Raw genomic sequence first — 48703 nt, forward strand, 5'->3', positions numbered from 1 at the left:
CGCGTATGCCTCGTCGGCCAGGTCGGTGACTTCTTTGCTGGTGACCCAGCGCAGTGCACGGGTCTCGTCGCCGGTTGTGGGCGCGCCCTCGGCGGCCTCGCAGCGGAAGACCAGGGAGACGATCAGGCCTGTCATGTTCTTGTAGACGCCGGTCAGGGTCGCCGGAAGAGCGATCTTGATGCCGGTCTCTTCGAGGACCTCGCGTTGCAGGGCCTCAGGGATGGTCTCCTCGCGTTCGAGCACACCGCCCGGGGGCTCCCACTTGCCGTTGTCACGGCGCTGGATCAGGAGGGCACGGCCCTGGGCGTCGACGACTACCCCGGCGACGCTCACGGAGTGCGGGCGTTCTGTGCTCACGTTCCTCGGCCCTCCCGGATGGCTAGGCTCTCCACCGTAGCAACTTCACTCGCCCACTCGTCTAGATACCTAATGGAGTACACACAGTGAGCCCTCTTTCTTCGGGCCTCCTCGGTGATCTCGACCCCACGAGCGATCGTGCGGTCTTTCGGCAGATCGCCGACCAACTGCGCGAGGCCATCGACCGCGGGCGATTCCGTGAGGGCGAGAAACTGCCCTCCGAAGCGGAGCTGGTCGAGCATTACGGGGTCTCCCGGATGACCGTCCGCAACTCCTTCTCCATCCTCACCGGCGAAGGCCTGGTCCACGCCGAACACGGCAAGGGCGTCTTCGTGCGGCCCCGGCCGCCGGTGCGGCGCCTCGCCTCCGACCGGTTCGCACGGCGCCATCGTGAGCAAGGAAAGTCCGCGTTCATCGTGGAAGCGGACGCCGTCGGCAGCCACCCCCAGGTCGACAGCCTTGAGGTAAAGGAAGAGAAGGCCAGTCAGGACGTCTCCACCCGGCTCGGGTCCGTCCGACGTGTGCTGGCCCGGCGGCGCCGGTATCTGCTGGACGGGCGACCCGTGGAGTTCGCGACCTCCTACCTCCCCCTCGACATCGCCCGCGGCACCCAGATCGCCGAACCCAACCCCGGCCCCGGCGGCATCTACGCCCGCCTGGAAGAGCTGGGCCATCGCCTCGACCACTTCGAAGAGGAGATCCGCGCTCGGATGCCCTCGCCCTCCGAGGTCAAGACGCTCCACCTCGCGGCCGGCGTGCCCGTGATCCATCTGATCCGGACCGCCTTCGACACTGAGGGACGGGCGGTCGAAGTGTGCGACACGGTCATGGCGGCGGACGCCTACGTACTGTCGTATCAGCTCCCGGCGACCTGATCGCATGACGGGCGGGAGTGCGGTGCTAGGGGGTGGGCTGATCCGTGGCTTCGACGACCGGGGCGGCGAACATGGCGCCGATGTTGTTCCACATGAAGCCGTCCTGCCAGCCCGGCTTGTCGGCCGTCCAGTCGAGGAGGACCTGACGGGCCTTGTCCTGGGAGGCGGTCAGGGTTTGGTAGTGCTCTGCGGCGACGCCGTCCCGGTACTCCAGTTGGTAGGTGTTGTTGTCGCGGAACAGCACCTGGATGTACCAGTCGCCCTCGCGGTCCTCGTCCTGCCGCTCCAGGATCAGGTGGTCGCCCTGTCCCAGGTTCGCGAGCATCGTGCCTATCGCCGGCTTGGAGGGGCGCTTCACGGCGTGCCCCTGAACGTTCGTCGCAATTAGCATGGGTGGAGCATGACGGAGGGGTCTGACAGTGAGGGTTCTCGGCAAGCCGCTGTGGCCGTTCTGCTTGGGCCGTGTGGTCGTTCTTCCGAACTCGTACACTCAAACACGCTTACTCGTATAGACGAGTGGGCAAGTCGTGTGGCAGGGTGATCCGTGTGGCCCCGACAGCCGGGTTCCCAGATCGCACCTTGTATAGACGAGTAGATAGGACCCATCGTGCGCACCGTCCGTGTTGAGACCTCCGCCGCGACGATCCTGTTGACGGAGGCCCCCGAACCGAAGGTCCGCGACCGGCAGACGGGCGAGATCGCCAAGGACGCCGTGAGCGGTGAGGCGCTGATGACCATCGGCGTCGTGTACATCGAGGACGGGGAGTCCTCGCTCATCAAGGTCACCGTTCCGGAGGGCGGTGTGTCCGAGGGGCTGGCGCTCGGCTCGCCGGTCTCGCTGCCGGGGCTCGTCGCCCGACCGTGGGAATCGGTGTTCAACGGGCAGCAGCGCCACGGCATCGCCTACCGCGCCGCCGCCGTCACGCCGGCCACCTTCCCGGCCGCTATGGGGGCCACGGCCTGATGACCGATCTCGTGTCGCTTCTGGAGGTGGGTGGTCCTGTCGCCGCACTCGGCGGCGGGGCTGCCTACACCAGGGGCCAGCATCCGGCCCTGTACTGGTCGGCGGTCGGCGGGCCGATATCCACCGTCCGGCTGCTCAGCTCGTACGGCTCGGTCATGGAAGCCTGCGGGCTGACCGTCGCTCCGTCCCGGCTGCGGGTCCTGGCCGTCAAGGCCACAACCCGTCGGGAGGTGCGGCCCGTTCCGCCTCGCCGGGGGATCATCCGACCCACGACCACCGGCTTACGGCTGCGTCTCCGCCTCGCTCCGGGGCAGGAACCCGCCGACGTCGCCGCCTCGGCCGAACGGCTGCGGCACGCCTGGGGCGTCCACGCCGTCTACGTCACCACCGTCAAACCGGGGGTCGTGGAACTGCGGCTCGTCGGCTTCGACGTCCTGCGCAAGGTCCGCATGCCGCGCAAGGTCGACGCCGGGTTCCTCAAGGTCCCGGTCGCGCTGCGGGAGGACGCCATGCCCTTCGTGCGCGACTACCGGACCGTTCCCCACCAACTCACCCTGGGCGCCGCGCTCTCGGGCAAGTCCATGTACCTGCGGCATCTCGTCTCCGGGCTCGCTCCGCAGGACGTCGCCCTCGTTGGCATCGACTGCAAGCGCGGCGTCGAGCTGGCGCCGTTCGCCTCCCGCCTGTCCGCACTCGCCACCGACCCCGACGAAGCCGCGGAGCTCCTGCCCGTCCTCGTGAAGGAGATGGAGGACCGGTACGACCTGATCAAAGCCCGGCAGGGCATCGCACCCGGCACCCCCGACGAGGAGATCACCTCGGACATCTGGGGACTCCCCGAGAACGAACGGCCCGTGCCCGTCGTGCTGTTCGTCGACGAAGTCGCGGAACTCTTCCTCGTCGCCACCCGCAAGGACGAGGAACGGCGGGACGAGATGGTCACCCAGCTCATCCGCCTCGCCCAGCTCGGCCGCGCCGCCGGCATCTACCTGGAGGTCTGCGGACAGCGCTTCGGCGCCGAACTCGGCAAGGGCGCCACCATGCTCCGCGCCCAGCTCACCGGCCGCGTCTGCCACCGCGTCAACGACGAAGCCTCCGCCAAGATGGCCCTCGGCGACATCGCACCGGAGGCCGTATCGGCCGCCTGCGCCATCGCACCCGAACTGCCCGGCCTCGCCGTCGCGGGGGACACGTCCGGCGGCTGGTCCCGCATCCGCACCCCGTACCTGCCCCTCGGCACCGCCGCCGACATCTGCCGCCAGTCCGCGCACCTGGTCCCCGACGTACCCGCGCTGAAGGCCTTCCGGCCCGACGTGCCTCAGTGGCAAGTCGAGTCGTCGGCCGTCGCGGCCTAGCCGCTGCTTCCGCACCCCTTCATCGGTCGGCGTGACCGCCTCGCGCCACGTCCCTACCCCTCCCATGCCCGAAGCCGGAAGGAGGCGTCCTCATGCGCGCACAACTGGCCCGTGTCGACGCGGTGCTCGTACAGGCGCTCATCGCTGCCGCACTGTCCTTTGCCCACATCCACGACGTCGCCACGGCCGCCGGACAGGACGGCTGGAAAGCCTGGGCCTACCCGATCTCCGTGGACCTGCTGCTCGTCGCCGCCTGGCGTCGGCTGCGTTCCGGCTCCGGCAAGGGCGCGGCCTGGTGCTGGTTCGTCATTGCACTCGCCGCCTCCCTCGGCGCGAACGTCGCCACCGCCGGCCTCCTCGACCTCGGCAACGTCCCGGCCTGGCTACGCATCCTCGTCGCGGGCTGGCCCGCCGTCGCCTTCCTCGGAGGCACCCTCCTCGCCCACTCGGCTCCCGGTGCGCCCCGTGCCGCGGTCGCCGAAGAGATCGAGGACCAGGTGGACCAGGAGGACGAGCCCGAACCCGCCCGAGAGCCGTCCATTCCAGTCCTGCGCGCCATCGACGCACCACCTGAACGCACGCCCGTCGCGGCTCCGGTCGTCGCGGTCCCCAATGTCCCGGTCCCGGCCGCCCTGGTCGCTCACGCCCGCAAGGTCGCCGCCGAGCACCACACCCGTACCGGCGCCCCGATCGACACCCCGACCCTCCGGGCCCGTCTCGGCGTTCCGGCGCCCATGGCCGAAGCCATCGCCGCCCAGCTCTGAAAGGAAGTCCGATGTCCGCCAACCGCCGCTTCCGCAACGTCACCCGCATCGGCCCCGTCCAGGTCGGCACCGCCTACGACGGGCGCGGTCGCGAGAAGCACACGGCCGCCTGCACCGCCCCGCGCTGCAACTTCTCCGCCGACTACGACAGTCGCGCTGCCGCCGAACTCGCCGCCCGTACTCACCGCTGCCCCGTCCGCTGAAAGGACCCCGTACCCCGTGACGCTCAACCTCCCCCTCGTCGTCGTCCTCGGCTTCTTCGCCTGGGCCGCGGTCAAGTACCTCGGGGTCCGCACCTGGATCGTCGTCCTGGTCGCCCTCTTCGGCTTCTGGCTCTCGCACACCTTCCTCGCCCCCGCCATCGAGTCCGGCACGCGGACCGGAGTGTCCGTCGTAAACGGCTCACATAACTAGACGAGTAGATAAGGAGATCGCTGCCGTGTTCCTGCCCAAGTACCCGGACAACCCCACCCCGCAGCCCACCCACACGCACGCGCCCGCCGACCCGGCCCCGATCCGGCGCCCCGCGCTCCCCTCGGTCTCCATCGATCAGAAGACCGTGGCGGCTGTCCTCGTCGGCGGAGTCGTCCTCACCGCGCTCCTGGCCGCGGTCGCGGTCACGGCCATTTCCGTCGCCGTCGCCGCCGTGGTCCTGCGCTCCCTGCTCCGCGACCAGCACCGCCGCTGAACCTCACCGCGGCTGACAAGCGGTCAGCCTCCGGGGCGGCACGAAGCGCCCCAGCATCCGTCGCCCCGGAGGCCCCTTCCTCCCGAAGTGCTCATCAGAAGGAGATCGCTATCTTCACCCGCCCCACCCCGCCCCCACTCCCGGAACTCGGCAAGCTCGCTGCGGACGGCACCCTGCCCGGTATCCTCCGCCAGCTCTCCGGGCTCGGCGGCTGCACGCACCCCATCCGCCTGGACGGCCGGCGCACCGAGTACGACGTCGACACCGTGACCGGCGAGATCGGCCGCATCCTCCAGCACCTCGACTCGACCGACCTGCCCGCCGGCCAACTCCTCGTCCGCTGCAACAACCGCCGCACGACCCGCTGCCCTGCCTGCGCCGAGGTCTACCGCCGAGACACCTTCCAACTGATCACGGCTGGGCTCCGGGGCGGCAAGGGCACTCCGGACCAGGTCGCCGCTCACCCCCGCGTCTTCGCCACCTTCACCGCTCCCGGCTTCGGGCCGGTCCACAACCGCCGTTCCGATGGCCGCGCGTGCCGCTGCGGCACTCACCACGACCCAGACGATGACGCCCTTGGCACTCCGCTGACCCCGGACACTTACGACTACGAAGCGTCCGTGCTCTGGAACGCTCACGCCGGTGCCCTCTGGCGTCGCTTCTCGATCTACCTCCGCCGTGAGGTCGCCAGGCGTGCGGGCCTCTCACAGCGTCACCTACGCGACCACGCCCGCGTCTCCTTCGCCAAGGTCGCCGAATACCAGAAGCGCGGCGCCGTCCACTTCCACGCCGTCATCCGCCTCGACGGCCCTGAGGGTGGTCACACCCCACCCCCGCCCTGGGCCACCGCCGAACTCCTCACCGACGCCATCCGCACGGCCACCGCCAAGGTTCAGGTCGACGGCCCGACCCTCGACGGACACACCCACACCTTCGCCTTCGGCCGCCAACTCGACGTCCGCACCATCCGATCCGCCGACTTCGATACCGGCACGGAACTGACCGAACGGGCCGTCGCCGCCTACATCGCCAAGTACGCCACCAAGGGTGCCGAGACCGCCACGGGAGCTCTCGACCGGCCGCTGAAGTTCGCCGCCGAACTCGCCCAGCTCGACATCAGCGACCACGCCCGGCAACTCATCCGAACCGCCTGGACCCTCGGCGCCCACAAGGACCTCGAACACCTCCGCCTCCGCGCCTGGGCCCACATGCTCGGCTTCCGCGGCCACTTCTCCACCAAGTCCCGCCGCTACTCCACCACCCTCGGGGCACTCCGCGACGCCCGCGCTGAATGGCGCCGGGCCCAAGCCGCGGCCGTACAGCCCATGGGCGGACCCGAGACGACGTACGTCCTCGCCCACTGGGTCTTCGCCGGCACGGGCCTGTCCGCTGCCGAAGCCTGGCTCTCCGCATCCCTCGAACCCGCACCCGGCACGGAAGGAGAACCGACGTGGACTCCCGTCGCGACGAGCTGATGAGCGTTCGCCAAGTCCTGGATGAACTGGGCGGGGTCTCTCGACGGACGTTCTACCGCTGGCGTGAGTTGGGGTACGGGCCGGCCGCATTCAAGCTGCCCAACGGGGAGCTCCGGGTGTGGCGGAGTGACTTCACCACGTGGCTGCGGCAGCTGGAGGCCGCCGCGTGAAGTCCCTCGACGTGAAGGTCTGGGCCGTACGAAAGCGTGATACGAAAACACCCTCGTACGGCGTTCGGTGGTCTGTTGCTGGCAACGTCTTCTCCGACTCCTTCCGTACGAAGGCACTCGCCGATCACTATCGCGCGAAACTCATGCGGGCGATGCGCGACGGCGAGGAATTCGATGAGACGTCCGGGCTACCGGGGTCCATGGAACAGAAGAAGTCGGCCGTTTCCTGATACGACTTCGCCCTCCGGTACCTCGCGATGAAGTGGCCCCATGCCGCACCCAACACGCGCGACGGCATCAACGAGTCGCTCACCAGTGTGACTGTGGAGCTCCTCGACGAGCGGGCTGGACGGCCGTCCGACCAGGCCATCCGCAAGGCGCTCCGGAATTGGGCCTTCGTCCTGCCGGGGCCCGATGACCGAGACGTCCCGGACGATGTGCGCAAGGTCCTTCACTGGGTGTCGAAGGCATTGCGGCCGCTCGCCGATCTCGCTGAACCGGCCATGGCCCGTGCGGTGCTGGACTCACTGAAACTACGGCTCGACGGCACGGCCGCAGCAGCCGAAACCGTGCGGCGTAAGCGGCGGACTCTAGTCAACGCTGCCAACTATGCGGTCGACCTGGGGGAGCTGCGTGAAAACCCGATCACTGCTGTTCGCTGGCAGAAGCCGAAGGTCTCCAACCAGGTTGACCCCCGTGTAGTCGCGAACCCTGAGCAGGCTCGCAGTCTCCTGGCGGCTGTCTCCTACGTGGGCGGCTACCGGCGTGCCCGTGGCCGCCGCTTGGTGGGTCTCTTCGCCTCCATGTACTTCGGCGGACTCCGGCCAGCTGAAGCAGTCGGCCTCGTCGAAACGGACCTGAACCTCCCCGAACAGGGCTGGGGGTCGGCGCTGCTCCACCGGACTCGTCCGTCTGTTGGCAAGCAATGGACCGACTCGGGGGAGACCCACGACGACCGCGGACTGAAGAACCGACCGACTGAGGACGTCAGGCGGGTGCCCATTCCACCCCACCTCGTCGCCGTCATTCGCGAGCATCTCGCCACCTTCGGCACTGCCGACGACGGGCGGTTGTTCTTCAGCGAGAAGGGCGCGGTCGTCCCCTCCTCGACGTACTACCGCGTCTGGCAGGAAGCGCGGCTCCTCGCCCTGCCGCCAGCCGTCGCGGCTTCGCCTCTCGCCAGTCGGCCGTACGACCTCCGCCACTCGGCGCTGTCGACGTGGCTCAACGCCGGCGTCGACCCGACCGAGGTGGCCGAGCGTGCCGGAAACAGCGTTGAGGTCCTGCTGACCCGGTACGCGAAGTGCCTCGACGGACGGCAGGACGTTGCCAACCGGCGTATCGAGGACCTGCTTCGCGAGTACGAATAACGGCACCTGACCGTGTACGAGGCCTCTGGGGTGACGCCCAGGGGCCTTGCCGTTTGCCCTACCTCTCAAGCATGCCTAGTGGCCTGGGCCTGTTCTGAGGCGAGCTGGCGGGCAAGGCTCTTCCGCTCCCGGTCGAGAGCGGCAAGCAATCGAGCGCGAGTGTCTTCGAAGTCGGGCTCCACCTCGACGCCCAGATCGTGACGGAGGGCGACCCGCAGCAGATACACCCCGTCGGACAGCGGCCCGCTGAACCAATCCTTGCCTCGCTCGTACGACCCGTCTGAGTCAGGACGGCTCGGCAACTGCTTCACGACGGAGTACCCGACCCCGAGCGCTCTGTTGAGGGCCGAGGCGATCTGATGGACGTCCTTCGGCAGTGCCATCTGTGCCAGGGAGTATTGCTCTGCCCATGCTTCCTTGGCGGTGTCGAGCACCGCCGGGTCGACGCCTTCGCCGCGCTCGGCTGCCAGGACTGCGTCTCGGGCAGCAACCCGGAAGGCACGAGCCGTGGTGTTCAGCCGGGCGTAGAGATCGCGTCTGGCTTCCTGCGCGCGGTCGTGGCGGTCCTCCGCCCGTTCACGATCGGCACGCTGGTTCTGCTCCCGGGTGACACGCTGGCTGAGCACTGCTCCACCCAGGGTTCCGCCCAGCGTTCCCCCGACGCCGATGAGCGCGACGGCAAGCGTGGTTACATCCACGAGATCCCCCAACTCGTCCATTCGGCCGCTCGCGGACAGCGGCTGAACACGGCACGATGCCGTCAGGGCTCAGGCTCCCGCCGGCGGCACGATGCAAGACCGGGACGACCATAACGGGGTGCGGGCCCGCTTGACTCCAATGAGTCTCGTCACCTGCGGGAATGCTTCAAGATCCCGTCCACGCCTCGTCCACGGACCCCGACATACGGCCGCTTCGGGCCGCATACGCCTGCACATGCAAGAAGACCCCGGCCTCAGCGTTTCCGCTGGTGACGGGGTCTTTGGGCACCTCATAAGGGGTGCCCCCGGCAGGATTCGAACCTGCGCACACGGCTCCGGAGGCCGTTGCTCTATCCCCTGAGCTACGGGGGCGGGGTTCGTCGCGCTCTGTGCGCGGCGACGGGTAGAACACTACCAGCTCCCCTGGGGTGGTCATGAACGTTTTCTGTGGGGGATGCAGCCCCTGCGTGTGTCCATGTGGAAGGGGTGCGTCCCCCGGACGGGGTGGAAGTGGGGAAAACCCGGACGCGGTGGCCGGGGCCGACCTACTCTCGAGTTGTGCCAGGGGCTTCCGGCCGGGTGCTTGTTGTGGACGACAACAAGGTCATCCGGCAGCTGATCAGGGTCAATCTCGAGCTTGAGGGTCTCGAGGTCGTGACCGCGGTCGACGGTGCCGAGTGTCTGGACGTTGTGCATCAGGTGCGGCCCGATGTGATCACCCTCGACGTCGTCATGCCCCGGCTCGACGGGCTCGCCACCGCCGCGCAGCTGCGCGCCGATCCCCGTACCCGTGATCTTCCACTCGCCATCGTCAGTGCCTGTTCGCAGGGGGAGGTCGCGGCCGGGCTCGACGCCGGGGTCGACGCCTTTCTCGCCAAGCCCTTCGAGCCTTCCGAACTCGTGCGCGTCGTACTGGACTTGGTCGAGGGGCGGGGGAGAGGGCAGCAGCCCGATGCGGCCGGTGGGGAGGGTGCCGGTCCCGGTGGGGGCGGGGACGCCCAGCGGACCGGCCGTCGTACCGGATAGTCCCCACCGCGTTCCTCAGCGCCCCGGATAGTCCCCCCCGCGTTCCTCAGCGCCCCGGCGGGTCGGCAGCCGCGCCGGGTAGTAGCCCGGTGGGTCGGCGGTGGGTCGGCGGTCGCCGCGCCACCCCGTGGTCCAGGCGGCGGGTACCGCCCCGTGGTCCAGGCGGCGGGTATCACCCCGGGCTCCATGCGGCAGGTATCACCCCGTGCTCCATGCGGCAGGTATCACCCCGTGCTCCATGCGGCGGCCGGGGCGCCAGGCCCTCACCCCCGCCCCACCGTCCACATGCCGATACCCCGCCCAAACCCGTTCGCCTACCCACCCCCCTCCTCCCCTACGCTTGTCCCGTGACCCCCGTGGAGCTCTCCCGTACCGTGCTGTGCGCGGTGCGTCGTGCTGTCGACGCGGGGGAGCTGAGCGTGTCGGTTCCGGAGCGGGTCGTGGTCGCGCCGCCGGGGCCGGGCGGGTGCGGGGACTACGCCACCAGCGTCGCGCTCCAGCTCGCCCGGCCCGCCGGGCAGGCCCCGCTGCGGGTGGCCGACGTGCTGCGGGACCACCTCATGGCCATGGCAGCCGACGGCATCGGGAGTGTCGTCGTCACCGGGCCCGGGTTTCTCAACATCAGTCTTCGTGACGCCGATGCCGGCGCCGCCGCCCGTCGGCTCGTCGAGCAGATCCTGCGCGACGGCCCGCGGTACGGATACGGGCAGGACGCCGCCGGGCAGGTACTCAGCCTGCACTGCGCCGCCGAACCCCGCGCCCTCGTCGTCGGTGACGTCCTCGCACGCCTGCTGCGCGCCCAGGGCGCCCTCGTGCGGACCGGTTGTGAGAGGGCGGTTCCGCCGGAGTGGGAGGCAGGGCTCGGCGCCCGGGCCGACGCGGCCACGACGAACCCGCCGGACGTCGACGTACGCCCCGTTCCCGTTCCCGCCGCCGACACCGCCGCACTTCTCGCCCTCGGGCGGGACGCCGGACGCTGGGCGCTCCTCCATCCCGCCGGTCACGACCGGTCCCGCATCGGCGTGGAACACCTCGTCCAGCGCGAGAGCAACCCCCTCTTCCGTATCCGTTACGCCCACGCCCGCACCCGGGCCCTGCACCGCAACGCCGCCGACCTCGGCTTCGCCGGGCTGCCGGGGGCCGTGGACACGGTCGTGGCCCGTCCGCTGCTCGCCGCCCTCGCCGACCACCCCCGCGTGCTCGCCCGGGCGGCGCGCGACCGCGCGCCCGACCGGCTCGCCCGGCACCTCGTCACCGTCGCCGACGCCGTGCCGGCCCTGCTGCCGGACGTACTGCCGCGCGGCGAGGAGAAACCCTCGGCCGCCCACCGCGCCCGGCTGGCCCTCGCCGAAGCCGCCGGGACGGTGCTGGCCGGCGGCCTGTCCCTGCTCGGCATCGACGCACCCGACCACCTCTGAGAGCGCAGAGAGACACACCGACATGAGCCGTTCCGCACATCCCGCCGGGCCCCGTCACGCCGATGTCCTGCCCGAGGGCCACTACGCCGCCCCGCCTGCCGACCTCAACACCCTCGACCCCAAGGTCTGGGCGCAGACCGTCACGCGGGACGCCGACGGCGTGGTGAGCGTCGGCGGAGTCCCCGTCACCCGGCTCGCCGAGGAGTTCGGCACGCCCGCGTACGTCATGGACGAGGCCGACTTCCGGGCGCGCGCCCGCGCCTGGCGCACCGCCTTCGGGCACGACGCCGACGTCTTCTACGCCGGCAAGGCCTTCCTGTCGCGCGCGCTCGTGCGATGGCTGGACGAGGAGGGGCTCAACCTCGACGTCTGCTCCGGGACCGAGCTGGCCACCGCCCTGTCCGCGGGGATGCCCGCGGACCGTATCGCCTTCCACGGCAACAACAAGTCCGCCGCGGAGATCGAGCGCGCGGTGGGCGCGGGGGTCGGGCGGATCGTGCTCGACTCGTTCCAGGAGATCGTCCGGGTCGCGCACATCGCCCGGTCCCTCGGCAAGCGGCAGCGCGTCCAGATCCGTATCACCGTCGGTGTCGAGGCGCACACGCACGAGTTCATCGCCACCGCCCACGAGGACCAGAAGTTCGGCATCCCGCTCGCCGGCGGGCAGGCCGCCGAGGCCGTGCGGCGGGCGCTCCAGCTCGACGGCCTGGAGCTGATCGGCATCCACAGCCACATCGGGTCGCAGATCTTCGACATGTCCGGGTTCGAGGTCGCCGCGCACCGGGTCGTGGGGCTGCTGAAGGACGTCCGTGACGAACACGGCGTCGAACTGCCCGAGATCGATCTCGGCGGCGGCCTCGGCATCGCCTACACCAGCGCCGACGACCCGCGCGAGCCGCACGAGATCGCCAAGGCGCTCACCGAGATCGTGACGCGTGAGTGCGAGGCCGCCCGGTTGCGCACGCCGCGCATCTCGGTCGAGCCCGGGCGCGCCGTCGTCGGTCCCACCGCCTTCACCCTCTACGAGGTCGGCACCGTCAAGCCGCTCGAAGGGCTGCGGACGTACGTGTCCGTCGACGGCGGCATGTCCGACAACATCCGTACCGCGCTCTACGACGCCGAGTACAGCGTGGCTCTCGTCTCCCGCGCCTCCGACGCCGAGGCGATGCTCGTCCGCGTCGTCGGCAAGCACTGCGAGAGCGGCGACATCGTGGTCAAGGACGCGTTCCTGCCCGCCGACCTGGCGCCCGGCGATCTCATCGCCGTGCCCGCGACGGGCGCGTACTGCCGGTCCATGGCCAGCAACTACAACCACGCGCTGCGTCCGCCGGTCGTCGCCGTCGCCGACGGGGAGGCCCGGGTCATCGTCCGACGGGAGACGGAGGACGACCTCCTGCGTCTCGACGTCGGGTGAGACAGGTATGACGCGGGGCACCGCCGCGCCGGAAGATCTCCTGTCTTCCGGCCCGGCGAAAATGAAATAAACGTCTCACGATCCGGACAAATGGCAGAAACTCCGGTCCGGTGAGTGAGACTGGTCCAACCGTAGACGGTATGAGGAAACGAGGTCGGATGATGCGTACGCGTCCGCTGAAGGTGGCGCTGCTGGGCTGTGGGGTTGTCGGCTCAGAGGTGGCGCGCATCATGACGACGCACGCCGACGACCTCACGGCCAGGATCGGTGCCCCGGTGGAGCTGGCCGGGGTCGCCGTCCGGCGCCCCTCCAAGGTCCGCGAGGGCATCGACCCCGCGCTCATCACCACCGACGCCACCGCCCTCGTCAAACGCGGCGACATCGACGTCGTCATCGAGGTCATCGGTGGCATCGAACCCGCCCGCACCCTCATCACGACCGCGTTCGAGCACGGCGCCTCCGTGGTCTCCGCGAACAAGGCCCTCCTCGCCCAGGACGGGGCCGCCCTGCACGCCGCCGCCGAGGAGCACGGCCGCGACCTCTACTACGAGGCCGCCGTCGCCGGTGCCATCCCGCTGATCCGGCCGCTGCGCGAGTCCCTCGCCGGGGACAAGGTCAACCGGGTCCTCGGCATCGTGAACGGCACCACCAACTTCATCCTCGACAAGATGGACTCCACGGGCGCCGGGTACCAGGAGGCCCTCGACGAGGCCACCGCGCTCGGGTACGCCGAGGCCGACCCGACCGCCGACGTGGAGGGCTTCGACGCCGCCGCCAAGGCCGCCATCCTCGCCGGGATCGCCTTCCACACACGCGTACGCCTCGACGACGTCCACCGCGAGGGCATGACCGAGGTCACCGCCGCCGACTTCGCCTCCGCCAAGGAGATGGGCTGCACCATCAAGCTGCTCGCCATCTGCGAGCGGGCGGCCGACGGCGGCTCCGTCACCGCGCGCGTGCACCCCGCGATGATCCCGCTCAGCCACCCGCTCGCCTCGGTGCGCGGCGCGTACAACGCCGTGTTCGTCGAGTCGGAGGCGGCGGGCCGGCTGATGTTCTACGGGCCCGGCGCCGGCGGTTCGCCCACCGCCTCCGCGGTCCTCGGTGACCTCGTCGCCGTCTGCCGCAACCGGCTGAACGGTGCCACCGGGCCCGGGGAGTCGGCGTACGCCGCGCTGACCGTCTCGCCCATGGGCGACGTCGTCACGCGCTACCACATCAGCCTGGACGTCGCCGACAAACCCGGCGTGCTCGCCCAGGTCGCCACCGTGTTCGCCGAGCACGGAGTGTCCATCGACACTGTTCGCCAGCAGGGCAAGGACGGGGGTGCCTCCCGCTCGGGCGAATTCGAGACCGGGGGAGAGGCCTCCCTCGTCGTCGTCACCCACCGAGCGTCCGACGCCGCCCTCACCGGCACCGTCGAGGCGCTGCGCAGCCTCGACACCGTGCGGGGCGTCGCCAGCATCATGCGGGTTGAAGGAGAGTAACCAGCAATGACCCACCAGTGGCGCGGAATCATCGAGGAGTACCGGGACCGGCTGCCGGTGTCCGACAGCACGCCGGTCGTGACGCTCCGCGAGGGCGGTACGCCGCTCGTGCCCGCGCAGGTCCTCTCCGAGCGCACCGGCTGCGAGGTCCACCTCAAGGTCGAGGGCGCCAACCCGACCGGGTCCTTCAAGGACCGCGGCATGACCATGGCGATCAGCAAGGCCAAGGAGGAAGGCGCCAAGGCGGTCATCTGCGCCTCCACCGGCAACACCTCCGCCTCCGCCGCCGCGTACGCCGTACGGGCCGGCATGGTCTCCGCCGTGCTCGTGCCGCAGGGCAAGATCGCGCTCGGCAAGATGGGCCAGGCGCTCGTGCACGGCGCCCAGATCCTCCAGGTCGACGGCAACTTCGACGACTGCCTCACGCTGGCCCGCGCGCTGAGCGACAACTACCCCGTGGCGCTGGTCAATTCGGTCAACCCGGTACGTATCGAGGGGCAGAAGACCGCCGCCTTCGAGATCGTCGACATGCTCGGCGACGCACCGGACATCCACGTCCTCCCGGTCGGCAACGCGGGCAACATCACCGCCTACTGGAAGGGCTACAAGGAGTACGCCGCCGACAAGGTCTCCACGCGGACCCCGCGCATGTGGGGCTTCCAGGCCTCCGGCAGCGCGCCGATCGTGCGCGGCGAGGTCGTCAAGGACCCCTCGACCATCGCCACCGCCATCCGCATCGGCAACCCCGCTTCGTGGACGTACGCGCTGGCCGCGCGGGACGAGTCCGGCGGCGTTGTCGACGAGGTGACGGACCGTGAGATCCTGCGCGCCTACCGGCTGTTGGCCGCGCAGGAGGGCGTCTTCGTCGAGCCGGCGTCGGCCGCCTCCGTCGCCGGACTGCTGAAGGCCGCCGAGCAGGGCAAGGTGGATCCGGGCCAGCGGATCGTGTGCACGGTCACCGGGAACGGCCTCAAGGACCCCGACTGGGCCGTCGCCGGCGCCCCGCAGCCGGTCACCGTCCCGGTCGACGCGGCCACGGCGGCGGAACGGCTCGGTCTCGCCTGACCGGCGGTGGGCCGGGAGCCCCGGCAGACCGGGTCAACCGGTGGGCTGGGGCCCTGGTGGGCCGGAACAGCGGGTGGGCTGGGGCCCCGATGGGTCGGAACGACCGGTGCGCAGGGAGCGACCGTCGGCCGGGAGTTCCGATGGGCCCGGCGAGTCCGGCGGCCGGGGGAGTCCGGTGCGGCGCGCAACGGTGCTGGGCAGGACGACGGCCGAGGTGGCCTGCCACTGCGTAGACCTGCCATTGCGTAGACCCGCCATTGCGTAGACCTGCCACTGCGTGGGCCCGCCCATCGGGCGGACCCGCCGCAGGTGAGGCCGCCGGTGCGCGGTCGCCGGTGGTGGCGACGGCGGCGGTGACGGTGGCGGCGGCGGTACGGAGGCACTCCGTGCCACCCGGCCGCCGGAGCATCCGCCCGCCGGTCGCTCCCGACGGGTACCGCCTGCCGGTCCCGTCGACTGTCCGCCCAGGTGGGCGGCGCTCCGGGCACGGCACCGTCCCGGCCCCGCGACCCGCCCGCGCACAACGCGCACCCGCCCCCACCGCACCGGCCGGCGGGCGCGGTGCCGGTGTCCGCGCCCGCCGGTCCGCGCAACCCCGCGACCTCCCGGGGCGTCCTCGTCCGGGCCCCTGACATGGGGGCACGGAACGGCACGCGACACGCATCGTGCGCCTCCTGTGCGCCCTATGTCGCCACAGAACCTTCCTTCGATAGGCTGTAAGGAACCCGCCCACCGCATATGCCTTGGCATGTCGCGGTACCGCGCCGTTCTCGCGGCCCCGAGGGTCCTCACGTATCCGTCGAATCCCGGTCGAATGTCACTCGACCGTCACGCAGCTCAAGGAGAGTCAACGAGCGATGGCCGGTCCAGCGTTCCGCGCCGCCGCCGTCCGGGTGCGCGTCCCCGCCACCAGCGCCAACCTGGGCCCGGGCTTCGATGCCCTCGGCCTCGCGCTGGGGCTCTACGACGACGTCGTCGTCCGGGTGGCCGACTCCGGGCTGCACATCGACATCGCGGGCGAGGGCGGCGAGACCCTGCCGCGGGACGAGAAGCACCTGCTCGTACGGTCGTTGCGCACCGCCTTCGACGTGCTCGGCGGGCAGCCGCGCGGCCTGGAGATCGTCTGCGCGAACCGCATCCCGCACGGCCGCGGACTCGGCTCGTCCTCCGCCGCCATCTGCGCCGGCATCGTCGCCGCCCGCGCCGTGACCATAGGCGGCGACACCAGACTCGACGACACGGCGCTCCTGGAGCTGGCCACCGAGATCGAGGGCCACCCGGACAACGTGGCGGCCTGTCTGCTCGGCGGGTTCACCCTGTCCTGGATGGAGGCCGGGGCCGCCCGGGCGATCAGGATGGAGCCCTCGGATTCCATCGTTCCGGTGGTTTTCGTGCCCGCGAAACCCGTCCTGACCGCGACCGCGCGCGGCCTGCTCCCGCGCACCGTGCCGCACGTCGACGCGGCCGTCAACGCGGGCCGTGCGGCCCTGCTCGTCGAGGCCCTCACCCGGCGCCCCGAGCTGCTGCTGCCCGCCACCGAGGACCGACTGCACCAGGAGTACCGCGCCCCGGCCATGCCGGAGAGCGCCGCGCTGGTGGAGCGGCTGCGCGGGGACGGCATCCCCGCGGTCATCTCCGGCGCCGGACCGACGGTGATGGCGCTGGCCGACGCGGGCACCGCCGACAAGGTGGAACGACTCGCGGGTACGGGCTGGGCCGCCAACCGGCTGAGTCTCGATGCGCAGGGCGCCTGCGTGCTGCCGCTGTCCGGCTGACACGCGATTGCCGGATTGGAGAGGGGGAATGTTTGTTGGATCCGGTAGTGTTAATCTCAAGTCTGCACCCGACCCCACCATGGCGAGGTGCTTCGTGTCCCAGTCCGGGACCAACATTCTTCCGGGAGCTCCCCAAGCCATTCTGTGTTCCGTACGCCGTATCCGGGCAGTACGTCGTACGCGGACGCTGAGCGGTCCACAGGGCACGCTCCGGAAACGGTGCTACCACGCCACGTGACACCGGGTGCCACGGCACGTCGCGGCAGCGCCACTCACCAGATATCTCTTCCGCCGCTTTGGCGGACCACCGCCCCGGCACGGTCCACACAGCAAGGACCGAAGCCGGACAGCACAACCGGTCGCCGAGCCAGACAGGCCGACGTCCGCTCCAGGGAAGGACCCTTCGTGAGCGACACCACCGATCTGATGGGCGCACGTGTCGAGGAGACCGCTGCCGCGCCCGCCACGGACGCCTCCGCGCCTGCTACCGGTGCCGGCTCCCGGCGGCGCCGCGGTACCGGCCTCGAGGGCATGGTGCTGGCCGAGCTGCAGCAGGTCGCCTCGGGCCTCGGCATCAGGGGCACCGCGCGGATGCGCAAGAGCCAGCTGATCGAGGTCATCAAGGAGGCGCAGGCCTCAGGGGGTGCCGCCCCCGCGAAGGCCGCGACCGCCGCGGGCGACGCCACCGAGACCAAGCCGAAGCGCCGCGCCACCTCCCGCACCCGCACGGGCGACGACAGCGCCGCGGGCAAGAAGGCGGCCGAGGCGCCGGCCGAGAAGGCCGCCGCCCAGCAGCAGATCGAGATCCCCGGCCAGCCGGCCAGCGACGCTCCCGCCGAGCGCCGCAGGCGCCGGGCCACCGCCGAGGCGGGCAGCCCCGAGACGGTCACCGCCGAGGCGAAGAGCGAGCCGAAGGCCGAGGCCAAGGCCGAGTCCGCCGCCCAGCAGGCGCAGCAGCAGGCCCAGGGCCAGCAGCAGGGCGACGCCAAGGGTGACACGGGCGATGGCGGCGAGGGCCGCCGGCGCGACCGCCGCGAGCGTGGCCGCGACCGCGACCGTGACCGTGATCGTGACCGGGACCGTGACCGCCGTGGCGGCAAGGGCGACGACCAGCAGGGCCAGCGCCAGCAGAACCAGCAGCAGGGCGGCGGCCGTCAGGACCGCAACGCCGGTCCGCAGGACGACGACGACTTCGAGGGCGGCCGCCGCGGCCGTCGTGGCCGCTACCGCGACCGTCGTGGCCGTCGTGGCCGCGACGACGTGCAGGAGCCGCAGATCACCGAGGACGACGTCCTGATCCCGGTCGCGGGCATCCTGGACATCCTCGACAACTACGCCTTCATCCGGACCTCCGGCTACCTGCCCGGTCCGAACGACGTGTACGTCTCACTCGCCCAGGTCCGCAAGAACGGCCTGCGCAAGGGCGACCACATCACCGGCGCCGTGCGCCAGCCCAAGGAGGGCGAGCGCCGCGAGAAGTTCAACGCGCTCGTGCGCCTGGACTCCGTCAACGGCATGGCGCCCGAACACGGCCGCGGGCGGCCGGAGTTCAACAAGCTGACGCCGCTCTACCCGCAGGACCGGCTCCGCCTGGAGACCGAGGCGGGCGTGCTGACGACCCGGATCATCGACCTCGTGTCGCCGATCGGCAAGGGCCAGCGCGGTCTGATCGTGGCCCCGCCGAAGACCGGCAAGACCATGATCATGCAGGCGATCGCCAACGCCATCACGCACAACAACCCCGAGTGCCACCTGATGGTCGTCCTCGTCGACGAGCGTCCGGAAGAGGTCACCGACATGCAGCGGTCGGTCAAGGGCGAGGTCATCTCCTCGACCTTCGACCGCCCGGCCGAGGACCACACCACCGTCGCCGAGCTGGCCATCGAGCGCGCCAAGCGCCTGGTCGAGCTGGGTCACGACGTGGTCGTCCTGCTGGACTCGATCACCCGTCTGGGTCGCGCGTACAACCTCGCCGCCCCGGCCTCCGGCCGCATCCTGTCCGGTGGTGTCGACTCGACCGCCCTGTACCCGCCGAAGCGCTTCTTCGGTGCGGCCCGCAACATCGAGGACGGCGGTTCGCTGACCATCCTCGCCACCGCCCTGGTGGACACCGGGTCCCGCATGGACGAGGTGATCTTCGAGGAGTTCAAGGGCACCGGCAACATGGAGCTGAAGCTCGACCGGAAGCTCGCCGACAAGCGCATCTTCCCGGCGGTGGACGTGGACGCGTCCGGCACCCGCAAGGAGGAGATCCTGCTGAACTCCGAGGAGCTGGGAATCGTCTGGAAGCTGCGCCGGGTGCTGCACGCGCTCGACCAGCAGCAGGCGATCGAGCTGCTCCTCGACAAGATGAAGCAGACGAAGTCGAACGTCGAGTTCCTGATGCAGATCCAGAAGACGACGCCGGCCCCCGGCAACGGCGACTGATCCGCACGGTCCGGCAGCGAAGGGCCGCTCCCGTCAGGGGGCGGCCCTTCGCCGTGCACGCAGCGCCGCAGCCGGGGTGCCCTCGCCCGCCCCGCAGCGCCCGGACAAGGCCGACGGGGGCCGGCGAGAGCTTCGCCACAGCACCCCGTACCGCCTCTGTGCAACCTTTGCACCGGTTACCTCGTCTGACCGTGAAGAGTGACGATGGTGCGGTACGGCTTCGACCGGGCCGGGCCTGACCCAGGCATCAAGGGGTAACCGACCGGAACGAGAGCTGAGGAGCACATGTCCCCCCAGAGCACGCCGGACCCCGGCATACCGGGGAAGAACCCCGCCCGGAGCCCCCGCCGCCAAGGCGCCGGGGGCCGCCGCCGCAAGCCCGCCACGGGGCGGCGCAAGGCGCTGGTGGCCGCGGCCTGGACCGCGGCGGGCATCGTTGTGCTCGGCGGCGCCGGCGCCGGCTTCCTGTACTTCAAGCTGAACGACAACCTGAAGACGGTCGACATCAACCAGGCGCTCGGCACCGACCGGCCCGGCAAGGCCGGCAACGGTTCCGAGAACATCCTGGTCCTCGGCTCGGACACCCGCTCCGGCAGCAACAAGAAGCTGGGCGGCGGCACCGACGACGGCAGCGCCCGCTCCGACACGGCGATGATCGTGCACGTGTACGAGGGCCACAAGAAGGCCAGTGTCGTCTCCATACCCCGCGACACCCTCGTGGACCGCCCGGAGTGCACCGACGCCAAGGGCGGCACGCACCCGGCCGCGCAGAACGCGATGTTCAACGAGTCCTACGGCACGGGCGGCGCCGCCTGCGCCGTGAAGACCGTGGAGTCGCTCACCGGCCTGCGAATGGACCACTACCTGGAGGTCGACTTCAGCGGCTTCCAGAGGCTCATCGACGACCTCGGCGGCGTCCAGGTCACCACGACCAAGGCCATCCACGACCCGAACAGCCACCTGAACCTCGACGCGGGCACACACACCCTGAACGGGCAGCAGTCCCTCGGCCTGGTCCGCACCCGGCACGGCGTCGGCGACGGCTCCGACCTGGGCCGCATCCAGCTCCAGCAGGCCTTCGTCAAGGCGCTGATCGACCAGGTCAAGCACGTGGGCCTCTTCACCGACCCCAAGAAGCTCTACGACCTCGCCGACACCGCGACCAAGGCCGTCACCACCGATTCCGACCTCGGCTCGGTGAACTCCCTGATCTCCTTCGCCGACGGCCTCAAGGGCATCAGCTCCTCCCACATGAGCATGGTCACCATGCCGGTCCAGTACGACCCGGCCGACCCCAACCGCGTGATCATCGAACAGACCAAGGCGCACCAGGTCTGGACGGCCCTGAGGAACGACCGGTCGATCCCGAGGACGGCCACGCAGGGCACGGCGACCGGTGAGGCAAAGGGCGTCGTGAGCGCCTCGTAGCCGATGTGCGGCTCCGCCGCGTCCCGCGGGGAATACCGGAGCCCGACCCCCGGTTTTGGGAGATGGCGCCAGTCCTGGCAGACTGGTCCGTCGGCCCCGGTTCACGCCCCCGCATCCCGCGGCGGCGACCCGGCGCCCTCCCGAACATAGGAGACACCTTGAAGCGCGACATCCACCCCGAGTACGTCGAGACGCAGGTCAGCTGCACCTGCGGCGCGTCGTTCACCACCCGCAGCACCATCGAGTCCGGCACCATCCGGGCCGAGGTCTGCTCCGAGTGCCACCCGTTCTACACGGGCAAGCAGAAGATCCTCGACACCGGTGGCCGTGTGGCCCGCTTCGAGGCCCGCTTCGGCAAGGCTGCCGCCGGCTCCAAGAAGTAGCGAGCCCCATTTCGCCGGTCCACGGCCGCGCCCTTCACCGGGGCGCGCCCGGGACCGGCGTTTTTGGTCGTCCGCCCTTCCCCTCCCCCAGCAGTAGCAGGAGCCCAAGATGTTCGAGGCCGTCGAGGAGCTCGTCGTCGAGCACGCCGACCTGGAGAAGAAGCTCGCCGACCCGTCGGTCCACGCCGACCAGGCGAACGCGCGCAAGCTCAACAAGCGTTACGCCGAGCTGACCCCGATCGTCGCCACGTACCGCTCCTGGAAGCAGACCGGCGACGACATCGACACCGCGCGCGAACTGGCCGCCGACGACCCCGACTTCGCCGCCGAGGTCAAGGAGCTGGACAAGCAGCGCGAGGAGCTGACCGAGAAGCTGCGCCTGCTGCTCGTGCCGCGCGACCCCAGCGACGACAAGGACGTCATCCTGGAGATCAAGGCCGGCGCGGGCGGCGACGAGTCGGCGCTCTTCGCCGGCGACCTGCTGCGCATGTACCTGCGCTATGCCGAGCGGGTCGGCTGGAAGACCGAGATCATCGACGCCACCGAGTCCGAGCTGGGCGGCTACAAGGACGTCCAGGTCGCGGTGAAGGCCCGCGGGCAGATCGAGCCCGGCCAGGGCGTGTGGGCCCGGCTGAAGTACGAGGGCGGTGTGCACCGCGTGCAGCGCGTGCCGGCCACCGAGTCCCAGGGCCGTATCCACACCTCGGCGGCGGGTGTCCTCGTGACCCCGGAGGCCGAGGAGGTCGACGTCGAGATCAACCCGAACGACCTGCGCATCGACGTCTACCGGTCCTCCGGGCCGGGCGGCCAGTCCGTCAACACCACCGACTCCGCGGTGCGCATCACGCACCTGCCCACCGGAGTCGTCGCCTCCTGCCAGAACGAGAAGAGCCAGCTGCAGAACAAGGAGCAGGCGATGCGCATCCTGCGCTCCAGGCTGCTCGCCGCGGCGCAGGAGGAAGCGGAGAGGGAGGCCGCGGACGCCCGCCGCAGCCAGGTCCGCACCGTCGACCGCTCCGAGAAGATCCGCACCTACAACTTCCCGGAGAACCGCATCTCCGACCACCGGGTCGGCTTCAAGGCGTACAACCTGGACCAGGTCTTGGACGGCGAACTGGCCGCGGTGATCCAGGCCTGCGTCGACGCGGACTCGGCCGCCAAGCTCGCGGCGGCGTGAGGCCGCGGACCGCGTGAGGCACGTGGAGCAGACCGCGTAAGGCACCTAGACAGGACGCACGTCCCGCGCCGGCAGGCACGGCACCTACGCACCAGTACCGAGCACGGAGGACCAGCGTGCAGCAAGAATTCGGGGGGCGACCCCCAGGCCCCCGCAGCGTGCTGCTCGCGGAGGTGGCGCAGGCCACCCAGCGGCTGGCCGACGCCGGTGTCCCCTCGCCGCGCAACGACGCCGAGGAGCTGGCCGCTTTCGTGCACGGGGTCAAGCGCGGCCAGCTGCACTCCGTCAAGGACGCCGACTTCGACGCCCGCTACTGGGAGGTCGTCGCCCGGCGCGAGCAGCGCGAGCCGTTGCAGCACATCACCGGGCGGGCCTACTTCCGCTACCTGGAGCTCCAGGTCGGCCCGGGTGTCTTCGTGCCACGGCCCGAGACCGAGTCCGTGGTCGGCTGGGCCATAGACGCCGTGCGCGCCATGGACGTGGTCGAGCCCTGCATCGTGGACCTGTGCACCGGCTCGGGCGCCATCGCGCTCGCCCTCGCCCAGGAGGTGCCGCGCTCCCGCGTGCACGCCGTGGAGCTGAGCGAGGACGCGCTGACGTGGACCCGCAAGAACGTGGAGGGGTCCAGGGTCGACCTGCGCCAGGGCGACGCCCTGACCGCCTTCCCGGACCTCGACGGTCAGGTCGACCTCGTGATCTCCAACCCGCCGTACATCCCGCTGACCGAATGGGAGTACGTCGCCCCGGAGGCCCGCGACTACGACCCCCAGCTGGCGCTCTTCTCCGGCGAGGACGGTCTCGACCTGATCCGCGGCATCGAGCGCACCGCGCACCGGCTGCTGCGCCCGGGCGGCGTCGTCGTCATCGAGCACGCCGACACCCAGGGCGGCCAGGTGCCGTGGATCTTCACCGAGGAGCGGGGCTGGGCGGACGCCGCCGACCACCCCGACCTCAACAACCGGCCGCGGTTCGCCACCGCCCGCAAGGCGCTGCCATGAGCCCGGCACAGCCCACCACCAGGACTTCAGACCAGCAGTACGTGTACGAGGAGGCCCGCTGACAATGGCACGGCGATACGACACCAACGACGCGACCGACCGCGCGACGGGTCTGCGCGAGGCCGCGTCCGCCGTCCGCCGGGGCGAACTCGTGGTGCTGCCGACGGACACCGTGTACGGCATCGGGGCCGACGCGTTCTCCTCGGAGGCCGTGGGCGATCTGCTTCAGGCCAAGGGCCGCGGGCGTGCCATGCCCTCCCCGGTGCTGATCGGTTCGCCGAACACGCTGCACGGGCTGGTCACGGACTTCTCGGAGATGGCCTGGGAACTGGTCGACGCCTTCTGGCCCGGCGCCCTCACCCTCGTCGCCCGCCACCAGCCGTCCCTCCAGTGGGACCTGGGCGAGACCCGGGGCACGGTCGCCGTGCGCATGCCGCTGCACCCGGTCGCCATCGAGCTGCTCACCGAGTTCGGCCCGATGGCCGTGTCCTCGGCGAACCTCTCCGGCCACCCCGCGCCGGAGACCTGCGACGCCGCCCAGGAGATGCTCGGCGACTCCGTCTCCGTCTACCTGGACGGCGGCCCGACCCCCGGCATCGTGCCGTCCTCCATCGTCGACGTCACCCGTGAGGTGCCCGTGCTGCTGCGCGCGGGCGCGCTGTCGGCGGAGGAACTGCGCAAGGTCGTACCCGACCTCGAGGTGGCGAATTGACGGCGCCCGACACCCCCGGGTCCACGCACCGGCTCCCGCAGGGGGGACCCCCATGCGTGGCATAGGCGGGAAGGACGAGCCGGTGATCCCGACGCAGCCGGGGCTGCCCGGCGGGGCCTTCCGCATCCTCCACGTGAGCACCGGCAACGTCTGCCGCTCGCCCATCACCGAACGGCTGACCCGGCACTTCGTGGCGGACCGGCTCGGCGACCCGGCCGGCGGCGGTCTGATCGTGGAGAGCGCGGGCACCTGGGGCCACGAGGGCGCGCCCATGGAGACCAACGCCGAGACGGTCCTCGCCGACTTCGGCGCGGACGCCTCCGGCTTCACCGGGCGGGAACTGCTGGACGAGCACGTGATCCGCGCCGACCTGGTCCTCACCGCGACCCGCGACCACCGTGCCCAGGTCATCTCCATGGGGCACTCGGCGGGCCTGCGGACCTTCACGCTCAAGGAGTTCACCCGGCTGGTGAAGGCCATCGACCCGGCCACGCTGCCGCCCCTGGAGGAAGGCGTGGTCGAGCGCGCGCGGGCGCTGGTGCGCGCCGCCGCGGCCCTGCGCGGCTGGCTGCTGGCGCCGAACGCGGAGGCGGACGAGGTCTACGACCCCTACGGCGCCCCGCTGCCGTTCTTCCGCTCGATCGGCGACGAGATACACGAGGCGCTGGACCCGGTGGTGACGGCACTCACGGGGGTCGCGGCACGAGCCTGACGGCGCGCGGACGCGGCGGACGCAGCGCGCCGCAACGCCACGAAGCCTGTGCGGCCCGCCAGGGCGGAGCGGTGCGCGGGCGCGGCGGGGACCGGAGCCCGGTGGTGACCGCGCTGACGGGCGTCGCGGCGTGCACCTGAGGGCGCGTGGGGGAGCGGCCGGCGGTCCCCCAAGGCCGCGGGGGCCACACGCGCCCCGGACGTCCCCGTGAAGGCGTAACGACCGCGCGCCCCACCCGGCGCAGGCCTACATTGGACGTACGTCACCGTCGACCGCCCGGAGCCCGTCATGTCGGTCATCCCCGCTCCAGAGGCCGATCTGCTGCGGCGGCAGGACCCGGAAGTGGCCGACATCGTGCTGGGGGAGCTGGCGCGGCAGTCGACGACGCTGCAACTGACCGCCGCGGAGAACTTCACCTCGCCCGCGGTGCTGGCCGCGCTCGGCTCGCCGCTGGCCAACAAGTACGCCGAGGGCTACCCCGGCGCCCGCCACCACGGCGGCTGCGAACTCGTCGATGCCGCCGAACGGCTCGCCGTGGAGCGGGCCAGGACGCTCTTCGGAGCCGAGCACGCCAACGTCCAGTCGCACTCGGGTTCGTCCGCGGTGCTGGCCGCCTACGCGGCGCTGCTGCGCCCCGGGGACACCGTGCTCGCGCTCGGCCTGCCCTACGGCGGGCACCTCACGCACGGCTCGCCCGCGAACTTCTCCGGGCGCTGGTTCGACTTCGTCGGCTACGGCGTCGACGCCGAGAGCGGACTCATCGACCACCAGCAGGTGCGCGCGCTGGCCCGTACGCACCGGCCCAAGGCGATCGTGTGCGGCTCGATCGCCTACCCGCGCCACATCGACCACGCCTTCTTCCGCGCGGTCGCCGACGAGGTGGGCGCCTACCTGATCGCCGACGCCGCGCACCCGATGGGCCTGGTCGCCGGGGGAGCGGCGCCCAGCCCGGTGCCGTACGCCGATGTGGTGTGCGCCACCACCCACAAGGTGCTGCGCGGGCCGCGCGGCGGGATGATCCTGTGCGGAAGCGAGCTGGCCGAGCGCGTGGACCGGGCGGTGTTCCCGTTCACCCAGGGCGGCGCCCAGATGCACACCATCGCCGCGAAGGCGGTGGCGTTCGGCGAGGCGGCCACCCCGGCGTTCGGCGCCTACGCCCACCAGGTGGTCGCCAACGCGCGCGTCCTGGCGGCGTACCTGGCCGCCGAGGGCCTGGCGGTGACCACCGGCGGCACCGACACCCATCTGATCACCGCGGACCCGGCACCGCTCGGCGTCGACGGGCGCACCGCGCGCGGGCGCCTGGCCGCCGCGGGGATCGTCCTGGACTGCTGCGCGCTGCCGCACTCCGGCGCCCGCGGGCTGCGCCTGGGTACGGCCGCGGTGACCACGCAGGGCATGGGACAGGAGGAGATGGCGCGGATCGCGGTGCTGCTGGGCAAGGTGCTGCGCGGTGAGCTGGACGGTGCGCGGGCGCGCGAGGACGTGCGCGAACTCACCGCCGCCTTCCCGCCGTATCCCGGCTGAGAGGGGCCGAAGGCCGGGCGGCGCAGGGCTTGCACGGCAGGCTCGTACGGGGGTGAGAAGGCCCCGTGGGGGTAGGCGCAGGACCTGCGGAGCCCGCGCACAGCCGTATGTGCAACCATCGTCGCTACCCGGAAGTCCCCATACATATGCTCGCGTCGCTAGGGTGTGAGGCTGAGATGGCCAGCGAGACCTGTGGGGAAGCCTGTGCGTGAATACCTGCTGACGCTCTGCATCACGGCCGCGGTGACGTACCTGCTGACCGGGCCGGTGCGCAAGTTCGCGATCGTGGCGGGGGCGATGCCGGAGATCCGGGCGCGTGACGTGCACCGGGAACCCACTCCGCGGCTCGGCGGGATCGCGATGTTCTTCGGCATGTGCGCGGGTCTCCTGGTCGCCGACCACCTCACCAACCTCAACGAGGTCTTCGAGAAGTCCAACGAGCCGCGCGCGCTGCTCTCCGGGGCGGCGCTGATCTGGCTGATCGGTGTCCTGGACGACAAGTTCGAGATCGACGCCCTGATCAAGCTGGGCGGCCAGATGATCGCCGCCGGTGTGATGGTGATGCAGGGCCTGACGATCCTGTGGCTGCCGGTGCCGGGCGTGGGCACGGTCGCGCTGACCCAGTGGCAGGGCACCCTGCTGACGGTGGCGCTCGTCGTGATCACGATCAACGCGGTCAACTTCGTCGACGGCCTGGACGGCCTGGCCGCCGGCATGGTGTGCATCGCCGCCGCCGCGTTCTTCATGTACGCCTACCGGATCTGGTACTCGTACGGCATCGAGGCCGCCGCCCCGGCCACCCTGTTCGCGGCCGTCCTGATGGGCATGTGCCTGGGTTTCCTGCCGCACAACATGCACCCGGCGCGGATCTTCATGGGCGACTCGGGCTCCATGCTGATCGGTCTGGTCCTCGCGGCCGGAGCGATCTCGGTGACCGGGCAGGTCGACCCGGACGTGATGAAGCTGTTCTCCGGCTCCGAGCGCAACGCCGTGCACCAGATGGTGCCCGTCTACATCCCGCTGCTGATGCCGCTGACGATCATCGCGATCCCGGCCTCCGACTTCGTCTTCGCGGTGGTGCGCCGCACCTGGCGCGGCCAGTCGCCGTTCGCCGCCGACCGCGGCCACCTGCACCACCGACTGCTCCAGATCGGCCACTCGCACAGCCGGGCCGTGCTGATCATGTACTTCTGGGCGGCGCTGATCGGCTTCGGCGCGCTCGGCTACTCGGTCAACTCGGCCTCGATGTGGATCGTGCTCGGCATCGTGCTGCTCAGCTTCTTCGGTCTGGTCCTCCTGCTGCTGCCGCGGTTCACGCCGCGCGCCCCGCACTGGGCGGAGCAGTTCGTGCCCCCGCGCTACCGGCGCCGGCGTCGCCGGGCGGCCGGGGCACCGGCGGCCGGGGCGCGCACGGGGACGTCCGCACCGGTCGGCGCCGGGACCGCCGAGGCGTCGGAGGCGGAAGGGACGCAGGGGGCAGACGGTCCGCGGGAGGCTCCGGAGCGCGCCGCGACGGTGGCCGCCGGAGTGGCCGGAGTCAACGGCGCGACCGCCGTGGGACCCCGATCGCGTGTCCTCGACGGGCGCAAAGCCGGAACGTCACGCTGACGCCCAAGGTAAGAATCTGACTAAAGCGTTGCCTGTTCATGGGGGACGAAAGCGGGCTAATACCAGACAAGTTGCCCCTGTTTTTGCACAGACGGGCACAGTCACTCTCATGTGTGACAGCCAGCACACCCACTTGGTAAAGACCGCATCAAATAGTTTGTGATACCGTTCACGAGAACCCCGGACAGAGCCGAAGGACCCCGATGCAGGGGCCCCTTGGTGATGAGGTTCCTCTCTCGAACCGGGGACTACGCTCGTCCATGACGACACCCTGCCCCCCTGTGAAAGCGGAGTTGCCGCCATGCCCTCCAATGACGTCCGGAACCTACTGCACACCGCCGTGCCCACCGCCGCCGTCGGTGTGGTCGCCGTGGCGGTCAGCGGTGCGGTCGCCGGAGGCAAGGGCGCGACCGGGGCCGTCGTCGGGGTGGTGCTCGCCATCCTCTACATGGGGATCGGTCTCTACGTACTGCAGTGGACCGCGAAAACGCTTCCGCAGCTCTTCCAGGCCATGGGCCTCATGCTCTACGTCGCCCAACTGCTGCTGCTCTTGATCTTCTTGGCCCTCTTCAAGGGCACCACGCTGTTCAGTGCGAAGGCGTTCGCGTTCTCGCTCGTCGTCGCGACCGTCGCATGGATGGCCGCACAGGCGCGCGCACACATGAAGTCCAAGATCTTCTACGTGGAACCGGACTCCGACAAGAGTGAGAAGTCCGAGAAGACAGGGTCTTCGTCGTGAGGGGTAGGCCCGGGATAAAGGCGTGTGAGATCTCCTGCTATCGTCCGGTGCCAACTGCGGCATCGCGGGCACGGGCATCTGAGCTGACGCCTGCTCGATCGCGAGGCTCGATGCCTGCCGGCCGCCCCCACATCCGTCACACCAGTCCGGTGCCGACCCGCGGCTGCTCGCCGCGCCGACACAACGAGGTTGCCGTACCCATGCGCCACGCTGAAGGAGCCCGCGGTGAGTGCTGAACAGACCACGCTCGCCTTCGACTGGAGTTGCCGCGTCTTCGCCGACAACGGCTGCGGCTTTCCGTCGCCGGGCCTCCACTCCTTCCTCTTCAAGCCGATGTTCTCGGTCGGCGGCTACGACTTCGACAAGCCGATGCTGCTCGCCATCATCACCTCGCTCGTGGTGGTCGGCTTCTTCTGGACCGCTTTCGGCAAGGCCAAGGTGGTCCCCGGCAAGCTGCAGATGGTCGGTGAGGCGGGCTACGACTTCGTGCGCCGCGGCATCGTCTACGAGACGCTCGGCAAGCGCGAGGGCGAGAAGTACGTCCCCTTCATGGTCTCGCTGTTCTTCTTCATCTGGATCATGAACCTCTGGTCGATCATCCCGGTCGCCCAGTTCCCGGTGACGTCGATCATCGCCTACCCGGCCGCCCTGGCCCTGTGCGTCTACGTGACCTGGATGGTCCTGACGTTCAAGAAGCACGGCTTCGCCGGCGGCTTCAAGAACCTCACCGGCTACGACAAGTCGCTCGGCCCGGTGCTGCCGCTCGTCGTGGTCATCGAGTTCTTCTCGAACGTCCTGGTCCGCCCGTTCACCCACGCGGTGCGACTGTTCGCCAACATGTTCGCCGGTCACCTGCTGCTCGTGATGTTCACCGTCGCCAGCTGGTACCTGATGAACAGCTGGCTGGTCGCGGCCGGCGCCGTCTCGTTCGTCATGGCCATGGTCATGATCCTGTTCGAGCTCTTCGTCCAGGCCGTCCAGGCGTACGTGTTCGTCCTCCTGGCCTGCTCCTACGTTCAGGGCGCTCTCGCCGAGCACCACTGAGCCACCGTCCCGCACCGCCCCGACACAGACGTCCGGTGGCCAACCCCCACCGGTCCTTGAAAGAGAAGGAAGAATCAGCATGGCTGCCACTGAGACCCTTGCCGCCGTCACCGGCTCCATCGCCTCCGTCGGCTACGGCCTCGCCGCCATCGGTCCCGGCATCGGCATCGGCATCATCTTCGGCAACGGCACCCAGGCGCTCGCCCGCCAGCCCGAGGCCGCCGGCCTGATCCGCGCCAACCAGATCCTGGGCTTCGCCTTCTGTGAGGCGCTCGCCCTCATCGGCATCGTCATGCCGTTCGTTTACACCTACAAGTAAACCGCGGCGGACGATCCACCCCATTAAGGGAAAGGCACTGATGACATGCAGCTGACTCAGCAGCTGGTGCAGCTGGCGGCGGAGGAGGGTCCGCAGAACCCCCTCATCCCGCCGGGCCCCGAGCTGGTCATCGGCCTCGTCACCTTCGCCATCGTCTTCTTCTTCCTCGGGAAGAAGCTCCTGCCGAACATCAACAAGGTTCTGGAGGAGCGCCGCGGGGCGATCGAAGGCGGTATCGAAGAGGCCGAGGCCATGAAGGTCGAGGCCCAGAGCGTCCTCGAGCAGTACAAGGCCCAGCTCGCCGAGGCCCGGCACGAAGCCGCGCGCCTGCGCCAGGAGGCGCAGGAGCAGGGTGCCGCGCTCATCGCCGAGATGCGCGCCGAGGGCCAGCGCCAGCGCGAGGAGATCGTCGCCGCCGGCCACGCCCAGCTCGACGCCGACCGCAAGGCCGCCGCCTCCGTGCTCCGCCAGGACGTCGGCAAGCTCGCGACCGAGCTGGCCGGCAAGCTCGTCGGCGAGTCCCTGGAGGACCACGCCCGGCAGAGCCGCGTGATCGACCGCTTCCTCGACGGACTCGACGAGGCCGCTTCGACGGCTGAGGCGGCTCGATGACAGCGCACGGAGCGAGCCGCGAGGCTCTGAGCGCCGCGCGTGAGCGTCTCGACGCGCTGACGGACTCCACGTCGGCCGACTCCGCGCGGCTCGCCGACGAGCTGGCGGCCGTCACCGCGCTGCTCCACCGCGAGGTCGGCCTGCGCCGGGTCCTCACCGACCCGGCGCAGTCCGGCGACGCCAAGGCCACCCTGGTCCAGCGCCTGCTCGGCAGCCAGGTCGGCGGCCCCACCGCGGACCTCGTGTCCGGCATGGTGCGCTCGCGCTGGTCGCAGTCGCGGGACCTGGTCGACGCGCTGGAGGAGCTGGCGAACATCGCCGACCTCACCACCGCGGAGCGGGGCGGCACGCTGGACGACGTCGAGGACGAGCTGTTCCGCTTCGGCCGGATCGTCTCCTCCAGCACCGAGCTGCGCGCCGCGCTCACCGACCGGGCCGCGAGCACCGAGGCCAAGGTCGAGCTGCTGCACCGGCTGCTCGGCGGCCGGGCCAAGCCGGCCACGGAGCGTCTGGTGACGCGCCTGGTGAGTGCGCCGCGGGGACGTAGCCTGGAAGCGGGCCTGGAGGCCCTCTCCAAGCTCGCAGCCGACCGCCGCAACCGGATGGTCGCCGTCGTCACCTCGGCGGTGCCGCTGAGCGACGGCCAGAAGCAGCGCCTCGGCGCCGCCCTCGGCCGGCTCTACGGCCGCCAGATGCACCTCAACCTCGACGTGGACCCCGAGCTGGTCGGCGGAATCCGGGTGCAGGTCGGCGACGAGATCATCAACGGCTCGCTCGCGGACCGGCTCGACGACGCCGCCCGCCGCATGGCGAGCTAGCAGCAACTCAACACGCAAGACGTACAGGACGGCCCTGGTTGGGCCGTGCAGAGGATTCACCTCTTATTGGGGGGAGTCCCGAACTCGTGGAACACCCCCCAAGTGAAACTTCGGGCCCAACAAGGAGAGCAGGGAACCCAGATGGCGGAGCTCACGATCCGGCCGGAGGAGATCCGGGACGCGCTGGAGAACTTCGTCCAGTCGTACAAGCCGGACGCGGCCTCGCGCGAGGAGGTCGGTACGGTCACCCTTGCCGGCGACGGCATCGCGAAGGTCGAGGGCCTGCCCTCGGCCATGGCCAACGAGCTGCTGAAGTTCGAGGACGGCACCCTCGGCCTCGCCCTCAACCTCGAGGAGCGCGAGATCGGTGCCATCGTCCTCGGTGAGTTCAGCGGCATCGAGGAGGGCCAGCCGGTCACCCGCACCGGCGAGGTCCTGTCGGTCGCCGTGGGCGAGGGCTACCTCGGCCGCGTCGTCGACCCCCTCGGCAACCCGATCGACGGCCTCGGCGAGATCGAGACCGACGGCCGCCGCGCCCTCGAACTGCAGGCCCCCACGGTCATGCAGCGCAAGTCGGTGCACGAGCCGATGGAGACCGGCTACAAGGCCGTCGACGCCATGACCCCGATCGGCCGCGGCCAGCGCCAGCTGATCATCGGCGACCGCCAGACCGGCAAGACCGCCCTGGCCGTCGACACGATCATCAACCAGCGTGACAACTGGCGCACCGGCGACCCGAACAAGCAGGTCCGCTGCATCTACGTCGCCATCGGCCAGAAGGGCTCCACCATCGCGTCGGTCCGCCGCGCGCTGGAGGAGAACGGTGCGCTGGAGTACACGACCATCGTCGCCGCCCCGGCGTCCGACCCGGCCGGCTTCAAGTACCTGGCGCCCTACACCGGGTCCGCCATCGGCCAGCACTGGATGTACCAGGGCAAGCACGTCCTGATCATCTTCGACGACCTGTCGAAGCAGGCCGACGCCTACCGCGCCGTCTCCCTGCTGCTGCGCCGCCCGCCGGGCCGCGAGGCCTACCCGGGTGACGTCTTCTACCTGCACTCGCGTCTGCTGGAGCGCTGCGCCAAGCTCTCCGACGACATGGGCGCCGGTTCGATGACCGGTCTGCCGATCGTCGAGACCAAGGCCAACGACGTCTCGGCGTTCATCCCGACCAACGTCATCTCCATCACCGACGGCCAGTGCTTCCTGGAGTCGGACCTGTTCAACGCCGGTCAGCGCCCCGCGCTGAACGTCGGTATCTCCGTCTCCCGCGTCGGTGGCTCCGCCCAGCACAAGGCGATGCGCCAGGTCTCCGGCCGGCTGCGCGTGGACCTCGCCCAGTTCCGTGAGCTGGAGGCGTTCGCCGCCTTCGGTTCCGACCTGGACGCGGCCTCCAAGTCCCAGCTGGAGCGCGGCCAGCGCATGGTCGAGCTGCTGAAGCAGAACCAGTACCAGCCGATGGCCACCGAGGACCAGGTCGTCTCCGTCTGGGCCGGCACCAACGGCAAGATGGACGAGGTGCCCGTCGCCGACATCCGCCGCTTCGAGAAGGAGCTGCTGGAGTACCTGCACCGCAAGGAGCAGGGCCTCATGACCTCCATCAAGGAGGGCGCCAAGATGTCGAACGACACGATCCAGGCGATCGACGACGCCGTCGCCGAGTTCAAGAAGCAGTTCGAGACCTCGGACGGCAAGCTGCTCGGCGAGGACACTCCGGCCGCTGCCGCCAAGTGACGTAAGGAAGGGACCTGACTCATGGGAGCCCAGCTCCGGGTCTACAAGCGTCGCATCCGATCCGTCACCGCGACCAAGAAGATCACCAAGGCGATGGAGATGATCGCCGCCTCGCGCGTCGTCAAGGCGCAGCGCAAGGTGGCGGCCTCCACGCCGTACGCGCAGGAACTGACCCGCGCGGTCACGGCGGTCGGCACCGGTTCGAACACCAGGCACCCGCTGACCACGGAGGCGGACAACCCGACCCGTGCCGCGGTCCTGCTCCTGACGAGCGACCGCGGCCTGGCCGGCGCCTTCAACTCCAACGCCATCAAGGCGGCGGAGCAGCTGACCGAGCGCCTGGAGCGCGAGGGCAAGCAGGTCGACACGTACATCGTCGGCCGGCGCGGTGTGGCCCACTACAACTTCCGCGAGCGCACGATCGCCGAGTCGTTCACGGGCTTCACGGACGAGCCGACGTACGCGGACGCCAAGACGGTGGCAGCGCCCCTGATCGAGGCGATCGAGAAGGACACGGCCGAGGGTGGTGTGGACGAACTCCACATCGTCTACACCGAGTTCGTCTCGATGATGACCCAGACGGCGGTCGACCCCCGGCTGCTTCCGCTGCGCCTCGAAGAGGTCGCGGCGGAGGCGGCGCCCAAGGGCGAGATCCTGCCGCTGTACGACTTCGAGCCCTCGGCGGAGGACGTCCTCGACGCCCTGCTGCCGCGGTACGTGGAGAGCCGGATCTACAACGCGCTGCTCCAGTCGGCCGCTTCGAAGCACGCCGCCACGCGGCGCGCGATGAAGTCGGCCACCGACAACGCGGGTGAGCTGATCAACACGCTCTCCCGTCTTGCCAACGCGGCCCGCCAGGCCGAAATCACCCAGGAAATCAGCGAGATCGTCGGTGGCGCGAGTGCCCTGGCCGACGCGACCGCGGGGAGTGACAACTAATGACCACCACTGTTGAGCCGACCGCTCCTGCTGGCGTGGCCACTGGCCGCGTCGCGCGGGTCATCGGCCCGGTCGTCGACGTGGAGTTCCCCGTCGACGCGATGCCGGACATCTACAACGCCCTGCACGTCGAGGTCTCCGACCCGGCGAACGAGGGTGCCAAGAAGACGCTGACCCTGGAGGTCGCCCAGCACCTGGGTGACGGCCTGGTCCGCACCATCTCCATGCAGCCCACCGACGGTCTGGTCCGCCAGGCCACGGTGACCGACACCGGCGACGGCATCACCGTCCCGGTCGGCGACTTCACCAAGGGCAAGGTGTTCAACACCCTCGGTGAGGTGCTGAACGTCGACGAGCAGTACTCGGGCGAGCGCTGGTCCATCCACCGCAAGGCCCCGCGCTTCGACGAGCTCGAGTCGAAGACCGAGATGTTCGAGACCGGCGTCAAGGTCATCGACCTGCTGACCCCGTACGTCAAGGGCGGCAAGATCGGTCTGTTCGGCGGTGCCGGCGTCGGCAAGACGGTGCTCATCCAGGAGATGATCTACCGCGTCGCCAACAACCACGACGGTGTGTCGGTGTTCGCCGGTGTCGGTGAGCGCACCCGTGAGGGCAACGACCTCATCGAGGAGATGTCCGACTCGGGCGTCATCGACAAGACCGCGCTCGTCTTCGGCCAGATGGACGAGCCCCCGGGCACCCGTCTGCGCGTCGCGCTCGCCGGCCTGACCATGGCCGAGTACTTCCGCGACGTCCAGAAGCAGGACGTGCTGTTCTTCATCGACAACATCTTCCGCTTCACGCAGGCCGGTTCCGAGGTCTCCACGCTGCTCGGCCGCATGCCGTCCGCGGTGGGTTACCAGCCGAACCTGGCCGACGAGATGGGTCTCCTCCAGGAGCGCATCACCTCGACCCGCGGTCACTCGATCACCTCGATGCAGGCGATCTACGTCCCCGCCGACGACCTGACCGACCCGGCCCCGGCGACCACCTTCGCCCACCTCGACGCGACGACGGTTCTCTCCCGTCCGATCTCGGAGAAGGGCATCTACCCGGCCGTGGACCCGCTGGACTCCACGTCCCGGATCCTGGACCCGCGCTACATCGCGCAGGACCACTACAACGCGGCCATGCGCGTGAAGAACATCCTGCAGAAGTACAAGGACCTGCAGGACATCATCGCGATCCTCGGTATCGACGAACTGGGCGAGGAGGACAAGCTCGTCGTCCACCGTGCCCGTCGCGTGGAGCGCTTCCTGTCCCAGAACACCCACGTCGCCAAGCAGTTCACCGGCGTCGACGGGTCGGACGTCCCGCTGGAGGAGTCGATCGCGGCGTTCAACGCGATCTGCGACGGCGAGTACGACCACTTCCCGGAGCAGGCCTTCTTCATGTGCGGTGGTCTCGAGGACCTGAAGAAGAACGCCAAGGAGCTGGGCGTCTCCTGAGCCCCGAGCTCGACGTGAGCCACACGGCTCACACCTGAGGGGGCGGGCGCGTCCCGCCCCCTCAGCCACGCCTACTAGAATTGACCCCAACACCCGGCGTTCCTGCCGGGTGGTGACCCGAGGAGCCACTCTTGGCTGCTGAGCTGCACGTCGAGCTGGTCGCCGCCGACCGCCAGGTCTGGTCCGGCGAGGCCACCCTGGTCGTCGCGCGCACCACGTCCGGCGACATCGGCGTCATGCCCGGTCACCAGCCGCTGCTGGGTGTGCTGGAGTCGGGCCCGGTGACCATCCGTACGAGTGAAGGCGCGACGGTCGTGGCCGCGGTGCACGGCGGTTTCATCTCGTTCGCCGACGACAAGCTGTCGCTGCTGGCCGAGATCGCGGAACTCTCCGACGAGATCGACGTCCAGCGCGCGGAGCGGGAACTCGAGCGCGCGAAGGCGGAGGGCGATGCCACCGCCGAGCGGCGCGCGGACGTCCGCCTGCGAGCGGCGACGGCGGTGCGCTGAACCAGCGACACCGTGTGATGACACCACTCAGCCGCGGCCGGTACCGGAGCAATCCGGAACCGGCCGCGGCTGAGGCGGATGTGGGTGTTTTTTCCGTTCCATTACCTAGGAGACGAGGAGGTCGGTGCCGATGGTCCTCGCTCTGACTGTGTGCTCGGTCGTGGTCGCGCTCGTGGTGGTGGGACTGTTCGTCTTCGGTCTGCGCCGCCGGCTGATCCAGCGCTCCGGCGGCACCTTCGACTGCAGCCTGCGCTGGGACGTGCCCGAGGAGTCCGACACCAGCGGCAAGGGCTGGAGCTACGGCGTGGCCCGCTACAACGGCGACCGCGTCGAGTGGTTCCGGGTCTTCTCCTACGCCCCCCGGCCGCGCCGCACGCTGGAACGGTCGTCGATCGAGGTGGCCGGCCGCCGGCGGCCCGAGGGCGAGGAGGAACTCGCCCTGCTGTCCGACGCGGTGATCCTCACGTGCCTGCACCGGGGCACGCGCGTGGAACTGGCCATGAGCGAGGACGCGCTGACCGGTTTCCTGGCCTGGCTTGAGGCGGCTCCGCCCGGCCAGCGGGTGAACGTCGCGTAGAGCGACGTTCAGGGGCCCGCTGGATGGAGGTCCCCCGGCAGCGGAGCTGCTGGGGGAGGGTGAACGTCGCCCAGAGCCTGGTTCCTGGGCATGAAAGAAGCTCCCCCGGTCCGCCGGCCGGGGGAGCTTCGGTGTTTCAGGGGAGGGCGGTCGGTCCTTACGACAGGCCGCTGCTGAGGGCGCTCACCAGTTCACCGTTGCTGGTGTCACCGCTGAACTCCCAGAAGAACGCGCCGCCGAGGCCCTGGCTGTTGGCCCAGGACATCTTTGACTTGATGGTCGAGGGGGTGTCGTAGGACCACCAGTTGCTGCCGCAGTGCGCGTACGCCGTGCCGGCGATGGTGCCGGTGACGGGGCAGCTGGTCTTGAGGACCTTGTAGTCCTCGATGCCCGCCTCGTAGGTGCCGGGCGCCGCTCCGGTCGCCGTGCCGCCCGGGGCGTCCTGGGTGACGCCGGTCCAGCCGCGGCCGTAGAAGCCGATGCCGAGCAGCAGCTTCTTCGCGGGCACGCCCTGGGCCTTGAACTTGGCGATCGCGTCGGCGGTGTTGAAGCCGTCCTTCGGGATGCCCGAGTACGAGGTGAGCGGGGAGTGCGGGGCGGTCGGGCCCTTCGCGTCCCAGGCACCGAAGAAGTCGTACGTCATCACGTTGTACCAGTCGAGGTACTGCGAGGCGCCGGCGTAGTCGGAGGCGTCGATCTTGCCGCCGTTGGAGCCGTCCGCGGTGACGGCGGCGGTGACCAGTTCCTTGCCGAACTTGGCGCGCAGCGCGGACACCAGGTTCTTCAGGGCGTCCGGGCCGCTGGTGTCGCAGGTCAGACCGCAGGCGTTCGGGTACTCCCAGTCGATGTCGATGCCGTCGAAGACATCGGCCCAGCGCGGGTCGTGCACCAGGTCGTAGCAGGACTGGGCGAAGGCCGCCGGGTTCTTGGCCGCCTCACCGAAGCCGCCGGACCAGGTCCAGCCGCCGAAGGACCAGATCACCTTGAGGTTCGGGTACTTGGCCTTCAGCTCGCGCAGCTGGTTGAAGTTGCCGCGCAGCGGCTGGTCCCAGGTGTCGGCGGTGCCGCTGACGGACTGGTCGGCGGTGAACGCCTTGTCGTAGTCGGCGTAGGAGTCGCCGATCGCGCACTTGCCGCCGGTGACGTTGCCGAAGGCGTAGTTGATGTGCGTGATCTTGGCGGCGGAGCCGGACGTCACCAGGTTCTTGACGTTGTAGTTGCGTCCGTAGATGCCCCACTCGGTGAAGTAGCCGAGCTTGACCTTGTCACCGGTGGGCGGGGTGGTGCCGCCGCCTCCGGTGGTGTGCACGGCGACCGAGCCGCTGACCGGACCGGTCTGGTCGGCGGTGTCGCGGGCCTGGACGGTGTAGGAGTAGTCGGTGCCCGCGGTCAGGCCGTTGTCCGTGTAGGACGTGGTCGTGACGGTGGCGACCTTCTTGCCGTCGCGCAGGACGTCGTAGTTCTTGACGCCCTTGTCGTCGGTGGCGGCGCCCCAGGAGAGCTTCACCGAGGTGTCGGTGACGCCGGAGGCGGTGGGGGTGCCCGGCGCGGAGGGCGGGTTGTCGCCCGGTACGGTCGGGCCGCCGTCGCAGCTGCCGCCGTTGAGAGTGCAGCCGGAGGGAGAGCCGGAGCCGGAGCCGTTGTAGCCGAAGGTGACCGAGGCGCCGGGGGCGATGGTGCCGTTCCAGCCGACGTTCTTGGCGGTCCAGTGGTTGCCGGCGTTGGTGACGGTGGCGTCCCAGGCGGAGGTGACCTTGGTGTCGGAGGGGTAGTCCCACTCCACCGTCCAGGAGCTGATCGCCGAGGTGCCCGTGTTCTTGACGGTCCAGGATCCGCCGAAGCCGCTGCCCCAGTCACCGGTCTTGGTGAAGGTGGCGGTGGCGGTGGACGCGGCGTCGGCGGCGGCCTGGGCGTGGCCCGAGATTCCGACGATTCCGGCGAGGGGGAGCACGAGGGTCGCCAGTCCCGCGGCGGCTCTGTGTCTGAAGCGCATGCGCGCCTCCTTGTCGGGGGAGAATGTCAGGGGCATGACTGAGCCTTCATGCCCCGCGGTGCTGCGAGAGTAGAAAGGTCTGGACCATAGGTCAATAGGTCTGGACCAATGCACCGCCGGTTCTGTCAGATGCCCAACTCCTGTGCCAGCACCGCCGCTTGTACGCGACTGCGCAGCTCCAGCTTGCCCAGCAGACGACTGACGTGCGTCTTCACGGTGGCCTCCGCCATCTCCAGGCGGACCGCGATCTCCGCGTTGGACAGCCCCTCGCCGAGACACGCGAGGACCTCGCGCTCCCGCCGGGTCAGCGACCTGAGCGCCGGGGGTGCGGCCTTCGGCTCCGCCATCGGGCGCGCCGCGAACTCCGCGATCAGCCGCCGCGTCACGGCCGGCGCGATCATCCCCTCCCCGCGCGCCACCGTCCGCACCGCCGTCAGGAGGTCCCGCGCGTCCGTGTTCTTCAGCAGGAACCCGGCGGCTCCGGCCCGCAACGCCCCGAACACGTACGCGTCGAGGTCGAAGGTGGTGAGCACCAGCACGTCCGCCAGTCCCTCACCGGCCACCAGCCGGGTCGCCGACACCCCGTCCAGGCGCGGCATCTGCACGTCCATCAGCACCAGGTCCGGCCGCAGCTCGCGGGCCAGCTCCACCGCCCGCTCGCCGTCCCCCGCCTCGCCCACCACCTCGATGTCGGGGGCGCTGCGCAGGATGAGGACCAGTCCCGCGCGGACGGCGGACTGGTCCTCGGCGACGACGACTCGGATCATGCGGACTCTCCTTCGGGGCCGGTCAGGGGCAGCACGGCGCGCACGGTCCACCGCCCGTCCTCGGGACCGGCGGCGAACGTGCCGCCCAGCAGCACGGCCCGCTCCCGCATCCCGATCAGACCGGTACCGGAACCCGGTGCGCGAGGGGCGTCCCGGCCGGCGTACGAGCTGGTCACCACGGCGGACAGGGCGGCGCCGTGCTCGCGCACGGCCACCCGCACGCGCCCCTCGCCGCCGTGCTTGAGCGCGTTGGTCAAGGACTCCTGCACGATCCGGTACGCGGCCAGTCCGACCGGCGCGGGCACCTTGCCGTGATCGGCGACGAGTTCGACGTCCAGGCCGCCGGCGCGCGCGGAGGCGACCAGCGCGGCGAGGCCGTCCAGGGTGGGCGTCGCGGCCGGGACGTCCTCGGCCGGGCCCGCGCGCAGGATCCCGATCAGCCGGCGCATCTCCGCCAGGCCCTCGACGCTGTTCTCCCTGATCACGGCCAGCGCCTGGCGGGTGGTCGCCGCGTCGTCGAGGGAGAGGGCCGCGGTGGAGTGGATGGCGATGGCCGACAGGTGACCCGCGACCACGTCGTGCAACTCCCGGGCCATCCGCGCCCGTTCCGCCGTGACCGCCTGGACGCGGTCCTTCTCGGCGAGCAGCGCGGTCTGCTCGGCGCGCAGTTGGGCGGCATCGGCGGCCTCGCGGTGGTTGCGGACGATCCACCCGGTGGCGGCCGGACCGAACGTCACGATGCCGGTGACGGCGCCGATCAGCAGCGCCTCCGGCTCCCGCCACACCGCGAGCGGCGCCAGGGTCGCGGCCACCGTGAGCAGCCCGGTGCTCCACAGGACACGGCGCGCCGAGGCCGCGGGGGAGTACAGGACGCCCGCGTACACGAGGTCGGTGAACATCACGAGGGTGGCCAGGTTGCCCTGGGTGACGGTGTCGCCGGCCACCGCGGCGGTGCCGACCAGCAGCGCCGTGCGGGGGCGGGTGCGGCGCAGCGCCTCGCACCCCGCCGTCACCGCGAGCGGCAGCAGGACCGGCCAGTGGCCGGCCCACAGCACGAGCGGGTCGCCGGACGTGCGCATGCCCAGGCCGATGCCCCACAGCAGGAGTCCGCCCAGCAGCCCGGCCGGCGCGATCCGCAGGTCGTCGCGGTGCGGGCGGGGGAGTCGTACGGCCATGCGTCCATCCAACACGGCACGGCGGCCGGGCGCCTGGTCCCGCGGAACGGTCCGCGCGTACATCGAAGGATGCAGTCGCGGCTCGTCACCGCCGACGACGCGCGGGGTGCGGGCCGCCGGGACCCTGGGAGGAGAGTGAGAGGAGCAACCGTGATCGTCGGACTGATCGTCGCCTGCGAGGTCGGCTTCTGGGTCCTGCTGGCGGCGGGCCTGGCCACCCGCTACCTGCTCGGGTGGCGGCGCACGAGCGTGGCGCTGCTGCTGGCCGAACCGCTGCTGGAGGTGGTGCTGTTCGTCGTCACCGCCGTCGACCTGGACAACGGCGCAGAGCCGGGCTGGGCGCACGGTCTGGCCGCCCTCTACATCGGCTTCACCGTCGCCTACGGGCACTCCACCGTGCGCCGGCTGGACGGCCACGCCGCCCACCGGCTGGGCGGGGCGCCCCGGCCGCCCGAGCCGCCCCGGTACGGTCTCGCCCGCGCCCGCCACGAGGGCCGGCTGTGGCTGCGCACCCTGGTCGCCTCGGCCGTCGCCCTCGCCCTGCTCCAGGCGGCGATCCGGTACGTCGGCGACGGTGCGAGCACCGGCCCGCTCAGGTCCTGGCAGGCGACCGTGCTGCGGATCCTCGCGATCCACGCGGTGATCGCCCTGACCTACCTGGTGTTCCCGAAGAAGGCCCCGAAGGCGGCGAAGGCCGCGAAGGGCCCAGGGGCCCCGGGGGCGGCCCCGGCGGGCGAGGAGGGCGCGGCGGTCAGCGCTCCCCGCCCGGCACCCACAGCACGTCGCCGGTCTCCTTGTTCGCCGTCCGAGCCAGGATGAACAGGAGGTCCGACAGCCGGTTCAGGTAGGTCGCGGTGAGCGGGTTCATGGTCTCGCCGTGCGCCTCCAGGGCGGCCCAGGTGGACCGCTCGGCCCGGCGGACCACCGTGCACGCCTGGTGCAGCAGGGCCGCGCCGGGCGTGCCGCCGGGGAGGATGAAGGAGCGCAGCTTGTCGAGTTCGGCGTTGAAGCGGTCGCAGTCCGCCTCCAGCCGGTCGACGTAGAACTGCTCCACCCGCAGCGGCGGGAACTGCGGGTTCTCGGCCACGGGTGTGGACAGGTCCGCGCCCACGTCGAACAGGTCGTTCTGCACGCGGGTGAGGACCTTGACGACCTCCGCGTCCAGGCCGCCCAGCGCGATGGCGGTGCCGATCACGGCGTTCGCCTCGTTGGCGTCGGCGTACGCCGAGATCCGCAGGTCGGTCTTGGCGACCCGGCTCATGTCGCCGAGGGCGGTGGTGCCCTTGTCCCCGGTCCGGGTGTAGATGCGTGTCAGTTTGACCATGGCACCAGCGTAGTTACGCCCCGGTCGTACGGAAGACCCGTGTGCCCACGGTCACGGCCAGCGCGGCGAAGGCGACGGCGACCACGCTGCCGTACAGCATGTGCGCGCTGGTGTACGAGCCGACGTAGGCGTCGCGCACCGCGTCCACCAGGTAGCGGAACGGGACGAAGTGCGAGAGCACGTCCAGCCAGGCCGGTGCCAGGGTCATCGGGAGCATCAGGCCGGACAGCAGCATCGACGGCATCGACACGGCGTTGATCAGCGGGCCGAACTGCTGCGGGGTGGCGGCCTTCAGCGCGATCGCGTAGGACAGCGAGGCGAGCGAGAGGGTGAGCAGGGCGACGAACGCGAAGCCGATGAGGATGCCGGCCAGCGGCGCGCGCAGCCCCATCACCAGCGCGGCCAGCACCAGCAGCACCGCCTGGAAGACGAAGACGGTGGCGTCGCGCAGCACCCGGCCCAGCAGCAGCGCGAGCCGGCTGACGGGGGTCACCCGCATCCGCTCCACCACGCCCTGCCCCTTCTCGATGATGATCGCGAAGCCCGCGAACAGGGCGCCGAACAAACCGAGTTGGAGCAGCAGGCCGGGGACGAGCACCTGCCAGGAGCTGCCGCCGCCGCCCAGCGGCAGCCCGGTGAGCAGCGGCCCGAAGAAGAGCAGGTAGAGCAGGGGCGTCAGCACGCCGAAGAGCAGCGCGAAGCGCGAGCGCAGGGACTGACGCAGGTAGCGGCCGTAGATGAGGGCCGTGTCGTGGAGAAGCATCAGGTGTCCTCGGTGGGGCCTAGACGGCGACGGGGGCGGTGTCGGCGGCGGGGGAGGGGCCGCGGCCGGTGACGGCGAGGAAGGTGTCCTGGAGCGAGGCGTCGAGCGAGCCGCCGTACTCCAGCTTGAGCGCGCTCGGCGTGCCCTCCGCGACGACCACGCCCCGGTCGACGATGACCAGCCGGTCGGAGAGGGCGTCCGCCTCGTCGAGGTAGTGGGTGGTCAGGAAGACGGTCGTGCCCTGCTCGTCGCGCAGCCGGCGCACCAGGTCCCACAGGTCGGCGCGGCTGCCGGGGTCCAGGCCCGTGGTCGGTTCGTCGAGGAAGAGCACGCGCGGGCGGTGGGTGAGGGCCATCGCGATGTCCAGCCGGCGGCGCTGGCCGCCGGAGAGCGCGGACGTCCTGCGGTCGAGCAGGTCGCTCAGGCCGAGGTCGCGCGCCAGTTCCGCGGTGCGCTCGACGGCCCGGGACTTCGTCAGCCGGTACATCCGGCCCTGGGTGACCAGTTCCTCCCGCACCGTGATCTGGCCGTCGACCCCGCCGGACTGCGCCACGTAGCCGCAGGCGAGCCGTACCCCGACCGGGTCGGTGGCCAGGTCGCAGCCCGCCACGGTGGCGGTGCCGCCGGTGGGGGACAGCAGGGTGGTGAGCATCCGCAGGGTGGTCGTCTTGCCTGCCCCGTTGGGGCCGAGGAAGCCCAGGATCTCGCCCTCGCGGTCGGTCAGGTCGATGCCGCGCACGGCCTGGACCGGGCCGCGTTTCGTCTGGAAGGTGCGGGCCAGTCCGGCCGCGCCGATGACTGCTGGTGTCATGCCGACAGAAAAACAGAGACTCTTGAATTTTGCAATGTCCCCAAAAATATAGGGCCTCCAGAAAGGGGTGCGGGGAGGCTAGGATTCCCCCATGGCAGAGGGGCTCAGGGAGCGGAAGAAGCGGCAGACCAGGCAGTACATCTCGGACGTCGCCACCGGCCTGTTCGTCGAGCGAGGCTTCGACGCCGTCACGGTCGCGGAGATCGCCGACGCGGCGAACGTCTCCGTCAACACCGTCTACAACTACTTCCCCGCCAAGGAGGACCTCTTCCTCGACCGCTCCAGCGGCGTGGTCGACCGGCTCGCCCGCTGGGTGCGCGGCCGGGACCCGGGGGAGTCCGCCGCCCGCGCCGTGCTGCGCGAACTGCGCGCGGAGGTCGAGGCGGTCTCGCCGCGCATCGGGCTGTTCCCCGGCTACGTCCCCTTCATGCGGGTGATCGAGGCCGCGCCCGCGCTGCGCTCCCGGCTCTGGGCCGTCGCCCAGGAGGTGCAGGCCAACCTGGAGCAGGCCCTGCGGGAGGAGACCGGCGCGGCGGACGACGACCCGCTGCCGGGCCTGATGGCCGGTCAGATCAGCTGGCTCCACGGCACCGTCATGGCCGTCGTCGGCCGCGAGATGCTCAAGGAGAGGCCGCCCGAGGAGGTGTCCCGGGAGGTCCTCGATCTCCTCGACGACATGGCGGACCTGTTGAGCGAGAAGGTGCTCAACTACGCCGTCCGAGGCGCGTAGTGACGCCTGCCGGTGTGATGTCCGTCAATTGAGACGTGACGCGCGTTACTTACCGGTCACACAGCGCCGCGCGGGCGCTAGTGTCCGCCGAGAGGCATGCGCAAAGAGCGTGAAAGCGGCCCTTCCGCCGCGCGCGCGGACGCCGGCGCGGCCGTTCACCAGCAGGCGTCACGGCAGTGGTCTCAGCAGTCGTCACAGCAGTCGTACACAAGGGGAGTCTCAGTGGCACGCAAGCTCGCCGTCATCGGAGCCGGTCTCATGGGGTCCGGCATCGCCCAGGTCTCCGCGCAGGCGGGCTGGGACGTCGTCCTGCGGGACGTCACCGACGAGGCGCTCAAGCGCGGCACCGACGGCATCAAGGCCTCGTACGAGAAGTTCGTGAGCAAGGGCAAGCTGGCGGCCCATGACGCGGAGGCCGCCCTCGCGCGGATCACCCCGACCACCGACCTGGACGCGGCGGCCGACGCGGACGTCGTCGTCGAGGCCGTCTTCGAGAAGCTGGAGGTCAAGCACGAGATCTTCCGCACTCTCGACAAGCTGGTGCGCGAGGACACCGTGCTCGCCTCCAACACCTCCGCCATCCCGATCACCAAGATCGCGGCCGTGACCGGGCGCCCGGAGCGCGTCGTCGGCGTGCACTTCTTCTCGCCGGTGCCGATGATGCAGCTCGTGGAGCTGGTCCGCGGCTACAAGACGAGTGACGAAGCCCTCGCCACGGCACGGGAGTTCGCCGAGTCCGTCGGCAAGACCTGCATCGTCGTCAACCGCGACGTGGCCGGCTTCGTGACCACCCGGCTCATCACCGCCCTCGTCGTCGAGGCGACCAAGCTGTACGAGTCGGGCGTCGCCACCGCCGAGGACATCGACCTCGCCTGCAAGCTGGGCTTCGGCCACGCCATGGGCCCGCTCGCCACCGCCGACCTCACCGGCGTCGACATCCTGCTGCACGCCGCGGGCAACATCTACACCGAGACCCAGGACGAGAAGTTCGCCCCGCCGGAGCTGATGCGCCGGATGGTTGACGCCGGTGACATCGGACGCAAGAGCGGGCAGGGCTTCTACAAGCACTGACACCGCAAGGACTGACACCGCTGCGGGGGCACCGGCATCACCCTTCGGGGTGAATTCGGTATCGGTTCCCCCACAGACAGCAACCGCACCGCCACACAAGCAGTCAGACGTTGCACAGCCAACCGTCACACGGAGCACGCCACCGCATTCCCGGGGAGCGCATATGTACATCAGGGGCGACCACGCCGAGGTGGTCGTCGGGGGCCGCCTCGACGTCCGCACCGCGGCGGACGCCCGTACGGTCCTGCACTCGGCCGTGGACGACGGCGCGGGCGACCTGGTCCTCGACCTGTCCGGGCTCGACTCCTGGGACGCCACCGGCCTCGGCGTGATCATGGGCGCTCACCGGCGCGCCGGCCGCTGCGGCCGGCGGCTGGTGCTGCGCGGCGTGCCGACGCAGATGCAGCGCCTGCTGGTGGCCACCCGCCTGCACCGCATCCTCGCCATCGAGGGCGGCATCGGCGTGGAGTCCCTGCCCCGCGTGTGACCCGGGCGAAGGGGACGGAAGCGTACGTCCGACCCGGGCGCACGGCACGGAAGCGTACGTCACGCGCAATCCTCACGAGACCGTGACGTCTCGGGCCGCGCGGCACCCCGGCCTGTCGTGGATACTGTGCGAAGGTTTAGGGTTCGGTCGCCCGCTGCCTCGCAACCCTCGAGCGGGCCCGGACCAGGAGCGACAGCGCGGAGTGCGGCACACGGCCGGGAGGGCTGGACCAGCAGCACACGACGCCTCTGGGGGGCTTGGAACCTGTGGAACCCATGGACCCGAACACCCGGGAGCCCGAGGACATGGGCCCGGCCGGCGACGGCCCCGCCCCGGACCGGCGCCCGCCCAGGGAACCCCTCGCCGCCGACTTCCCGCCGCACGCCACCGCACCGGCCCGCACGGCACGCGTCGTCACCGGCGACTTCCTGCTCACCGTCAACCCCGTCGACGGCAGCGAGATAGAGGCCTGCCCGCCCGGGGAACTCCCCGGCCCGCCGCGCAGGCACACGCCGGCCGCCCGCGCCGATGCCGACCGCGCCGCCAAGCCGCCCGTCCCGCCCGGCCCGGCCCCGGCCCCCGCTCCGCTCCTGGAGCGTCAGGACGAACGCGAGCGGCTGGTACGGCTGTTGTCCCGCGGCCGTTCGGTACGCCTCACGGGACCCGGCGGCTCCGGCCGCACCAGCCTCCTCGACGTCGTCGCCCAGGACTGCGCGGACCTCGCGCCCGACGGCGTCGTCCGGCTCAACGGCCACCGCCGCACCGCGGGCGACCTGCTGCACGACCTCTTCCACGCCGTGTACGGCGCACCCATGCACCGCCCCGGACGCGACGAACTCCTGGAGCACGTCCGCGAGATCGGCGCCGTCGTCCTCCTCGACGACAGCGAACTCGGCGGCACCGCCCTCGACGAACTGCTCGACGCCACCCCCGAGTGCGCCTTCCTGGTCGCCGCCACCCCCGACGTGCCCGCCCCCTTCGCCGATTCCGCCCTCGAAGAGGTCTTCCTCGCCGGCCTCGACCGGGCCGGCGGCGTCGAACTCATCGAGCGCTGCGTGGGCCGGGTCCTCACCGAGGAGGAGGCCAACTGGGCGGGTGACCTCTGGTTCGAGTCCGAGGGCCTGCCCCTGCGCTTCGTCCAGGCCGGCGCCCTGCTGCGCCAGCGCGACCGGCTGCGGGCCGGCGCCGGCGCCGTCGAGGAGTTCGGCGTCTTCGCCGACGCCCCGCCCGTCGACGCCCCCTTCACGAGCGGCGACGGCGACGACGTTCCCCTGCCCTCGCTCGGTGAGGCCGCCGCCCCCGCCCCGCTGCTCGCCTCCCGGCTCAGCGCCTCCGCCCGCGCCACCCTGCGCTTCGCCGTCGCGCTCGGCGGCGAGGTGCCCCACCAGGCCCACCTGCCCGCGCTGATCGGCGACACCCACGCCGACGCCGCGCTCGGCGAACTGGCCGGCTGCGGCCTGGTCTCCCCGGTCGGCTCCCGCTACCGGCTCGCCGCCGGGGTCCTCACGCAGCTGGAGGCCGCCGGATACGCCGAAGACGCCGAGGAACAGGCGCGCGCCGCGGCCCGGCACTACGCCTGGTGGGCCGGCCACCCCTCCGTGACGCCCGAGCGGGTCACCGCCGAGGCCGACGCCGTCCTCGCCGCGCTTGCCGTGCTCGTGCCCCTGGCCACCCCGCCCGGCGAGGACGAGGAGAGCACCGCCGTACAGCTCGCCCGCGCCGCCGCGCCCGCCTTCGCCGCCGGACTGGCCTGGGGCGCGTGGGAGCGGGCGCTGCGCTTCGGCACCGAGGCCTCCCGGCTCGCCGGTGAGGTCGCCGAGCAGGCCTACTTCCACCACGAACTCGGCATCCTCGCGCTCTGCGGCGGACTGCTCGACCGGGCCCGTGCCGAGCTGGAGGCCTCCATCGGCCTGCGCGGTGCCCTCTCCGACCGGCGCGGCACCGTCGCGGGCCGCCGCGCGCTCGCCCTGGTCACCGACCGTTCCGGCACCGCACCGGGCCTCGGCGCCGTCGCGGCACCGGGCGCCCCGGCGGCGGAGGAGGAGGCACCGGACGCCCGGGACGAGGAGCCCGTCTCCGCGTTCGGGGCGGCGCCCGCCGCCTTCCCGCCGCTCCAGCCGCCGGCCGAGGAGGCGCCGGCCACCCAGGTCACCTACCGGCCCTCGGCGGCCGGCCTGCCCGAGACGTCCTCGAAGGCGGCCACGCCGGGCGCCGGCGCCCCGGGCGGGCACCGGGGCGGCTTGAAGAACTTCGCCCGGCGCAACCTCGTGGCGGCGGGCGCGGGTGTGCTGCTCGCGGCCGTCCTCGGCACGGTGGTGACGCTCGGCGCCACCTCCCACAGCGACGCCGACGACCCCTCCGGCCAGGTCGGCGGCAACCCGTCGGCGAGCCAGGGCACCGACGACGGCGGGCCGGGGGCCGACGCCCCGCAGGACGGCAGCGGCGGCGCGGGCACCGTCGGCGACACCGGCAGCGGGACCGCCCGTCCCACGGACCCGGGCCCCGACGGGACCTACGGCACCTCGGACGACCCGACGCGGCCGGCCGGCCCGGACGCTCCCACCCCGGGCGCGAGCTCCACGAAGAGCACGGGCGGCGGCACGGACGGCGGTGACCCGCCGGTGCCGTCCGAGTCGGGCGGCACCTCGGACACTCCCCCTCCCACACACCCGAGCCCGCCCCGCACGCCCACGGGCAAGCCCAGCGGTCCGACCGGCGAGCCGTCGACGCCGGGCACACCGACCGACCCGTCCACGCCGACCACGCCGGACCCGACCGGGTCGTCGACCCTCAGCCCGTCCACGAGCAACTCGGCGAGCCGCCCCGCCCCCTCCGACGCCCCTGTCACCACCAGCGGCTCGGCCGCCGCCCCGGAGAGCGGCGGAGCGGGCACCCCGGACGGCACGGCGACCTGAGCGAGCGGGCCGCGCGGCACACGCACGGGGGCCCGGACCGGCTCGGCCGGGGCCG

At 71.0% G+C, this 48703-nt stretch carries 48 protein-coding genes, 1 tRNA gene and 1 pseudogene (1 of these 50 running past the window's edge); 40 read left to right on the forward strand and 10 right to left on the reverse strand.

The annotated features are described in order from the left end of the window. Positions 1 to 333, reverse strand: partial view of an NUDIX hydrolase gene (locus ACFC02_RS05765; protein ID WP_376352785.1) — the 5' portion only. The gene continues 75 nt to the left of window position 1, outside the view; only the first 333 of its 408 coding nucleotides appear in the window; its start codon is at positions 331 to 333; its stop codon lies off the left edge, out of view. A gap of 110 nt (positions 334 to 443) precedes the next feature. On the opposite strand from ACFC02_RS05765, the gene ACFC02_RS05770 reads away from it, so the two are divergent. Further along, entirely contained in the window at positions 444 to 1232 is a 789-nt protein-coding gene (locus tag ACFC02_RS05770) for a GntR family transcriptional regulator (RefSeq protein ID WP_376352686.1), read from the forward strand. Positions 1233 to 1257: 25 nt separating this feature from the next. On the opposite strand, the gene ACFC02_RS05775 is transcribed toward ACFC02_RS05770, so the two are convergent. Continuing rightward, positions 1258 to 1623, reverse strand: coding sequence for a hypothetical protein (locus ACFC02_RS05775; protein ID WP_376352689.1), 366 nt, complete (start codon positions 1621 to 1623; stop codon positions 1258 to 1260). A gap of 216 nt (positions 1624 to 1839) precedes the next feature. On the opposite strand from ACFC02_RS05775, the gene ACFC02_RS05780 reads away from it, so the two are divergent. The 9 genes and pseudogenes from ACFC02_RS05780 (at position 1840) to ACFC02_RS05820 (ending at position 8018) form a co-directional block, all read left to right on the forward strand. After that, positions 1840 to 2196: a hypothetical protein gene (locus tag ACFC02_RS05780; protein WP_376352692.1), complete on the forward strand. Its 357-nt coding sequence runs from the start codon at positions 1840 to 1842 to the stop codon at positions 2194 to 2196. After that, positions 2196 to 3551, forward strand: coding sequence for an FtsK/SpoIIIE domain-containing protein (locus tag ACFC02_RS05785; protein ID WP_376352694.1), 1356 nt, complete (start codon positions 2196 to 2198; stop codon positions 3549 to 3551). The genes ACFC02_RS05780 and ACFC02_RS05785 overlap by 1 nt, the downstream gene beginning before the upstream one ends. Positions 3552 to 3643: 92 nt before the next feature. Then, complete coding sequence (locus ACFC02_RS05790; protein WP_376352696.1) at positions 3644 to 4315, forward strand: DUF2637 domain-containing protein; 672 nt, start codon at positions 3644 to 3646, stop codon at positions 4313 to 4315. 11 nt (positions 4316 to 4326) lie between these two features. After that, the gene (locus ACFC02_RS05795; RefSeq protein WP_376352699.1) at positions 4327 to 4518 is read left to right on the forward strand and encodes a mobile element transfer protein; all 192 of its coding nucleotides are present in this window, start codon (positions 4327 to 4329) and stop codon (positions 4516 to 4518) included. Between the two features lie 16 nt (positions 4519 to 4534). Further along, positions 4535 to 4729: a hypothetical protein gene (locus ACFC02_RS05800; RefSeq protein ID WP_376352702.1), complete on the forward strand. Its 195-nt coding sequence runs from the start codon at positions 4535 to 4537 to the stop codon at positions 4727 to 4729. Positions 4730 to 4754: 25 nt separating this feature from the next. Then, positions 4755 to 5003 (forward strand): SpdD protein, encoded by a 249-nt coding sequence (locus tag ACFC02_RS05805; RefSeq protein WP_376352704.1) that lies wholly within the window; start codon positions 4755 to 4757, stop codon positions 5001 to 5003. Positions 5004 to 5176: 173 nt separating this feature from the next. Continuing rightward, on the forward strand, positions 5177 to 6478 hold the full coding sequence (locus ACFC02_RS05810; RefSeq protein ID WP_376352787.1) for a replication initiator: 1302 nt from the start codon (positions 5177 to 5179) through the stop codon (positions 6476 to 6478). Further along, a complete protein-coding gene (locus ACFC02_RS05815; protein ID WP_351936937.1) occupies positions 6478 to 6648 on the forward strand; it encodes a helix-turn-helix domain-containing protein in 171 nt (56 codons plus the stop codon). Before ACFC02_RS05810 ends, ACFC02_RS05815 begins: the two co-directional genes overlap by 1 nt. After that, positions 6645 to 8018 (forward strand): annotated as a pseudogene (locus ACFC02_RS05820) (tyrosine-type recombinase/integrase). The gene ACFC02_RS05815 and the pseudogene ACFC02_RS05820 overlap by 4 nt, the downstream one beginning before the upstream one ends. Positions 8019 to 8083: 65 nt before the next feature. Here ACFC02_RS05820 and ACFC02_RS05825 read toward each other — a convergent pair. Then, positions 8084 to 8737: a hypothetical protein gene (locus ACFC02_RS05825; RefSeq protein WP_376352707.1), complete on the reverse strand. Its 654-nt coding sequence runs from the start codon at positions 8735 to 8737 to the stop codon at positions 8084 to 8086. A 279-nt stretch (positions 8738 to 9016) separates the two neighbouring features. After that, positions 9017 to 9088 (reverse strand) — tRNA-Arg (locus ACFC02_RS05830). 138 nt (positions 9089 to 9226) lie between these two features. Here ACFC02_RS05830 and ACFC02_RS05835 point away from each other — a divergent pair. The 25 genes from ACFC02_RS05835 (at position 9227) to ACFC02_RS05955 (ending at position 36612) form a co-directional block, all read left to right on the forward strand. Then, on the forward strand, positions 9227 to 9742 hold the full coding sequence (locus ACFC02_RS05835) for a response regulator (RefSeq protein ID WP_376352791.1): 516 nt from the start codon (positions 9227 to 9229) through the stop codon (positions 9740 to 9742). A 347-nt stretch (positions 9743 to 10089) separates the two neighbouring features. Continuing rightward, positions 10090 to 11160: an ArgS-related anticodon-binding protein NrtL gene (nrtL, locus tag ACFC02_RS05840; RefSeq protein WP_376352710.1), complete on the forward strand. Its 1071-nt coding sequence runs from the start codon at positions 10090 to 10092 to the stop codon at positions 11158 to 11160. A gap of 22 nt (positions 11161 to 11182) precedes the next feature. Further along, positions 11183 to 12574: a diaminopimelate decarboxylase gene (gene lysA / locus ACFC02_RS05845; RefSeq protein ID WP_376352713.1), complete on the forward strand. Its 1392-nt coding sequence runs from the start codon at positions 11183 to 11185 to the stop codon at positions 12572 to 12574. 161 nt (positions 12575 to 12735) lie between these two features. After that, on the forward strand, positions 12736 to 14061 hold the full coding sequence (locus tag ACFC02_RS05850; RefSeq protein WP_376352794.1) for a homoserine dehydrogenase: 1326 nt from the start codon (positions 12736 to 12738) through the stop codon (positions 14059 to 14061). A 6-nt stretch (positions 14062 to 14067) separates the two neighbouring features. Continuing rightward, positions 14068 to 15126 carry a threonine synthase gene (thrC, locus tag ACFC02_RS05855; protein ID WP_376352716.1) on the forward strand — a complete coding sequence of 353 codons (1059 nt, stop codon included), beginning with the start codon at positions 14068 to 14070 and terminating at the stop codon, positions 15124 to 15126. Between the two features lie 857 nt (positions 15127 to 15983). Continuing rightward, positions 15984 to 16901 carry a homoserine kinase gene (gene thrB / locus ACFC02_RS05860; protein ID WP_376352718.1) on the forward strand — a complete coding sequence of 306 codons (918 nt, stop codon included), beginning with the start codon at positions 15984 to 15986 and terminating at the stop codon, positions 16899 to 16901. 405 nt (positions 16902 to 17306) lie between these two features. After that, the gene (rho, locus tag ACFC02_RS05865; RefSeq protein WP_376352721.1) at positions 17307 to 19328 is read left to right on the forward strand and encodes a transcription termination factor Rho; all 2022 of its coding nucleotides are present in this window, start codon (positions 17307 to 17309) and stop codon (positions 19326 to 19328) included. 285 nt (positions 19329 to 19613) lie between these two features. Continuing rightward, a complete protein-coding gene (locus ACFC02_RS05870; RefSeq protein WP_376352724.1) occupies positions 19614 to 20756 on the forward strand; it encodes an LCP family protein in 1143 nt (380 codons plus the stop codon). Positions 20757 to 20914: 158 nt separating this feature from the next. Beyond that, on the forward strand, positions 20915 to 21139 hold the full coding sequence (rpmE, locus tag ACFC02_RS05875) for a 50S ribosomal protein L31 (RefSeq protein ID WP_019326867.1): 225 nt from the start codon (positions 20915 to 20917) through the stop codon (positions 21137 to 21139). A 109-nt stretch (positions 21140 to 21248) separates the two neighbouring features. Next, a complete protein-coding gene (gene prfA, locus ACFC02_RS05880; RefSeq protein WP_360969334.1) occupies positions 21249 to 22316 on the forward strand; it encodes a peptide chain release factor 1 in 1068 nt (355 codons plus the stop codon). A 158-nt stretch (positions 22317 to 22474) separates the two neighbouring features. After that, a complete protein-coding gene (gene prmC / locus ACFC02_RS05885) occupies positions 22475 to 23314 on the forward strand; it encodes a peptide chain release factor N(5)-glutamine methyltransferase (RefSeq protein ID WP_376352797.1) in 840 nt (279 codons plus the stop codon). Between the two features lie 64 nt (positions 23315 to 23378). Next, a complete protein-coding gene (locus tag ACFC02_RS05890; RefSeq protein ID WP_360969333.1) occupies positions 23379 to 24026 on the forward strand; it encodes an L-threonylcarbamoyladenylate synthase in 648 nt (215 codons plus the stop codon). A 52-nt stretch (positions 24027 to 24078) separates the two neighbouring features. Then, positions 24079 to 24738 (forward strand): protein-tyrosine-phosphatase, encoded by a 660-nt coding sequence (locus ACFC02_RS05895; protein WP_376352729.1) that lies wholly within the window; start codon positions 24079 to 24081, stop codon positions 24736 to 24738. Positions 24739 to 25026: 288 nt separating this feature from the next. Then, complete coding sequence (glyA, locus tag ACFC02_RS05900) at positions 25027 to 26265, forward strand: serine hydroxymethyltransferase (protein WP_376352732.1); 1239 nt, start codon at positions 25027 to 25029, stop codon at positions 26263 to 26265. 204 nt (positions 26266 to 26469) lie between these two features. Continuing rightward, positions 26470 to 27873 (forward strand): MraY family glycosyltransferase, encoded by a 1404-nt coding sequence (locus tag ACFC02_RS05905; protein WP_376352735.1) that lies wholly within the window; start codon positions 26470 to 26472, stop codon positions 27871 to 27873. 301 nt (positions 27874 to 28174) lie between these two features. Continuing rightward, entirely contained in the window at positions 28175 to 28612 is a 438-nt protein-coding gene (locus ACFC02_RS05910) for a hypothetical protein (protein WP_376352738.1), read from the forward strand. 225 nt (positions 28613 to 28837) lie between these two features. Continuing rightward, complete coding sequence (gene atpB, locus ACFC02_RS05915; protein ID WP_376352740.1) at positions 28838 to 29656, forward strand: F0F1 ATP synthase subunit A; 819 nt, start codon at positions 28838 to 28840, stop codon at positions 29654 to 29656. 79 nt (positions 29657 to 29735) lie between these two features. Then, complete coding sequence (atpE, locus tag ACFC02_RS05920; protein ID WP_018571456.1) at positions 29736 to 29975, forward strand: ATP synthase F0 subunit C; 240 nt, start codon at positions 29736 to 29738, stop codon at positions 29973 to 29975. Positions 29976 to 30020: 45 nt separating this feature from the next. Further along, positions 30021 to 30587 carry a F0F1 ATP synthase subunit B gene (locus ACFC02_RS05925; protein WP_360969321.1) on the forward strand — a complete coding sequence of 189 codons (567 nt, stop codon included), beginning with the start codon at positions 30021 to 30023 and terminating at the stop codon, positions 30585 to 30587. Beyond that, positions 30584 to 31405, forward strand: a complete 822-nt coding sequence (locus ACFC02_RS05930) for a F0F1 ATP synthase subunit delta (protein WP_376352745.1) — start codon at positions 30584 to 30586, stop codon at positions 31403 to 31405. Before ACFC02_RS05925 ends, ACFC02_RS05930 begins: the two co-directional genes overlap by 4 nt. Positions 31406 to 31546: 141 nt before the next feature. Then, positions 31547 to 33139 (forward strand): F0F1 ATP synthase subunit alpha, encoded by a 1593-nt coding sequence (atpA, locus tag ACFC02_RS05935; protein ID WP_360969317.1) that lies wholly within the window; start codon positions 31547 to 31549, stop codon positions 33137 to 33139. A 21-nt stretch (positions 33140 to 33160) separates the two neighbouring features. Continuing rightward, positions 33161 to 34078, forward strand: a complete 918-nt coding sequence (locus ACFC02_RS05940; RefSeq protein WP_376352747.1) for a F0F1 ATP synthase subunit gamma — start codon at positions 33161 to 33163, stop codon at positions 34076 to 34078. Next, the gene (gene atpD, locus ACFC02_RS05945) at positions 34078 to 35526 is read left to right on the forward strand and encodes a F0F1 ATP synthase subunit beta (protein ID WP_376352750.1); all 1449 of its coding nucleotides are present in this window, start codon (positions 34078 to 34080) and stop codon (positions 35524 to 35526) included. Before ACFC02_RS05940 ends, atpD begins: the two co-directional genes overlap by 1 nt. A gap of 131 nt (positions 35527 to 35657) precedes the next feature. Next, positions 35658 to 36035, forward strand: coding sequence for a F0F1 ATP synthase subunit epsilon (locus ACFC02_RS05950; RefSeq protein WP_376352752.1), 378 nt, complete (start codon positions 35658 to 35660; stop codon positions 36033 to 36035). A gap of 130 nt (positions 36036 to 36165) precedes the next feature. After that, positions 36166 to 36612, forward strand: a complete 447-nt coding sequence (locus ACFC02_RS05955; protein WP_376352755.1) for a DUF2550 domain-containing protein — start codon at positions 36166 to 36168, stop codon at positions 36610 to 36612. A gap of 157 nt (positions 36613 to 36769) precedes the next feature. Here the strand turns inward: ACFC02_RS05955 and ACFC02_RS05960 are convergent, their stop codons facing one another. From ACFC02_RS05960 to ACFC02_RS05970, 3 genes are all read right to left on the reverse strand, one after another. Then, positions 36770 to 38605: a glycosyl hydrolase family 18 protein gene (locus ACFC02_RS05960; RefSeq protein ID WP_376352758.1), complete on the reverse strand. Its 1836-nt coding sequence runs from the start codon at positions 38603 to 38605 to the stop codon at positions 36770 to 36772. Positions 38606 to 38730: 125 nt separating this feature from the next. Next, the gene (locus ACFC02_RS05965; RefSeq protein WP_376352761.1) at positions 38731 to 39372 is read right to left on the reverse strand and encodes a response regulator; all 642 of its coding nucleotides are present in this window, start codon (positions 39370 to 39372) and stop codon (positions 38731 to 38733) included. Continuing rightward, positions 39369 to 40547: a sensor histidine kinase gene (locus ACFC02_RS05970; RefSeq protein ID WP_376352763.1), complete on the reverse strand. Its 1179-nt coding sequence runs from the start codon at positions 40545 to 40547 to the stop codon at positions 39369 to 39371. Before ACFC02_RS05970 ends, ACFC02_RS05965 begins: the two co-directional genes overlap by 4 nt. Before the next feature lie 150 nt (positions 40548 to 40697). Here ACFC02_RS05970 and ACFC02_RS05975 point away from each other — a divergent pair, with 150 nt between their 5' ends. Beyond that, positions 40698 to 41366 (forward strand): hypothetical protein, encoded by a 669-nt coding sequence (locus ACFC02_RS05975; RefSeq protein WP_376352766.1) that lies wholly within the window; start codon positions 40698 to 40700, stop codon positions 41364 to 41366. Here ACFC02_RS05975 and ACFC02_RS05980 read toward each other — a convergent pair. The 3 genes from ACFC02_RS05980 to ACFC02_RS05990 are packed head-to-tail and all read right to left on the reverse strand — an operon-like array spanning position 41299 to position 43445. After that, complete coding sequence (locus tag ACFC02_RS05980; RefSeq protein WP_376352769.1) at positions 41299 to 41871, reverse strand: cob(I)yrinic acid a,c-diamide adenosyltransferase; 573 nt, start codon at positions 41869 to 41871, stop codon at positions 41299 to 41301. The two genes, ACFC02_RS05975 and ACFC02_RS05980, sit on opposite strands and share 68 nt — an antisense overlap. A gap of 13 nt (positions 41872 to 41884) precedes the next feature. Then, positions 41885 to 42634 (reverse strand): ABC transporter permease, encoded by a 750-nt coding sequence (locus tag ACFC02_RS05985; protein WP_376352772.1) that lies wholly within the window; start codon positions 42632 to 42634, stop codon positions 41885 to 41887. 19 nt (positions 42635 to 42653) lie between these two features. Further along, positions 42654 to 43445, reverse strand: coding sequence for an ABC transporter ATP-binding protein (locus ACFC02_RS05990; RefSeq protein WP_376352775.1), 792 nt, complete (start codon positions 43443 to 43445; stop codon positions 42654 to 42656). Positions 43446 to 43536: 91 nt separating this feature from the next. On the opposite strand from ACFC02_RS05990, the gene ACFC02_RS05995 reads away from it, so the two are divergent. The 4 genes from ACFC02_RS05995 to ACFC02_RS06010 all read left to right on the forward strand — a co-directional run bounded on the left by ACFC02_RS05995 (position 43537) and on the right by ACFC02_RS06010 (position 48648). Further along, entirely contained in the window at positions 43537 to 44175 is a 639-nt protein-coding gene (locus tag ACFC02_RS05995; RefSeq protein WP_376352778.1) for a TetR/AcrR family transcriptional regulator, read from the forward strand. A 222-nt stretch (positions 44176 to 44397) separates the two neighbouring features. Next, positions 44398 to 45246 (forward strand): 3-hydroxyacyl-CoA dehydrogenase family protein, encoded by an 849-nt coding sequence (locus ACFC02_RS06000; RefSeq protein WP_376352780.1) that lies wholly within the window; start codon positions 44398 to 44400, stop codon positions 45244 to 45246. 163 nt (positions 45247 to 45409) lie between these two features. Further along, positions 45410 to 45733 (forward strand): STAS domain-containing protein, encoded by a 324-nt coding sequence (locus ACFC02_RS06005; protein WP_360969284.1) that lies wholly within the window; start codon positions 45410 to 45412, stop codon positions 45731 to 45733. Between the two features lie 275 nt (positions 45734 to 46008). Beyond that, positions 46009 to 48648 carry an ATP-binding protein gene (locus tag ACFC02_RS06010; protein ID WP_376352783.1) on the forward strand — a complete coding sequence of 880 codons (2640 nt, stop codon included), beginning with the start codon at positions 46009 to 46011 and terminating at the stop codon, positions 48646 to 48648. Positions 48649 to 48703: the final 55 nt, after the last annotated feature.

The organism is Streptomyces sp. NPDC056160 (genome assembly GCF_042268205.1).
In the GTDB taxonomy this organism is placed as follows: domain Bacteria; phylum Actinomycetota; class Actinomycetes; order Streptomycetales; family Streptomycetaceae; genus Streptomyces.

What these genes read in the sequence shown, in the direction of transcription:
- ACFC02_RS05965 (WP_376352761.1), bottom strand. Translation starts at nt 39,372, where the DNA reads ATGATCCGAGTCGTCGTCGCCGAGGACCAGTCCGCCGTCCGCGCGGGA.
- ACFC02_RS05790 (WP_376352696.1), top strand. Translation starts at nt 3,644, where the DNA reads ATGCGCGCACAACTGGCCCGTGTCGACGCGGTGCTCGTACAGGCGCTC.
- prfA (WP_360969334.1), top strand. Translation starts at nt 21,249, where the DNA reads ATGTTCGAGGCCGTCGAGGAGCTCGTCGTCGAGCACGCCGACCTGGAG.
- ACFC02_RS05825 (WP_376352707.1), bottom strand. Translation starts at nt 8,737, where the DNA reads ATGGACGAGTTGGGGGATCTCGTGGATGTAACCACGCTTGCCGTCGCG.
- ACFC02_RS05870 (WP_376352724.1), top strand. Translation starts at nt 19,614, where the DNA reads ATGTCCCCCCAGAGCACGCCGGACCCCGGCATACCGGGGAAGAACCCC.
- atpE (WP_018571456.1), top strand. Translation starts at nt 29,736, where the DNA reads ATGGCTGCCACTGAGACCCTTGCCGCCGTCACCGGCTCCATCGCCTCC.
- ACFC02_RS05795 (WP_376352699.1), top strand. Translation starts at nt 4,327, where the DNA reads ATGTCCGCCAACCGCCGCTTCCGCAACGTCACCCGCATCGGCCCCGTC.
- thrB (WP_376352718.1), top strand. Translation starts at nt 15,984, where the DNA reads ATGGCCGGTCCAGCGTTCCGCGCCGCCGCCGTCCGGGTGCGCGTCCCC.
- ACFC02_RS05895 (WP_376352729.1), top strand. Translation starts at nt 24,079, where the DNA reads ATGCGTGGCATAGGCGGGAAGGACGAGCCGGTGATCCCGACGCAGCCG.
- ACFC02_RS05890 (WP_360969333.1), top strand. Translation starts at nt 23,379, where the DNA reads ATGGCACGGCGATACGACACCAACGACGCGACCGACCGCGCGACGGGT.
- ACFC02_RS05990 (WP_376352775.1), bottom strand. Translation starts at nt 43,445, where the DNA reads ATGACACCAGCAGTCATCGGCGCGGCCGGACTGGCCCGCACCTTCCAG.
- ACFC02_RS05910 (WP_376352738.1), top strand. Translation starts at nt 28,175, where the DNA reads ATGCCCTCCAATGACGTCCGGAACCTACTGCACACCGCCGTGCCCACC.
- ACFC02_RS05980 (WP_376352769.1), bottom strand. Translation starts at nt 41,871, where the DNA reads ATGGTCAAACTGACACGCATCTACACCCGGACCGGGGACAAGGGCACC.
- ACFC02_RS05985 (WP_376352772.1), bottom strand. Translation starts at nt 42,634, where the DNA reads ATGCTTCTCCACGACACGGCCCTCATCTACGGCCGCTACCTGCGTCAG.
- ACFC02_RS05785 (WP_376352694.1), top strand. Translation starts at nt 2,196, where the DNA reads ATGACCGATCTCGTGTCGCTTCTGGAGGTGGGTGGTCCTGTCGCCGCA.
- ACFC02_RS05995 (WP_376352778.1), top strand. Translation starts at nt 43,537, where the DNA reads ATGGCAGAGGGGCTCAGGGAGCGGAAGAAGCGGCAGACCAGGCAGTAC.
- thrC (WP_376352716.1), top strand. Translation starts at nt 14,068, where the DNA reads ATGACCCACCAGTGGCGCGGAATCATCGAGGAGTACCGGGACCGGCTG.
- lysA (WP_376352713.1), top strand. Translation starts at nt 11,183, where the DNA reads ATGAGCCGTTCCGCACATCCCGCCGGGCCCCGTCACGCCGATGTCCTG.
- atpD (WP_376352750.1), top strand. Translation starts at nt 34,078, where the DNA reads ATGACCACCACTGTTGAGCCGACCGCTCCTGCTGGCGTGGCCACTGGC.
- ACFC02_RS05775 (WP_376352689.1), bottom strand. Translation starts at nt 1,623, where the DNA reads ATGCTAATTGCGACGAACGTTCAGGGGCACGCCGTGAAGCGCCCCTCC.
- ACFC02_RS06010 (WP_376352783.1), top strand. Translation starts at nt 46,009, where the DNA reads ATGGACCCGAACACCCGGGAGCCCGAGGACATGGGCCCGGCCGGCGAC.
- ACFC02_RS05955 (WP_376352755.1), top strand. Translation starts at nt 36,166, where the DNA reads ATGGTCCTCGCTCTGACTGTGTGCTCGGTCGTGGTCGCGCTCGTGGTG.
- glyA (WP_376352732.1), top strand. Translation starts at nt 25,027, where the DNA reads ATGTCGGTCATCCCCGCTCCAGAGGCCGATCTGCTGCGGCGGCAGGAC.
- ACFC02_RS05940 (WP_376352747.1), top strand. Translation starts at nt 33,161, where the DNA reads ATGGGAGCCCAGCTCCGGGTCTACAAGCGTCGCATCCGATCCGTCACC.
- ACFC02_RS06005 (WP_360969284.1), top strand. Translation starts at nt 45,410, where the DNA reads ATGTACATCAGGGGCGACCACGCCGAGGTGGTCGTCGGGGGCCGCCTC.
- ACFC02_RS05970 (WP_376352763.1), bottom strand. Translation starts at nt 40,547, where the DNA reads ATGGCCGTACGACTCCCCCGCCCGCACCGCGACGACCTGCGGATCGCG.
- ACFC02_RS05930 (WP_376352745.1), top strand. Translation starts at nt 30,584, where the DNA reads ATGACAGCGCACGGAGCGAGCCGCGAGGCTCTGAGCGCCGCGCGTGAG.
- atpA (WP_360969317.1), top strand. Translation starts at nt 31,547, where the DNA reads ATGGCGGAGCTCACGATCCGGCCGGAGGAGATCCGGGACGCGCTGGAG.
- ACFC02_RS05850 (WP_376352794.1), top strand. Translation starts at nt 12,736, where the DNA reads ATGCGTACGCGTCCGCTGAAGGTGGCGCTGCTGGGCTGTGGGGTTGTC.
- ACFC02_RS05925 (WP_360969321.1), top strand. Translation starts at nt 30,021, where the DNA reads ATGCAGCTGACTCAGCAGCTGGTGCAGCTGGCGGCGGAGGAGGGTCCG.
- ACFC02_RS05815 (WP_351936937.1), top strand. Translation starts at nt 6,478, where the DNA reads ATGAGCGTTCGCCAAGTCCTGGATGAACTGGGCGGGGTCTCTCGACGG.
- ACFC02_RS05960 (WP_376352758.1), bottom strand. Translation starts at nt 38,605, where the DNA reads ATGCGCTTCAGACACAGAGCCGCCGCGGGACTGGCGACCCTCGTGCTC.